This is a genomic window from Nonomuraea sp. SYSU D8015, assembly GCF_008065375.1.
In the GTDB taxonomy this organism is placed as follows: domain Bacteria; phylum Actinomycetota; class Actinomycetes; order Streptosporangiales; family Streptosporangiaceae; genus Nonomuraea.
In genome coordinates this window covers 513,224-570,894 of sequence record NZ_VJYI01000003.1, presented here as the reverse complement: position 1 = coordinate 570,894, position 57,671 = coordinate 513,224, and the positions used below count along the sequence as shown (strand labels likewise).

Here is a 57,671-nt window from a genome sequence, read left to right as displayed (position 1 = left end):
GGTGCGTGGTCACGGCCGTCAGGGGAAGGCGGCCGCGCGGACTCGCGGTCCTGCGGGTCACGGCGTCAGGAAACGGGCCTCACGGACTCGAGGTCACATGGTCGCGGCGTCATGAGACGAGGCCGCACTCACGTGGGGTCGCGTGGGCTGTCACGTCACGTCATCCTGCGGAAAGGGGCGGTCCCCGGCGGCACATCGCCCAGGCGAGCACCTGGGGTGCGAGGATGCCGGGCGCGGCGGTCGCCGGCGGGCCGGGGCGGCGCGTCGGCGGGGCGGGGAGCCGGGTCGTCAGCCGCCACAGATCCGGCAGCGAGCAGGCCACCAACAGCAGCAATGCGACCAGGGCCGTCTCGCCCCGGTCCAGCCACCACGCGCACAACGTCGCGACGACCGCGTGCGCCACCACCATGCCGATCGCCGCCTGGAGCCCGCCGGCCTCCCCGTGATGGCCCGAGTGGGCCGTGGCGCCCGAGGTGAACAGCTGGTGCATCCCGTACTGCGCCGTGAAGGAGGCGACGACCAGCGTCCCGAGGGAGCGGCGCCGGCGGGCCAGGACGAACGCTCCCATCCCGGTCGCCGCGGTCGCCAGTGCGGCGATCTCCGGACGGACTCCGGGGCCGCCGGCCAGCACGTGCATTCCGAGAGCGGCGTACACGCAGACGATCGCGAACACCGCGGCCCGCGGGCCGCGCAGGCCGGCCGTGCCGGCCTGCGCGCCGTCCCTGCTGCCGGTGCCGCTGCGCCCTTTCTGATCGGAGTTCATACGCGATCACCGCTCACACAGACGGATACGGGGGCGTGTCGCTAGGAGTTCAGAAAATGCGGAGGAAATTCAGATTCGTGCGCTCCTGGCCCATGACAGATCGCGTCAGGCGGTGCATGATCGCTTGGGTCATTGCCTAGAACGAATCGAACGTGGGGAGATTCGCATGTGCGGCATCGCAGGATGGGTGGACTTCGAGCGCGACCTCACCAACGACCGGGCCGTCGCCGAGGCCATGGCGGAGACCATGGCCTGCCGCGGACCGGACGACGAAGGACTCTGGCTGGACCGGCACGCGGCGCTCGGCCACCGCAGGCTGGCCGTCATCGACATCGAGGGCGGCCGCCAGCCCATGAGCGCGGAGGGGCCGGCCGTGCTCACCTACAGCGGCGAGGTCTACAACTTCCGGGAGCTCCGCGCCGAGCTGGAGGCGAGGGGGCACACGTTCCGCACCAGGAGCGACACCGAGGTGGTCCTCCGCGGTTACCTCGAATGGGGCGAGGACGTCGTCCTCCGGCTGAACGGCATGTACGCCTTCGCGCTGTGGGACACCCGCCGCCAGGAGCTGCTCCTGGTCCGCGACCGCCTCGGCATCAAGCCGCTCTTCTACTACCGGCTGCCGAACGGCGTGCTGTTCGGCTCGGAGCCGAAAGCGATCCTCGCCAACCCGCTCGCCGACCGCGCCGTGGACGCCGACGGCCTGCGCGAGGCGCTCACCCTTGTGAAGACGCCGGAGCAATCCGTTTTCAAGGGCATGAACGAGTTACGCCCCGGTCACCTCCTGCGGGTGCGTCCCGAGGGCGTGAGCGTGCGCAGGTACTGGGCGCTGGAGGCCCGCGAGCACACCGACGACCTGCAGACCACCATCCGCACCGTCCGCGAGCTGCTGGAGGACAGCGTGGGCCGCCAGCTCGTCTCGGACGTGCCGCTGTGCACGCTGCTGTCCGGCGGGATCGACTCCAGCACCATCACCGCCCTGGCCAGGCAGCATGGCCAGATCCGCTCGTTCGCGGTGGACTTCACCGGATACGCCGAGAACTTCCAGCCCGACGAGATGCGCGTCGACGCCGACGGCCCGTTCGTGCGGGACCTGGCCGAGCACGTCCGCTCGGACCACACCGACATCATGCTCGACACCGCCGAGCTCACCGACCCGCGGCTGCGCGAGGCCGTCCTGCGCGGCTGGGACCGGCCGCAGCTCTTCGGCGACATGAACTCCTCCCTGTACATGCTCTTCCGCGCCATTCGCGAGCGATCCACGGTGGCGCTGTCCGGGGAGTCGGCGGACGAGATCTTCGGCGGGTACAGCTGGTTCCACAGCCCGGAGACCGTCGACTCGGGCACCTTCCCGTGGCTTGCCCTGTTCATGCGCGAGCACACCCCGTACGAGCTGCTCCACCCGGACCTGCTGGCCAAGCTCGACATGCCGGGGTTCACGGCCGACAGCTACCACGCAGCGCTGGCCGAGGTGCCGTACCTGCCGGGGCAGGACGACCGCGAGCGGCGCATGCGGGAGATCTGCTACCTGCACCTGACACGGTTCCTGCCGGAACTGCTGGACCGCAAGGACCGCATGAGCATGGCCGTCGGGCTGGAGGTCCGGGTGCCGTTCTGCGACCACCGGCTGGTCGAGTACGTCTTCAACACCTCGTGGGCCATGAAGACCTTCGACGGCCGGGAGAAGAGCCTGCTCCGGGCGGCCGTCGGCGACCTGCTGCCCGAGTCCGTGCGGTGGCGGGTCAAGAGCCCGTACCCGGCTACCCAGGACGTCGGCTACGAAAAGGCGCTCCGGGACGCGCTCGCCGCGCTGGTCCGCGAAGGCGACGCCCCCATCCTGCCGCTGCTGGACATGAAGGCGGTCGAGCGGATGCTGCAGAGCCCCGTGGAGAAGTCCACCACGATGACGCGCATGGCCCTGGAGAGCATGCTGAGCCTGAACGTCTGGCTCACGTCGTACGGGATGCGTCTGGAGCTCTGAAAGAGCTTTACACCACTTTGCGGTCGGCGGGCGTAGCGTCCTGGGTGTGAGGTCCAGCCTGGCGGTGGTCGCCTGCGCCTGCCTCCTGGTGTCCGGGTGCGGCGGCGCCCCGTCCCCCTTGCCCGCCGCCCCTTCACCGGCGCCCGCCGCGACATCATCCGCACCCGCGACGTCATCGCCCTCGCCTATGGTGAGCGCTGGGCTGGTCGAGCGGTTGCGGCGCGGCGGGCATGTCCTCTACCTGCGCCACACGGCGACGGAGGCCACCCAGGACGCCCCCACCCCGGACCTTTCGGATGCCGCCACGCAGCGCAACCTCTCGGCGGAGGGCAGGGCGCAGGCACGGGAGATCGGCGAGGCCGTCAGGCGCCTGCGCATCCCCATCGGCGAGGTTCTCGCCAGCCCCTACCGACGCACCGTCGAGACCGCCGAGCTGGCGTTCGGCCGGGCGCGGCCGACCCGCGAACTCCTCAACGAGGCCTACCCCGGCACCGACGACGACCAGCTGGCCGCGGGCCTGCGTCGGCTGCTGGCCGGCCGCCCCGGCCCCGGCGTCAACACCGTGCTGGTCTCGCACGGCTTCAACCTGGCCGGCGCCACGGGCCTGTCCTCGGCCGAGGGCGAGATGTTCGTCTTCTCTCCGGGCAGCCGCGAGCCGGTGGCCAGGATCGGCGTCGACGACTGGCGATCACTGAAGGAGTAGCCGTGACCCGCTTGGCAGCCCCATTGACCGCGACCCGCCCGAAGGGAACGCCCACGGCGGCCGCGACCCGCTCGGAAGGTGAACCGGACCCGGCGGCGACGCGCTCGGAAGACACGCCTACGGAGCCGGCGAGGTGCTCGGGACGCACGCCTACGGAGGCGGTAGTCGCGGGACGGGCACCTGCCGTGGGCCGGATGCCAGCTGTGGGCCGGGCGGTACCTCGAACCGCTGCGGCCCGGGTGGCGGCCGTGCTGGCGGTGCTGCCGGCGCTGGTGCTCGCGCTCGCCGCCTGCACTGCTCCCGCCACCCCGGCACCGACCGGTGGCGCGTCCGCCGGCCCGGCCGTCCAGCGGTTCGAGGTGCCGTCCGGGGCCGGGCCGCACGACGTCGCCCCGGCCGCTGACGGCGGCGTGTGGTTCACCGCCCAGAACGCGGGCTACCTCGGCCACCTCGACCCCAAGACCGGCAAGGTCACGCAGGTCCCGCTGGGCGACGGCTCCCGTCCGCACGGCGTCATCACCGGTCCGGACGGGCACGCCTGGGTCACCGACAGCGGCCTCAACGCGATCGTCCGGGTGGACGCGGAAACCCGTCGGGTCCGCGGCTATCCGCTCCCGGAGGATCGCGCGGGGGCCGACCTCAACACGGCGGCGTTCGACGCGGGCGGCGTCCTTTGGTTCACCGGCCAGAGCGGCGTCTACGGCCGTCTCGTCCCGGACACGGGCAAGATGGACGTGTACGACGCACCGCGCGGCCCCGGCCCGTACGGGATCACGGCCGCCCCGAACGGCGACGTCTACTACGCCTCGCTGGCGGGCAGCCACGTCGCCAGGATCGACCGCGACACCGGCCGCGCCACCGTCCTCGAACCCCCGACGCCCGACCAGGGCGCACGCCGTGTGTGGGCCGACAGCGACGGCCGCATCTGGGTCAGCGAGTGGAACGGCGGCCGCCTCGGCCGCTTCGACCCGGCCACCGGCGCGTGGAAGGAGTGGCGGGTGCCCGGCGACTCCCCGCAGCCGTACGCCGTGTACGTCGACTCCGCCGACATCGTCTGGATCAGCGACTTCGGCAGCGACCGCCTGATCAGCTTCGACCCCGCCACCGAACGCTTCACCCCCGTGAACGGCGAGGCCGCCGCGGTGCGCCAGATCCACGGCCGCCCGGGCGAGGTCTGGGGCGCGGCCTCCGGCCAGGACGCACTGCTCCTGGTGCGGACCGCCACCGGATGACGCCCGCCGCCGTCGCCCCGGGCGGGCCGAGGAGGGGCAACGGCGGTCTTGAAGGCCCTATGCGCCGGCTCCGTACACCGCGGTGCCGGCGATCGCGTCGGCGTCGCAGCCGAGTCCGTCGAACAGGTCGTCCGACAGCCCCTCCGGGGGCGCGTCCGGCAGCGGGGGCAGGTCCCGCAGGCCCTCCCCAGGCTCCGGCAGCCGATCCCGCAAGCCGGACGGCAGCGCGGGCGCATGCCGACCGGCCTCATCGGTCAGCGCGTTCTGCTGGACGGTCCGGGCCGAGAGCGTCCCGTCGTCCTCCAGCGCGCCGACCGCGACGGTGTACTCGCCGGTCTGGAGCCCGCCGAGCACGGTGCTCTCCTGCTTGATCAGCCGGGTGGACGTCGTGGTGACGACGCGGACCTCGGTGCCGTCGCCGGCGCGCACGGTGAAGCCGTCCTGGCCGTCCCTGATGACGGAGCCCATCACGGTGCCGTTGGCGGCCATCCGCCGGGTCACGTTGAACCGATCGCCCAGGTTCGGCAGGCCGGGGAGCTTCATGGCGTCGGGCGTGATCGCGACCTGCCGCGCTCTGATCGTGTCGCCTGCCTCGGTGCCCTCGCCGCGCACCATCACGTGTGTGCCCTCGGCCAGCTCGCCGAGGTCGCCGGTCACCTGGTGCGTGATCTTCGTGCCGACGCCGGCGCGCACCGTGATCGACATACCGCCGGCCGTGGTCAGGACCATGGTGGAGCCGCTGACCGACGTCAGCTTGCCGGCCGCGACCTTCAGGTCGGGGCAGTCCGTCGAGTAGACCGCGGCCACCGTCACGGGTCGTGACGGGTCGACCGCCCGGTCCGCGGTGCCCAGCGCGTACGCGGCCGTGCCCGCCAGCACCACGGCGGCCGCCGCGGACAGCAGCCCCACCCGGCGGCGCCGCACAGGCGCGCCGTCGATCGCCGCGAGCGCGTGCCGCAGCGGCTGAGGCGGCGGCAGGTACGCGGGCGCCGCCTGCCGCACTCCTTCGGCCACGACCTGCCACCGCCGGACCTCCGCCTGGCAGGCCTCGCACGCCGCCAGATGGTCGCGCCCGGGAGCGCCGTTGGCGCAGGCGGCCAGCTCCTCCATCGTCAGGTGGGCCATCATGCGTATCCCCTCTCCGTCATGGCGCGGGCGAGCGCCGCCCGGGCCGCGGCCAGCCGGCTCTTGACCGTCCCGACAGGTATCTCCAGCGCCGTCGCCGTCTCCGCGAGCGTCAGCCCGGTGCCGAACACCAGCCCGAGCACCTCGCGATGCGGCACGCCGAGCGCCTTGATGGCCTCCGCCACCTCGCCGGCCTTCGCGCGGTCCAGCGCGATGTCCTCGGGTCCCGGCCCGGTCGCCGCCCGCTCGGCCAGGCTCTCCTGGCCGACCATCGTGACGCGCCGCCTCCTGAGCCGGTCGCGGGCCTGCCGCCGCGCGATCGCGATGATCCACGAGCGCACCGACGACAGACTCCGGTACGACCCCGCGCCGCGCCACACGGCGAGCATGGTGTCCTGCAGGACTTCCTCGCTCAGCCCGTGATCTCCGGTGACGAGCGTGAGGTGCGCCAGCACCGCGCCCGCGTGTCGCTGGTACAGGGTCACGAGCGCGCCCCGGTCGCCGCGGGCGATCGCCTGCAGGAGCTGCGGATCGTCCTGTTCCCGCGGCTCCACGGGATGTGAGTCGAACGTGACGACCGCCTGCCGCGCGCCGTCCGGTCTGCTGGAGTTCACCGTGTCTCCGCCTCCAACTCCTGCCTCCTGGGAAGAGCCCGTGCCGCTTCAGGAACTAGGTAGCGGCGAGCGCTGTGCGGGATCGTCTCCGGAACCGGGTTTCCTCGCCGTAAGCCCGATCGAGGCGCGCCGCCCACCGTGCGCGGCGGCCGTGAGGCACGTCGGCGGCGTCTGTTCCACCGCGCCGGAACTGCTCGCCTTCGCCAGGAACCTGCACGAGGGCCGGCCGTTCGGCCACGCGTTCACCGGACTGCTCACTGGGCACGGGAGCTGATCACGTCCCTGTAGGGAGGTTGGGACGGCCAATCCTTTCCCGCCCGCACCGCTACCTAGGGGTGAGAGACCCATCCCCAGCAGAGAGGCGCCCGGACCACCATGCCGTCCACGCTGTCCAACCTCCTGAGCCGCCGCCCGTTGACCGGCTATTTCGTGATGTGCTTTGCGCTGTCCTGGTCGTGGATGGCGGTGACGCTCGGGGTGCTCGGCCGGCCGATGATGGGGTTCGCCGGAACCATGGCCACATTCGTCGGCCCGACGTTGTCGGCCCTCGTCATGACGGCGGTCACGGAGGGCCGGGCAGGGGTGCGGGCCCTGCTGCAGCGGCTCGTCCTGTGGCGCGTCGCCCCCGTCTGGTACGCCGTGGTGCTCCTGGGCTGGCCCGCCCTCCTCGTCCTCGCCGCGCTGACCAGGCCGGAAGCGCTCGTCACCCTGAGCGTGCCGACCGCCGCCCTCGCTGCCACCTACCTGTTCATCCTGGTGTGCGGCGGGCCGCTGGGAGAGGAGCCGGGGTGGCGCGGCTATGCGCTGCCCCGGCTCCAGGAGCGCTTGACCCCGCTGGGGGGATCGCTTGTGCTCGGCGCGCTGCACGGCCTCTGGCACCTGCCGATCTACCTGCTCGTCCCCGGCTACAACGGTGCGCCGGCCGACGTGCCGGGCCGTGGCCTGGCCTTCGCGACGTTCGTCGGCGGCGTCACCGCCGGAGCGGTCGTGTTCACGTGGATCTACAACAACACCCACGGCAGCATCCTGCTGGCAGTGCTCTACCGCGCCACCGGAAACTCTCTGGGCGTCCTCGCCCACGAACTCCTCCCCGGCCTGGACGTCCGCGACCTGCTCCAGGCCCGCCCGATCGCCGAGATCGTGCTGGCGCTGCTCGTCATCGCGGTCACCCGCGGACGGCTCAACCACGACAGGCTCCGGCCGGAGCCGGGCGACCGCGTGATCCGGGTCCGTCCATGAGCCGGCTTCACCGTGTCGGCCCCCGCCAGGCACCGGGCCGCCTCCCGGGGTTCAGAGCAGGCCGGCGCCGCCGCGGCTGTAGACGAGGCGCGGCGGGTTGCCGCCGAACATCTGGCTGACGGTCACGAACGTGTAGCCGCGCTTGGACAGGGCCTTCAGGACCTGCGGCATGGCCCGCACCGTCGTGGGGTGGATGTCGTGGAAGAGGATGACGCTGCCGGGGCGTACCGACTTGATCGCCTTCTTGGCGACCTTGGCGCTGTCGCGGTGGAGCCAGTCCAGGGTGTCCACGCTCCACATCACCATGGGACGCGACGTCTGCCTGCGCACGGCCGTGTTGAACGCTCCGTACGGCGGTCTGATGGTCCGCGGCACGAGCCCCGTCACCGCCTTGACCGCCTGGTCCGCACGGGCCAGTTCGGCGCGGACTCCGGCGGCCGACAGTCTCGTCAGGTTCGGATGCGACCAGGTGTGGTTGCCGAGTTCGTGCCCGGCCGCGACGGTCCGGCGCAGGATGCCGGGGTACGCGACGACGTTCTGGCCCGTGACGTAGAACGTGGCCCGGGCCCGGTAGGCGGCGAGTTGCCGCAGGAGCGCGTCGGTGTACTGGCCGGGGCCGTCGTCGAAGGTGAGCGCCACGCACTTGGCGCGGCGGCAGTCGACCGGTCGGCCCCGGGCGCCCTCGGCGGCCGCGATCACGGGTTGCAGCAGCGCCGTCGACGCCTTGGACCACGTCTCGGACAGGCCGGACAGCCCGGTTCGCGACGACTCGGGCCCGGGCCGGCCGCCGCCCTGGACGTCGGGCCGCGCCGCGGCTTGGACCGTTCCAGTGCCGGCCGTCAGCAGGCCGGCTCCGCAGGACGCCGTGACCAGGACGGCCGTGGCGATCATCCGCGCCTTCCCCCGTTTCGCCCCAGCCCGCACAGGCCGGTGCGGCCTCGCACCGATGTTCATCCATCCCCCTCGCGCACCGCCCCCGGCGCATCCCCTGAAAGTGGTCCCGGCCTCTGCCGGGATCACGCATATGTCTTCGACAACCGCCGTTCGCACATGGTTCGCGGAAGCCCGCATTTCGGATGACGAAGATGCGCCGCCTGCTCCGGGCGGGCTCTCGTGCGGCCCTGCGGAGGCATTGACCGCCCGTGTCAAGGCGGTTTAACATCCGCGTTGCCCTGCGAAATTTTCCCAGTGCCTCCGAAAGTTTCATTGGCCCGCACTCATCGGAGACCCCGCCATGACCAGGCTCGCCAGGCTGCTGTTGTCCGTCGCGGTGGTGGCCGCGGCGGCCGCCGTCCCCACTCCCGCCCAGGCCGGCATGGAGACCGGTCCCGGCACGTACATCTCCGGCACCGGCGGTCCGGGGCGGTTCCCTCTCGTGGCCGCCGGGCGGGCGGCGCCGATCGTGGTCAGTGCGGGCGACCACGCCGGCGTCGTCCGCGTCGTCGGCGACCTGCGGGCCGACATCGAGCGCGTCACCGGCGTCCGGCCCGACGTGTCCAAGGACGAGGTCCCGCGGCAGGACGACGTGGTGCTCGTCGGCACCATCGGCCGAAGCCCGCTCATCGACGGCCTGATCAACGCCGGCAAGCTGGACGTGTCCGGCATCGCGGGCAAGTGGGAGACCTCGCTGGAGACCGTGGTGCGGAACCCGATGCCGGGCGTGCGGCGCGCGTTCGTGATCGCGGGCAGCGACCAGCGGGGCACGATCTACGGCGCGTACGACGTCTCCAAGGAGATCGGCGTCTCGCCGTGGCACTGGTGGGACGACGTGCCCGTCCGCCACCAGGACGCGCTCTACGTGCTGCCGGGCCGCCACACCCAGGGCACGCCGAAGGTGAAGTACCGCGGCTTCTTCATCAACGACGAAAACCCCAACCTCGGCACCTGGGCGCCCCAGCACTTCGGCCCCGGTTTGGCGCCGGGGTACCCGGGCGGCTTCAACAGCAAGGTCTACGCCCGCGTCTTCGAGGTGATGCTCCGGCTCAAGGCCAACTACCTGTGGCCGGCGGTCTGGGGCCGCGCCTTCGCCGAGGACGACCCGGACAACCACAGGGTGGCCGCCGAGTACGGCATCGTCATGGGCACCTCCCACGAGGCCCCCATGATGCGCGGCATAGAGGAGTGGAACCGGCACCCGAACGCGTACGGCGGCACCGGCGAGTGGAGCTTCCGCCGCAACCGCGAGGCCGTCGAGAAGTACTGGACCGACGGCGCCCGCAGGATGCGCGAGCAGGGCTTCGAGGGCGTCGTCACGCTCGGCATGCGCGGCAACGGCGACGTGAGCCTGCCGGACGGCGACGGCATCGACCTGATGGAGAACATCATCGCCACCCAGCGGCGGATCCTCGACCAGGAGGGCATGTCGCAGGTGCCGCAGGTCTTCACCCTCTACAAGGAGGTCCAGCGCTACTGGGACCGCGGCCTGCGCCCGCCCGACGACGTGACCGTGGTGTTCTGCGACGACAACTGGGGCAACATGCGCAAGCTGCCCGACCGGTCGCTCCCGGCCCGGGCCGGCGGCTACGGCATGTACTACCACTTCGACTACGTCGGCGGCGGCCGCAACTACAAGTGGGTCGACACGATCAACCTGGCGAGCACGTGGGAGCAGCTCAACCTGGCCTACCGCTACGGCGTGGACCGGCTCTGGGTCGTCAACGTGGGCGACATGAAGAACGAGGAACTGCCGCTGCAGTTCTTCCTCGACTACGCCTGGAACCCCGACCGCCTGCCGATCGAGAAGCTCGACGAATGGGAGCGCGGCTACGCGGCCCAGAACTTCGGGCCCGAGCGGGCCGCCGAGATCGCCGCCGTGCTGCACGAGTACGGCAGGCTCCAGGCCCGCCGCAAGCCCGAGCTGCTCAACCGCCGCATCCACACGGACCCCGCCGACCCGACCAAGATCACGTACGACGACAAGGACACCCCGTTCAGCCTGACCAGCTACCGCGAGATGGACCGGGTGGTGGCGGAATGGCGGCACCTCGCCGACAAAGCCGAAAAAATCCGGAAAAAGCTTCCGTCGGGGTACGACGACGCCTACTACCAGCTCGTCTACTACCAGGTGAAGGCCACGGCCAACCTCTACGAGCTGCGCAGAGCCCAGTTCACCAACATCCTCTACGCCCGCCAGGGCCGCGCCGCCGCCAATGCCCAGGCCGACCTCGCCCAGGCCAGGTTCGACGAGGACCAGGCCATGAACGCGTACTACAACACCGAGCTGGCCGGCGGCAAATGGAAGGACTTCCAGCTGCAACCCAAGATCGGCTACGGCGACGTGGAGCGGTACGGCCCGAACGCGCCCTGGCAGCAGCCGGAGCGCAACCACGTGGCCCTGCCCGACGCGTTCTACCCGCACCTCGTGCGCACGCAGGTCCCGGCGGGCGCCGACATGGGCGTCGCCGTCGACGGCTCGGACCGGTGGTGGCCGGACGCGGTGGGCCCAGATGAGACGGACGCTGCGGTGCTGCCCGCGTTCAGCCCGTACCAGTCGTATCCGGGCCAGTACATCGAGGTCTTCAACCGCGGCACCACCCCGTTCGCGTACACCGCCACGGCCGCCCAGCCGTGGGTCACCGTCACCCCGAGGTCCGGCCAGGTCACCGACCAGGTGCGGCTCGCCGTGCGGGTGGACTTCTCCCGCGCGCCCAAGGGCAGGACCGAGGTCCCGATCACGGTCGCGGGCACGGGCAAGCAGGTCACGGTGACGGCCGTGGTCGACAACCCGGCCGGGCGGCCCAGGGGCTTCGTCGAGGCCGGCGGGTACGTCGCGATGGAGGCCGCCCACCACAGCAGAGCCGTAGGCACGTGGAAGGTGATCCCCGACCTGGGCAAGACGTCCGACGGCGTGACCCCGCTCCCGGTGACGGCCGCCCGCCAGGCGCCCGGCGGCGACAGCCCCCGCCTGGAGTACACGATGACCCTCCACACGACGGGTCAGGTCAAGGTGTCGGCGTTCCTGTCGCCCAGGAACAACGTGCTGCCGACCGACGGGCTCAGCTACGCCGTCTCCATCGACGACCAGCCGCCCCAGATCGTGAACGTCACCACCGTCACCGGCGCGAACGACACCACCATGAACCGCCAGTGGGAGCGCAACACCTCCGAGAACGTCAACGTCACCACGACCACCCACACGATCGCGACGCCCGGCGTGCACACGCTGAAGTTCTGGATGGTCGACCCGACCGTCGTGCTGCAGCGCCTCGTGGTGGACACCGGCGGCGTGCTGTACAGCTACCTCGGCCCGCCGGAGAGCCGCCGCACCGGCGCGTGAGCTTGATCCGGCCTTCCCGGTGCGGGGATCATCCCGTGAATGGACTACTACCTGGTCTCGGCCTCGGGAGACGATCGCTCACCTGCAGGAATCCTGGTGGAGGAGTTCGTGCTCTGTGAGGATTTCACCGCGGCCGGCATCGACAGCGCCGAATGGGGATCGGAGACCGGCGAATGGCTGGCGGCCCCGGAGGTGAGCCGCGCCATCCGGTCCGACGGCGCCCTGCGCAGGCGGGTGAGGCCGGTGGACCGGCAGGACGCCCGCGACGCCTACGCCTACCTCGGCGGGGGCGAGCTGCCGGAGGAGGACCTGCTGCGCGACCACTTCCGGCGCCGTCAGCCCCTTCCCGCCTCCGCGCCGCTGCACCTGGGCACCGCGCCGGCCAAGGCGCGCCGCTACCGCATCCTGTTCGCCGGTGAGCTGGGCGCGGCCGGGCTGGCGAACGCGCAGGCCGCGCTGCGCCTGGAGCCGACCGGCGACCCGCGCGTGGTCGGCAAGGCGTCCGGCAGCGCGAGCGGCCACGGGTTCACCTGGGAGCTGCGCCGCATCGGGGCCGGCATCGCCTGGTGCGTGGACGTGACCGTACGGCTCGGCGCCGGGCCGCTCGCCACGCTCGGCGCCCTCTTGCATCACCACCGGCAGGCCCTCCGTGAGCAGGGGCTGATCCCGGTCACGGTCGAGCGCTTCGCCTGAATGTCACATTCTGCCCCTCTGCGGCGTCGTAGTGGTGATGGACAACCCACCATGACGCGGAGTGGCGATGAAGGGCAGCTCACTGGCCAGGGCTCTCGACGACCGGATCGGCGGGGCGGCCTTCATGAAGAAGGCCATGCGCAAGGTCTTCCCCGACCACTGGACGTACTTACTCGGGGAGATCGCGTTGTACTCCTTCGTGGTCGTCCTGCTCACCGGCGTGTTCCTCACGTTCTTCTTCAAACCGGCGATGCAGGAGGTGGTCTACAACGGCGCCTACCTGCCGCTGCGCGGCGTGCGGATGAGCGAGGCGTACGCCTCCGCGCTGGAGATCAGCTTCGAGGTGCGGGGCGGCCTGCTGATGCGGCAGATGCACCACTGGGCCACGCTCGTCTTCCTCGCCGCCATCGTCGCCCACATGCTGCGCAACTTCTTCACCGGCGCCTTCCGCAAGCCCCGCGACCTCAACTGGCTGATCGGCGTGGCGCTGTTCGTGCTGGTCATGTTCAACGGACTCTTCGGGTACTCGCTGCCGGACGACCTGCTGTCCGGCGCGGGGCTGCGCATCCTGCACGGCGTCACGTTGTCGATCCCGCTGGTGGGGACGTACCTGGCGGCCTTCCTGTTCGGCGGGGAGTTCCCCGGCGACGACATCATCTCCCGGCTCTACAGCATCCACGTTCTGCTGATCCCGGGGCTGTTGCTGCTGCTCATCCCGCTGCACGCGGTGGTGCTGACGTGGCGGCAGACCCACACCCAGTTCCGCGCCAAGGGGCTGAGCGACCGGGTGGTGCGGGGCGCGCCGTTCTTCCCGGCGTTCATCGCCAAGACGACGGTGTTCTTCCTGTGGGTGCTCGGGCTGGTCACGCTGCTCGCCACGCTCTTCCAGATCAACCCGATCTGGCTGTACGGGCCGTACGTGCCGAGCACGGTCAGCGCGGGCTCGCAGCCCGACTGGTACATGGGCTTCCTGGAGGGCGCGCTGCGGATCATGCCCCCATGGGAGTTCACCGTCCTCGGCTCCACGGTGAGCATGAGCGTGGTCGTCCCCGCGCTGGTCGCGCCGGGGCTGCTGTTCACCGGGCTGGCCGTGTACCCGTTCGCCGAGCGGTGGGTCACCCGTGACCGCGCCGTGCACCACCTGCTGGACCGGCCGCGTGAGGTGCCGAACCGGGTGGGCGTGGGCGTCGCCGGGATCGTCTACTACGGCGTGTTGTGGATGGCCGGCGGCAACGACCTGATCGCCTCGACCTTCCACATCTCGCTGAACGCGACGACCTGGATCTTCCGGGTCGCGGTCGTGGCAGGGCCGGTGCTCGGGTTCGTGGTCGCCCGGCGCATCGCCATGGGGCTGCGGGAGCGTGACCGGCACACCGTCGACCACGGGGTGGAGACCGGGGTGATCGTACGCGGGCCGCAGGGCCGCTTCGCCGAGATCGAGCGGCCGGTCACCGAGGAGGAGGCCGCGGTGCTGGTGCCGCCGGCGCCTGCGGCCCTGCCACCGGCGCCGAACGGCGACGTCCCGGCCCCGGTCGGGCGCCGGATCCGGGACGCGGCGCAACGGTCGTGGACACGGTGATCAGGGGACGGGGACGGCGGGCACGGCGACCGGGCCGCGCAGCGGGTTGAGCACGTCGGCCTGGGACTGCCCGGCCGGCACGATCACGTCCATGGCCTTGGGCACCGTGCCGGGATCGACCGCGCACAGCGGATCGGTCACGCCCGCGGCGCACACGCCGAACTGGTACGGCTGCGGCGTCGCGGCGAACCTTCTGGCCTGGTCGGGGCTGAACCCGTCCTGGCCGGTCAGCACGACGGCGAAGCGCCACCCCGGCCCCGGCGTCCCGAACGTGCTCCTGGGCAGCGCGATCGTGATCGTCCGCGTCGTCCCGGACGCCCGCACGGCCGCCCCCGCCCGCGCCGCGCCCTCGGCCGTCACCCACACCGGAGCGGCGAACCCCTGCACCTCCACCCGCTGCGACCAGGCATCCCCGACCTGGTAGTTACGCTGCGGGAAGGCCGCCTCGGTCGAGCGCGCCGCCACGGCCGGGTCCTGGACGTACACGTCGAGCAGCTGGGCGCCCATCTGGTTGCCGAACGTGGGGGACAGGTCGCGGAGCTCGGCCCGCAGGTAGACGGTGGTCGCGTCCGTGATGACCTGGAAGCGGCGCAGGTCGAAGGCGCCGTCGTGGAAGTCGGCGGCCGTCGGGTACGCGTACGTGCCGGGCCCGGCGTCGTCCCCCTCCGGGTCGGCGACGTCGAGCACGGTCGTGGCTCCGACGATGTCCCCGACGACCGTGCGGCGGGCGTGCCCGGTGCGGCCGTCGGACGTGGTGGCGGTCACGGTGAGCACGACCTCGCCGAACGACACCGGCGCCTGCGCCGCGAACGCGCCGCCCGACCCGGCGCGCACCGACACGACCCGCGTGGGGGCGCCGGTGTCGATGGGCGTGGCCGCGATGTCCACCCGCGCGCCGGGCGCGGTGGTGCCCTCGACGGTGACCGAGGTGCCGGAGACCGCGGTCCCGTCGGCCGGCGCGGTGACCGTCAGCGGGGCCTCCTGCGGCATGGCCGCGTAACGCCGCCGCACGATGTCGGGCTGCTCCACCGGGCGGTTCGAGCCGAGGGAGAGGATGAGCCGCAGAGCCTGCGCCTGGGCCCAGGTCAACGGCGAGGCCGAGCCGGCGGGCCCGCCGTCGCGCATGCCGATCGAGGCCGTCGCCGGGTCCGTGCCGTAGGGGGAGGCCGGCAGGTCCGGGTTCTCCCACGCCTGCTCGGGCACGAGCCCCGTGCCCGACGACATGTCCCGCATCGCCTTGAGCAGCGCCGCCGCCGCGGCCGGATCACGGATCTGCAGCGCCTGCTCGGCTCGCTCACCGGCCAGGACCGGCCACACATGCCCCGAGCCGGTGTTGCCGGTCGGCCACGGCCTGCCCGACGGCGAGCAGGAGGTCGGGTCGGGCTCGTAGCAGTCGCCGTACCCGTCCTCGGCGCCCGGGGTGTCGGATCCGTACCGGTACCAGCCGGGGCCGGTCGCGGTCGTGCGGCGCAGCACCCGGTCGACGACGGGCAGGCTGGCCAGCACGTCCGGGTCGTCGGGAGGCAGGATGCCGAGCCTGGTCAGCTCCAGGAACCCGGCGTCCACGACTCGCCGCTGGTCCTCGGTCGGGCCGCCGTTGCCCAGGTTGTACGACACCGCCGCGTCGGGATCCCCGTTCCTGGAAAGCCGCAGGAAGTAGCGGGAGGCGTACGGGCCGGTGGTCGTCACCGTCCATTCCTTCACCGAGCGGGCGAAGTGGTCGGCCGTGGCCGGATACAGCCGGGCCCTGGCCTGGTCGCCGTGCCGGGCCGCGATCTCCCCGGCCGCGACCAGCCCGGCGATCTCGGCCGCGATCGTGGACGGCGAGTAGCCCGACTGCTCCTCCCACCGCTCCACGCCGAACGCCGGGCCGTGCGACACCAGGAAGTCCGCCGCCGCCCGCACGTCGTGCCACATCCCCGTCAGGCCGGACTGGTAGGCCATCAGGATCGGGTACGCGGTCTCGTCCAGCTGGTCGCCCCCGGAGTCGGGCGCGAGCGCGCCGTTCAGCAGGGAGTTGCGTGGCAGCCGGCCGTCCGGCAACTGCTGGCGCTCCAGCAGGAAACGGGCCGTGGCCCTGGCCGTCGCCACGTCCCCGGCCGCGAGGAACCCGGTGAACGCCTCGTACAGGTCCCGGGAGAACACCTCGCGGTAGGAGCCGAAGTACACCGCCTTGCCGCCGACCAGGTCGCCCGCAGGCACCGCCTGGCCCCACGGGCTGGCCAGGGACGCCACGACCGCGCCGGGGAACGTCTTGTCCTCACTGGCCTTCAGCACGTTGGCCGAGAGCCGGTAGAGGTCGGCGTGCGCGTTCGGCGGGCGCCGCAGGCCCGCGTCGTAGGCCGCCCAGCCGGCCTCGTACTTCGCGCGGACGCTCTGGAACGGCCGGCTCGCGGCCTCGCCCGCGGTCCGCAGGGCGGCGGCCCTGGTGCGGCCGAACCCGAGCGCGAAGGTGACCTCGCCCCGCCCGTCGATCGGCAGCTGGGCGGTGGCCACCACGTTGCCGTCCGGGGCCTCGGCGTAGGGGGTCAGCGTGCGGGCCGCGTCGAGCTGGGCGACGCCGTCGCCGGGGGTGCCCGCGTACCCGACGCTCGCCTGCGGCAGCCGCCGCTCCGCCCGGAGCGCCAGGTGGGTGGGCACGGCGTAGTCGCGGGCCGGGGCGGAGGTCTCGGTGTTCTCGTCGGAGATCACCGGGGCGCCGGTCGGGCCGTCCACGACGCCGTCGTCCGCGCCGCCGTTGGCCTGCCCGCCGCCGCCGTTGCCGTTCACGCTCGCGTCCAGCCGCACGTACAGCTTCAGTCCGGGTGGCTGGAGCCGGGTGCGGACCACGACGGCGTTCCTGTCCGGGTCGGTGACGTAGGTGGTGGTCAGCCGGTAGCGGCCGCTCTTGCTGGTGGAGGTGATCGTGCAGGTCATGCCGGAGCGGTCGGTGGCCACCTGGTACGTGGTGTCACGCGCCTGCAGTTCGGTGAACGTGCTGCCGTCGGTCACGACGAACTGCATGGTCTCCACGTTGGTGTTGTCGATCGTCGGCTCGTAGACGTCGGACAGGACACCGCCCGCGACCGTGTACCAGACCTTGGACGTCCTGTTGGCCGCCGTGCCCACGCAGTCCTTCCTGGCCAGCCCGAAGTGCGACATCGCCCCGGGCCCTCCCGGCGGCTGGGCCATCGCCGCATCGAGGGGCACGACGACGAGCGCGGCGGCGCACATCAGGGCCCACGTCGAGGCAAGGACGGACCGGCGAACGGCGGACATGGCGGCTCCCCTCGCGACCCCCGTACCGTTGAGAGAAGACCCGTGCCCGATCTATGTCAACCCCGTCGGATACCGCATGCCTGCCGCCGTGGCGGGAAGAATCTCCCCGTTGTCCCTATTTGTCGGGCACGGGAGGCATCGACGATGCGGAACGGCCGGACCAGCACGACCCTCACGAGCATGCTGACCGCGGCGGCGCTCCTGATCGCCGGATGCACCTCCGGCGGCGGCGCCGGCGGGGCCGCGGCCCCGGGCAAGCCGGCGGAGCAGGGGCCGATCGCCAAGCTGGCGATCACCCCCGCCCACGGCACCAAGAAGGTCCCCCCGGACACCGGCGTCAGCGTCAAGGTCACCGACGGCAAGGTCACCAAACTGAGCGTCGCCGACGCCAAGGGCCGCGAGGTCCGCGGCTCGGTGGCCGCGGACGGGACCTGGCGTCCCCGGTGGCCGTTACGGCCCTCGTCCGCGTACACCGTGAGCGCGGAGGCCACCGGCACGGACGGCAAGCCGGTCGCGGCGCAGGCGAAGTTCACCACGCTGAAGCCGAAGCGGGTGCTGGAGAGCGGCATGTCGCCTCTCGACGGGGAGAAGGTCGGCGTCGGCATGCCCGTGCAGCTCCTGCTGTCCCAGCCGATCACCGCCAAGCAGGACCGGGCGCGGATCGAGCGGGCGCTGGTGGTGCGCATGTCCAAGCCGGTCGAGGGCGCGTGGAGCTGGGTGAGCGACCGGGAGGTGCAGTTCAGGCCGCGCGAGTACTGGCCCGTCGGGGAGAAGGTCACGGTGGTGGCGCATCTGACCGGGTTGCGCGCCGGTAACGGGCTGTGGGGCACGAAAGACCGCAGCCTGACCTTCACCGTCGGCCCCTCCCATATCACCAAGATCAGCGCCGAGTCCCACCGGGCGGTCGTGCGGGAGAACGGCGAGGTCGTCAAGACCTTCCCGGTCAGCCTGGGCAGGCCGGGCGACGACAGCTACAGCGGCGTCATGATCGCCCAGGAGAAGGACCCCGACATGGTCATGGACTCGGCCACCATCGGCGAGCCCGGCGAATACCGCATCCGCACCAAGTGGAACGTCCGCATGACCTACAGCGGCACCTTCGTGCACTCCGCCCCCTGGTCCACAGGCGCGCAGGGCAGCCGTAACGTCAGCCACGGCTGCGTGAACGCCAGCCCGGAGAACGCCCGCTGGTTCTACGACTTCACCCAGCGCGGCGACATCATCGAGGTGACGGGCACCTCGAGGAAGCTGCAGTTCGGCAACGGCCCGACCCCGTGGGCGAAGTCGTGGGAGGAGTGGCTGGCCGGCAGTGCCCTCGGCAAACCCGTCAACGGCTGATGGGTGCGCACGGGCGGGCGCGGAGGCGCAGACTAGGAAGATATCGGTCGCCGTCGACGGAAGGCGTTGAGCTACCGGGTGGTTGCTGACGGAACCGGACGGGGGATGGCCCGGCTTCCCGCCGTCCTGCTGTGGATGCTGGTCTGGATGCTGAACATCTACGAGTTCCTGCTGGCCATCTAGACATGCCCGCCCGGCACCACCAGCCCGGACTCGTACGCGAACACGACCAGCTGCGCGCGGTCACGCACGCCCAGCTTGCCCATCGCCCGGCTCACGTGCGTCTTGGCCGTGGCCCCGCTGATCACCAGATGTTCAGCGATCTCCTCGTTCGACATGCCCCGCCCCACCAAGGCGACGATCTCCTGCTCCCGGCCGGTCAGCCGCTCCAGCCCGGCGGGCACGGAAACCGGCCGCGGCGGTGTGCTGACGTACTCCTCGATGAGGCGGCGCGTCACCGACGGGGACAACAGCGCGTCGCCGCGGGCGGCCACCCGCACCGACTGGAGCAGCTCGCCCGGCTCGATGTCCTTGAGCAGGAATCCGCTGGCCCCGGCCCGCAGCGCGGCGAAGACGTATTCGTCGAGCGCGTAGTTGGTGAGGATCACCACGCGGACCCCGTCGAGCTCCGGGTCGGCGCCGATCCTGCGGGTGGCCTGGATGCCGTCCAGCACCGGCATCCGCACGTCGAGCAGCGCCACGTCAGGCAGCAGCCGCCGGGCCAGCTCCACGGCCTGCGCCCCGTCGCCTGCCTCGCCGACCACGGTGATGTCGTCGGTCAGCTCCAGCAGCGCCTTGAAACCGGCCCGGATGAGCGGCTGGTCGTCGGCCAGCAGGACCCTGATCACGACGACCGCACCGGCACGGGAAGCTCCGCGCGTACGCTGAAGCCGCCGTCCTCGCCCGGCCCCGCCGTGAGCGACCCGCCGACGGCCACCGCGCGCTCGCGCATCCCGATCAGCCCCATTCCCGGCCCCGCCGCGCCGGCTTCGCCGTCGTTGTCCACCCGCAGCACGATTCCCGCCGGATCGTAGCGGACGGCCACCTCGACCGATGCCACCGCGCCCGCGTGACGCAGCACGTTGGTGAGCGCCTCCTGGACGATCCGGTACGCGGCCCGGCCCACCTCGGGCGGCACGGCGTACGGTGTGCCGGTGACGGCATACGACACCCGCAGCCCCGCACCCTCGGCCCGGGACACCAGGCGCGGCAGCGCGGCGAGCCCGCTCTCGACGCCTTCGGGTGCGGTCTGCCGCAGCACGCCGAGCGTGGCCCGGAGCTCGTTCATCGCCTCGTGCCCCGACTCCTTGATGGCCGCCAGTGCCTCGCGGGCCCGCCCGGGGTCGCGATCCAGCAGCTCCATGGCCACCGCGGCCTGCACGTTCACCACGGAGATGCTGTGTGTGAGCGAGTCGTGCAGCTCCTGCGCGATCCACAGCCGCTCTTCACCCGCCCTGCGCAGCGCCGCCTCCTCGCGGGTGCGCTCGGCCTGCTCGGCGCGCTGCTCCACGGCCCGCAGGTACGCGCGGCGGCTCCTGACCACCTCGCCGACCACCACCATCGCCACCAGCCAGCCGCTCAGCAGCGACATCCCGTCGCCGGGCATCGGATCCTGGTCGGCCAGCGCGATGAGCCCGTAGACGCCGGTTCCCAGCGCCGCCGCCAGCCAGATCGCGGCTTTGCGGCGGCCGAGCGCGGCGAGGGTGTAGATCGAGGCCAGCGCGGGCGCGGCGGCGAACACGCCGGGGTAGTGGGCGTAGTAGTAGGCGATCGCGGCGGCCACGGCGACGCTCCCGGCGGCCAGCGGAGCCGCGCGCCGCCAGGCCAGCGACAGCGACGCGACGCCGATCAGCATCAGCCCCGCCGCGTCGAGCGACCGCTCGCCGGGACCGGACCACGACAGGTTCGCGTACGTGCCCCCCATGATCGCCGCCAGCGCACTCACCGCCACGAGGACGTCGATCTTCCGGCTCCGCATGCTCACAACGTAGGCGACGCCGACCCGGCCGGACGTCACCCCCCGGTCGTACGTTTCGGGGGCCGCGCCCGCGATGTACGACCCCGGGAGTACGTCAAGGTGCAGCCCGCCGGGCGACGCCCGGCCGGGGCGTCGTCCCTCAGCATTCTGTGCATGACCTCGACCTCACCCAACTGGATCGTCTGGTCGCTGCGCGTGCCGGCGACCGCCCACCTGACGGGGGTGCTCGGGCAGGCGGTGCTGGCCGGGCTGTTCGTCACCGGCGACGTCGACCTGCTGGCCTGGCACCGGAACAACGGCGGGTTCACGCACAGCCTGCTGTACCTGCAGTTCCTGGCCGCGATCCTGCTGTGGCGGCCGGGCCGCGGGCCGCTCTGGCCCGCCCTGGCCAGCCTCGGGCTCGTGGCGGCGGAGACCGTGCAAGTGGTGCTGGGCCAGTCCCGGGTCATCGCACTGCACTTCCCGCTCGGCATGGCGATCTTCGGGATGTCGGTCATGTTCACCGCCTGGACCTGGCGTACGCTCCGCGGGAACACGGCATGACCGCCGTCTCCAGGAGGGCGTTCCTCGGCGTGCTGGGCGGGGCCGGGCTGGCCGCCACCGGATGCGGCGGGCGCGCTGAGGTCTCGGGGGAGCTCCTCGCCGGCCGGCTGCCGCTGCCCCGGCCCTTCACCGTCCCGCTGCCCGTCCCCGAGGTCACCCGGCCGGTACGCCCGGGCCGCTACGAGGTGACGCAGCGCGTGGCCAGGGTCGAGATCGTCCCCGGCACGACCACCGAGGTCTGGGGCTATGACGGGGCCTTCCCCGGGCCGACCTTCGAGCTGCGGCGCGGCGAGCCCGTCACCGTCGCCGTCCGCAACGAGCTGCCCGTCCCGACCTCCACCCACCTGCACGGCGGCGTCAACCCGCCGGACTCCGACGGCTACCCGACCGACCTCGTCGTACCCGCCGCCTACGGATCGGGACACCAAGGGCACGACCGGCACCGGCACGCGGAGACCCGCCACCACCTCGTGAAGGACTACCACTACCCGCTGGACCAGCCCGCCGCCATGCTCTGGTACCACGACCACCGGATGGACCACACAGCGCCGCAGGTATGGCGCGGGCTGGCCGGGATGGCGCTGGTGCGGGACGCGGAGGAGGACGCGCTGCCGCTGCCACGGGGCGAGCGGGAGCTGCCGCTGATGATCTGCGACCGCTCGTTCGACGAGGACGGCTCCTTCCGCTATCCGGACCTGCACGCGGGCGGCCACTTCGGAAGCGACTACATGGAGGGCGTCGAGGGCGAGGTGATCCTCGTGAACGGGGCGCCCTGGCCGGTCGCCGAGGTGACCGCCACCCGCCACCGATTGCGGCTGCTGAACGCCTCCAATGCCCGTCGCTACCGGCTCGCGCTCACGCCCGGCGGTCGCTTCACCCAGATCGGCAGCGACGCCGGCCTCCTGGCCGAGCCGGTGGCCCACGACACGATTCCGATCGCGCCGGGGGAGCGGTACGACGTGGTCGTGGACTTCTCCGCCTACCCGGTCGGCAGCACGGTCACCCTCGTCAACACCCTGGCAGACGGCCCGGCCCGGAACATCATGCGCTTCGTCGTCGCGCGCCGGGCGGCCGACGACAGCGCCGTGCCGCGCACTCTGACCAGCCCGGAGCGACGGCCTTCGGCGGTGACGACCCGGAGATTCGACTTCCGGAGGACGGACGCCGCCTGGACGATCAACGGCTCTTCCTACCGCCCCGGCGTCCCGCTGGCCCGCCCGCGCCTGGGCACCTCCGAGATCTGGCGCCTCACCAGCGACTTCCACCATCCCGTTCACGTGCATTTGGCCCACTTCCAGGTGGTCGCCCGCAACGGCCGGTCGCCGCTCGCCAGCGACGGCGGCTGGAAGGACACCGTGGACGTGCGCCCCTACGAGGTCGTGGACGTGCTCGTCCGCTTCGCCGGCCACCGGGGCCGCTACATGCTGCACTGCCACAATCTCGAACACGAGGACATGGCGATGATGGCCGACTTCGAGGTGATCTAGCACACCCTGCGGGAGAGAGGTGTGAGCGGGTAGGGAAGACTCTCGTCCAGACGCCTCTGATGGAGAGCTAGGAGCACGCATGCACATCGTACGGTTCGTCAGCCCCCTGACCGGCGTGGACGCGGTCGGCGTCGACGACGGCGCCGACGTGGTCGAGCTGTCCGGGGTCACCACCATCGGCGAGTTGCTGCGGTCGTCGTCCGGGGAGCTGCGCGAGCGCTGCGCGGCGGCAGACGGGACCCGGCACCCGTCGGGCTCGGTACGCAGGCTGGCGCCGGTGGACGGGCTGATGGAGGTCTGGGCGGCCGGCGTGACGTACCGGCGCTCGCGCGAGGCGCGGGTGCTGGAGAGCGAGCGGGCCGCCGACGTGTACGAGCTCGTCTACGACGCCGAGCGGCCCGAGCTGTTCTTCAAGTCGGTGGCGTGGAAGGTGACCGGGGACGGCGGGCGCATCGCGGTGCGGGCCGACTCGGAGATCGACGTGCCGGAGCCGGAGCTGGGCCTCGTGCTCAACACGGCCGGCGAGATCGTCGGCTACACGGTCGTGGACGACGTCAGCTCCCGTACCATCGAGGGCGTCAACCCGCTCTACCTGCCGCAGGCCAAGATCTACCTGGGCGCGTGCGCGGTGGGGCCGGCGATCCGGCCGGCGTGGGAGGTCTCGGATCCGTACGCGCTGGACATCACGCTCACCATCGCCCGGGGCGGGGAGACGGTGTGGGACGGCAAGTCGTCCACGTCCGAGCTGCACCGCCGCCTGGACGAGCTGGCCGGCTACCTGTTCCGCGCCGACGTCTTCCCCGACGGCGCCGTCCTGGCCACCGGCACCAGCCTGGTCCCCGACCTGCCGTTCACCCTCCAGGACGGCGACACCGTCACCATCGGCATCGCCGAGGTCGGCACCCTGACCACCACCGTGGTCAGAGGCGTGCCTTCGTCATAGTCGGCCCGGCTCCGGGGGCAGGCGGAGGTGGCGACGCCGGGTCGCAGTCAACCGGATGCTGGTCGAGCGCCTGACATTGCAGGCCGCCAGTCACCTCCCGTGTCCTGCACAACCTCAAGGAGTTACGACCTCGGGTTCCTGGAAAGGCGGAGATCCGGCTGTTGTTCGTCTTCGATCCCCGCAAGCGTCTGGGTATCTCTCAGGCTCGTGTGTCCCAGATCGAGCACGGTCAGATCGGCGGACTGGACACGTTGCGCGCCTACGTCGTCGCGCTGGACGTTGTGGCCGACTTCGGCGATCACACCGTGAAGGTCGCCTGAAACGGCCCCGGCGACGGCCGAACGCACGGCCGTGACGACCGCCACCACGCCCTCCGGCCGGTCGGTCACACTGCTGCACGCCTGAGAGACTGTCAGCGTGACGGACGTGGTCGACATTTTCACCGATGGCGCGTGCCGCGGCAATCCCGGGCCCGGCGGCTGGGGCGCCGTGCTGCGGTACGGCAAGCATGAGCGGGAGCTGCACGGTGGCGAGGGCGCGACCACCAACAACCGCATGGAGCTGTTGGCCGCGATCATGGCCCTGGAGACGTTGAAGCGGCCCTGCGAGGTCCGGCTGCACACCGACAGCACGTATGTCAGGAACGGGATAACCTCCTGGATCGCTGGGTGGAAGCGCAACGGGTGGCGCACCGCGGCCAAGGAGCCGGTCAAGAACGCCGACCTGTGGCAGCGGCTTGATCAAGCGGCCGGCAGGCACCAGGTCGAGTGGCTGTGGGTGAAGGGCCACAACGGCCACCCCGGCAATGAACGCGCGGATGAACTGGCCCGGCGGGGCTGCGACGAGGTCACGAGCGGGAGCCGGTAGCTCACGGTGCTCCGCCCAGCAGCACAGCCGCGATAGTGGTCACAGACATGGCGTCGCCCCGCCACGGGTCCAAGAGCGTCAATCGTGATAAGTCCGGACGTAGTCGAACTTGGCGACCGCACCTGCCCTGTTCATCGAGACCAGCCCGATCTTGAGCTTGTCCTTCGCGGGAAGCGTCCACACCCCGTTCCAGACCCACTTCGAGCCGTCCCGGCTGGTCGCCGCCCGCACCTCGACCTCGTTGTCCGCCGCATCGTGGTGGTACGACATCCGCAACCACATGGTCGAAGCCGCCGGACCGCCGAACATCGGGCCGCTGAAGACGGCGGTCGGCGGGGTGGTCGTCGGCCGCTCGCCCTCCTTCAGGAACTCGCTCACCTGGAGCACGGCCCCATTGCCCCGGGCCAGCGGCAGCACCGAATGCGTCATCTTGAAATAGCGGTCGTCGTTCTCGTACAGCACCAGGCCGGCCTGCTGGTTGCCCAGCGTCGGCGCGAAGTCGAGCTTCGTCTCCACCGTGAAGTCGCCCTCGGGCGCGTCCCGCAGCAGGACCGACGCCGTGTTCGTGGTCCGGTGCAGGTCGGCGTTCTGGGTGGGCCAGGACAACACGCCGCCGCCCACACTGACGCCGGCCGCCGGGCCGCGGACCCACTGCCACTTCGCGTCGATGGCCGTGCCGTCGAACTCGTCGCTGAAGGCCGGCAGCAACTCGCCGGGCCGGGGCTCGGGCACCCGTGACGTGACCGGCGTATACAGCTTGGCGGCGCCCACGTTGTCGGCGTCGGCGGCTCCGCGGGCGACCGCGCCCACCGCGCCGGGGCGGGCGGCGGCCTGCGGGAGGCGGCGCGTCTGCTCGGCCACGGGGTCGCCCAGTTTGTCCGCGCTCACCTGGACGGTCAGGTCACGGCCGCGCAGCTCGGCCACCACCGTGTGCCAGGTGCCGAAGTCGAAACCGGCGGGCAGCGCCGTCACCTGCCGGCCGCGGCTCAGGCCGCCGATCACCACGTCGGTGACCAGGGCGCCCCTGTCCTCATCGAGCCAGGCCGTCACATGGTTGAGGCGGTTGACGTGGGCGAGCGTGAGCCCGGCCGCGCCCGACGAGACCCGCAGGTCCGCCTGGGCCCGGACGCCGGCGGTCGTGGTCCTTCGAGTGGAGGTCACGTAGGAGAGGGCGCCGGCGTGGGAGACGTAGCCGCGGGCGTCCTGGCCGGTTCTGATCCACCAGCCGGGATCCGCGCGCCAGCCGGACAGCGAGCCCTCGCCGAACGTGCCGCCCGCGTCGTACGAGCCCACCGGCCCCGGCTGCGCGCCCTCCGACGGACCGGCGCCGGCGCGGACCACGGGCCAGCCGTCGATCCAGTCCAGCCGGTCGATCAGCAGCGGGCGCTTGGTCAGGCCCGACGGGCCGTTCGGGATCGGCGGGAAGTCCGGGTCGGCCGTCGAGATGGCGTGGTAGACCAGCCAGTCCTGGCCGGACAGGTCCGTCACGAAGCCGTTGTGGCCGGGGCCGGTCCAGCGGTTGCCGTTCGGGCCCGCCACGATGGCGCCCTTGGAGGTCGGCTCCATCAGGTCCACGCCCTCGTCGTCGGTGAACGGGCCGAGCGGGCTCGTGGAGCGGCCGGCCTTCACCTGGTAACCGCTGTAGGAGCCGTCGCAGCAGCCGGCGTCGGAGTAGAAGAGGTAGTAGAAGACGCCGCGGCGGACGACGTACCCGCCCTCCAGCCGGCGGCCCCTGGCCACCTGCGTCGCCGGTCCCTCGACGCGGGTGGCGTCGGCGTTCATCCTCGCGACGCAGATGGTGTCGTAGCTGCCCCAGTACATGTAGTGGGCGCCGTCGGCGTCGGTGAACTGCGCCTGGTCGATGGTGAAGGTCGGGCACGAGGCGTCGGCGGAGGCGATCACGGTGCCCGCGTCCGTCCACGGGCCGGTGGGGGTCGGCGCGGTCGCGAGGCCGACGCCGCCGGAGGCCAGCGAGTAGTAGACGTAGTACCTGCCGTTGATGTAGCGGACGTCCGGCGCCCACAGGCGGGCGCCGTTGTGCCAGGCGGGCTTGGTCGCGGGGGTGAACACCTCGCCGGCGTACTCCCAGGTCGCCAAGTCCTTGGAGCGGAGGATCGGCAGCATCCGCTCGCCGGCTTCGCCCTTGCTCTGGAAGACCGGGTTCTGGGTGCCGTACGCGTACCAGAGTCCGTCCTTGGCGTGGATCACCGTCGGGTCGGGGAACGCGTCGACCACGCCCGACGACACGGGGTTGGTGAACATCCCGGTCAGCAGAGCGGTGACGGCTAAAGCGATTTTCACGTGTTCTCCTTTTCGAAGGAGCTCAGAGTGGGGTCGTAGTCGAGGGCGCCGATGTCGTACATCGGGGTCATCCAGTGGTAGAAGTTGTCGCCCCGCTCGCGCAGCAGGTCGTACAGGCGGCGCATGAGGCGGCGGCGCACGGGGGCCAGCTCGGGGTGGGTGTACCGGTTGCTGAGCTCATGTGGGTCGGCGTGCAGGTCGTACAGCTCGTTGAGCGACTCCGGGTTGACGACGAGCTTGTAGCGGTCGTCGCGGATCATCCGCTGCGGATAGGGGAAGTGGTGGCCGTGGAACTCGGCCATCAGCTCGGCGGGCCACTCCGGGTGCTCGCCGCGGACCAGAGGCACCAGGCTGCGGCTGTCGACGGCGGGCTTGGTGTCGCAGCCGGCCAGGTCCAGGATCGTCGCGGTGCAGTCGGTGAGCGTCACGAATTCGTTCCTGACCTGCGGTTCCGCACCGGGGATCCGGACGATGCCGGGGATGCGGTAGATGTCCTCGTACATCGCCGGGCCCTTGTCGTGGAGGCGGTGGGCGCCGGTGAACTCGCCGTGGTCGGCGGTGAAGAAGACCGAGGTCTGATCGGTCAGCCTCAGCTCGTCCAGGCGGTCCAGGATCCGGCCGATCTGCTGGTCGATCAGCGTGACGTAGCCCCAGTAGACGGCGATCAGCTTGCGGGTGACCCCGATGGGGATCGTGTCGAACGTCCAGTGCTCGCTGTAGTTGCGCTGCACCGGCGGCTTTCCCTCGAACGTCTCCGCGATCGACGGCGGCAGCTCGACCAGGCTCGGGTCGTACATGTCGAAGTACTCGTCCGGCAGCAGGTACGGCAGGTGCGGCCCGAAGAAGTGCGTGGCCAGGAAGAACGGCCGGCCGTCGGCGGCATAGCGGTCGAGGTGCTCGATGGCCCGGGTCGCCAGGTAGTGCTCGAACGTCGCCTCCACCGGCTGGTGCAGCCGCGCGGCGAGCAGGTTGCCCGGGTTGCCGTTGGGCGTGGTGCCGCGGATCAGATCCGAGATCCGGTACGGCGGCAGCCCCCGCTCTTCCAGGTACGACAGGTAGTCGGGGTGGTCGACCGGGTTGTGCCAGCCGGGCAGGTCGGGGCCGTCGAAGCCGTAGGAGGCGGCGTTGCGGCTGGTGCCGCCGTGCCACTTGCCGATCAGGCCCAGCTGGTAGCCGCGCTCCTTCAGCGCGCCGGGGAAGGTGAACGCGTCCTCTCGCAGGTCCTCCAGGTAGCCGACGTTGCGTTCGTAGTTCGCCAGCAGCCGGTGCCGGAACGGGGCCTGCCCGGTGAGCAGGCTGGCCCGCGCGGGCGTGCAGATGGCCGTCGGCGTGTAGAACCGGTCGAACCGCGTGCCGGTCGCGGCCAGCGTGTCCAGGTTGGGCGTGGCCACGTGCGGGTTGCCGTAGCAGCCCAGGGTGTCGACACGGTGCTGGTCGGTCATCAGGAACAGCACATTCACTTCGCGAAGGCCTTTTCGTAGAGGTCGCCGGTGTAGTAGGTGGCCGGGTCGGGCCGTGACTTGAGCTGGCCGGTGCTGACGAAGAAGTCGCCGAGGCTGTTGAGCCACTTGGCGACCGTGCCGTCCTTGGTCTTGGCGACCAGGTCGGCCGTCGTCATCGTCTGGACGTTCGCCGCGTCGGCCTTGACCTTGGCCGGGTCGAGCTTGAGCAGCGTGGCCGCCTCGGTGACGGACTCCTCGGGGTGCGCGGCCCGCCAGTCGTTGGCCTCCTGCAGCACCTTGATCACCTTGCTGGTGAGCTCCTGGTCCGTCTTCGGCCCCGACACGAACGCGGTCGGGAACGAGCTGTCGGGGAACTCTTTGGTGCTGGCGATCTCCACCAGCCCGGGCACCTTCTGCTTGATCGTGTCGATCAGCGGGTACCAGATGCCGGCGCCGTCGATCTGCCCCGCCGAGAACGCCGACACCACGGTGGCCGGGTCCATCGGCACCTTCTGGATGTCGCTCGTGGTCATCCCGGCCTTCTTCAGCGCCAGGTTGAGCACCATGTCGCCGGAGGTGCCCTCCGGCACGCCGACCTTCTTGCCCTTCAGCGCCTGCATGCTGGTGACGCCCGGCCGGCCGATGACGCGGTCGGCGAAGGCGAGCGTGTTGATCGCGACGACCTTGGCCTTGCCCGACGCGGGCAGCCACATGGCGCCGGGGCCGATGTAGCCGAAGTCGAGGTCGCCTGCGCCGAGCGCCTGGATCTGCAGCGGCCCGTTGGTGAAGACCTTGATCTCGGGGGTGAGCCCCTGCTTCTCCCACAGGCCCTGCTTGTCGGCGATCGCAAGCAGGCTCGCGCCGTTGTAGTCGCTGATGTAGCCGAAGCGGACCGTGGTGCCGTCGTCGGAGCAGGCGGTCACGGAGAGTGCCATCAGGGTCACCGCCGTGGCGGCCGTCAGGGCGCGGCGAAGAGAACGCATGGCGGGTCAGTCCTTTCTGGGGGGTGTTATGCGGCCTGGGGCTGGTGGTAGACGCCGTGCCAGACCTCGTTGCGGATCCGCGCGAACTCCGGTGAGAGGCGCATCTCCTCGGTTCTCGGGTACGGCAGGTCCACGTCGACGATCTGCTGGATGCGGCCGGGCCTGGCGGCCATGACGACCACGCGCCTGGCCAGGTAGACGGCCTCGTCCACGTCGTGGGTGATGAACATGACCGTGCGCTGCTCCTGGCTCCAGGTGTCGAGCAGCTGGTCCTGCAGCTGGACGCGGGTCAGCGCGTCGAGTGCGCCGAACGGCTCATCCATGAGCAGGACCTGCGGGTTCACCGCGTACGCGCGGGCGATCGCGCAGCGCTGCTTCATGCCGCCGGACAGCGTCTTCGGCAGCGCGTCGGCGAAGTCGGACAGCCCGACGAGCTCGATGGCGTGCTCGGCCCGCCGCCTGCGCTCGTCGGCCGGCAGCTCCATGAGCTTCAGCCCGAACTCGACGTTCTTGCGCACGGTCAGCCACGGGAACAACGCGTACTGCTGGAAGATCACCCCGCGGTCCGGCCCGGGACCGGGGACCGGCACGCCGTCCACCAGCACCTCGCCCGAGGTGGGCTCGACCAGCCCGGCGGCCATGCTCATCAGCGTGCTCTTGCCGCACCCCGACGGGCCCACGACCGTGACGAACTCGCGGTCGGCGATGTCCAGCGACACGTGGTCCAGCGCGGTGAACGTGCCCTCCTTCATCGGGTAGGTCTTGACGACGTTCTTGAACGAGATTTTCGTGCTCAACGGCGCTCCTGCCAGTTGGTGAGGCGTCGCTCGGCGAGCAGCAGCAGCCGGTCCATCACGAGGCCGAGCACGCCGATGGCGATCAGGCCCACGAAGATCGTGGACAGGTCGTAGTAGAGCTGGGCCTGCTGCATGCGGAAGCCCAGGCCCTCCTGGGCGGCGATCAGCTCGGCGGCGACCAGCGTGCCCCACGCCGAGCCGAGCCCGACCCGCATCCCGACCAGGATGAACGGCGTGGACGCCGGCACCACGACCTTGAGGAAGATCGTCCGGTCGGACGCGCCGAGCACGCGGGCGGCGTTGATCAGCGTCTTGTCCACGTCCACCACGCCCTGGAACGTCGCCACGACGCTGGACAGGAACGACGCCAGGAAGATGACGAAGACCTTCGGCACCTCGCCGATGCCCATCAGCACGATGGCGAGGGGGATGATCGCCAGGGGCGGGATGGTGCGGAAGAACTGCACGTACGGCTCCAGCAGGCCGCGCGCGGTGGCGTACCAGCCCATGAGGAAACCGATCGGGATCGCCAGCAGGGTGCCCAGCAGGAAGCCGAGCAGCACCCTGCGCAGGCTGGCGAGTGCGTCGTCCAGGAGCGTGCCGTCCGCGATCAGCTCGCCGGCCTTGGCCGCCACCTGCAGCGGGGTGGGCAGGCCCTGCACGCCGACCGTGGCCAGCAGCGTCCACACGACGAGGCCGATGACGACCGCGATCAGGTTGAGCGTGAGGGCGCGGCTGGAGCGCCTGGGCTCACGGCGCGCCGCCGGTGTCTTGCTCAGCGCGCTGAGCTGGGTCATGACTGCCTCGTATCGTTCATGGGGCTCGTCTCGTTCTCATTCCTGGGAGTCTCTTGCGCGAGATCCGGGCCGGCCGGATAGCGGGAGAGCAGGGGGGATTCGTGGAGCACCAGCGCGATGCCGCCGAGGGCGCCCGCGGCCTCGCCGAGCGTCGCCCGGCGGAGGCTGACCCGGTGCCTGGAGATCGGCATGACCCGGGCGCGCAGGGTGCGCTCGATCGGGTCGATCAGCGCGGCGCCGGTCTCGGCCAGCTCGCCGCCGATCACTATCACGCTGGGGCCGATCGCGTTGCACAGCGCCGCCAGCACGCCGCCGATGCTCGCGCCGACGTCCGCCAGCAGGCCGAGCGCGGTGGCGTCGCCCTCCTTGATGGCCTTGACCAGCTCGGGAACGTCGTCGGCCCGGCCGCCCGCGGCGCGGTAGGCGTCCAGCACGGCTCTTATCGAGGCGACGGTCTCCAGGCAGCCGGAGCCGCCGCACGAGCAGGGCGCCCCCTGGGGGTCGACCGTGATGTGGCCGAACTCGCCCGACAGTCCGTACGCGCCGCGGTGCAGCGAGCCGGCGACCACGAGCCCGCCGCCGACGCCGTGGGACAGGCGCAGGTACAGCACGTCCTGACCGCCCGCGGCCGCTCCCCAGATCGCCTCGCCCAGCGCGGAGAGCCTGGCGTTGTTGTCCAGCAGCACGGGCACGCCGAACCGCTCGCGGAGCAGGACCTGCGCGGGGTGGGGCGCCGTCTCGCCTGCGCCGTCCTGGGCGGCGGTGGGGGAGTCCTCGCGGGCCTCCGGGCCGCCGACGGGGCCGACCACGCCGGCGCCGATGGCGCTGAGCGCGCCCAGCCGCAGGCCGCCCTCGCTGAGCGAGCCGATGAGCCGCTCGGCCAGATCCACCCGCTGCTGCCACGGCAGGTCGGCGTCGTGCGGCTCGCTGGCCGCGCCGACGATCTCGTGCGCCAGGTTGACGGCCGCGACGTGCACCGCGCGGCGGGCGAAGTCGATGCCGATGGCCTGCCCGGCGTCCGGGTTAAGGGTCAGCGTCTCGGCCGGCCGCCCGCGGCCGCGCGGCACGTCGTCCTGGTGGGTGGCGGTGACGACGGCGCCGCTGGACACGAGCTCGGCGAGGATGTCGTACAGGGTGGTGCGCGACAGCCTGCAGAGCTTGCCCAGCTCGCCGCGGCTGAGCGGCCCGTGCTTGCGCAGCAGCCCGAGCACGAGCTCTTCGTGTCCGCGCCGCAGCTGTGACAGGGGGCCACGGGGTTGTGACATACCGCCGAGTCTGCCGACGTCCGCTGTTTTTCGTCAATAACCCGGAAAAAAACCTACCCAGGGCGACATCGACGCGGTGAGCTGCGGAAACGTGGGTGCGAAAGGATTCGCGCAACTCGTAACGTTCCCGTAACGGGCCGTGCGCCACCCGGGGCGCCGCAAGCCGGGCTCTTGACCTTTGTTTGGTTAGTCGCCAAATTAAAGAGGTCTGAGCCGACCTTTTGGAGTGCGACCATGAGGCGTGTGCTGCAGGTGCTCCTGGCCATGCTCGTGACCTGCGGCACGCTGGTCGCGCCCGGGGATGCCCGGACGGCGGGCGAGGTCACGTACGACAGGTATTCGCTGATGATCGACGGCCGCCGCATCGTGCTGCAGGCGGCCGAGTTCCACTACTTCCGGCTCCCGAGCCCGCACCTGTGGCGGGACGTGCTGGAGAAGTTCAAGGCGGCCGGCTTCAACGCGGTCTCGCTCTACTTCTCATGGGCCTACCACTCGCCCGCGCCCGGCGTGTACGACTTCACCGGCGTCCGCGACGTGGACCGGCTCCTGCGGACCGCCCACCAGGCCGGACTGTACGTGATCGCCCGGCCGGGGCCGTACATCAACGCCGAGAGCAGCGGCGGCGGCCTGCCCGCCTGGGTGAAGACCGTGCCGGGACGGGCCCGCAGCAGCGAGGCCGGATACCGGGAGGCCTACCGCGAATGGCTGCACCGGATCAACCCCGTCATCGCCAGGCACCAGGTCGGCGAGGGCGGGCCGGTGATCCTCTACAACGCCGAGAACGAGTACCAGGTCAACACCGACGCCGCCTACATGCAGGACATCCAGGACCAGGCCCGGGCGGACGGCATCGACGTGCCCATCACGACCAACGACTGCTGCGACGGCGGGAGCTGGAGCTCGACGTGGGCCACCGGGCCGGGCGCCGTGCAGATCCCCGGCATCGACGACTACCCGCAGTCCTTCGAGTGCGCCGACCCGGGCCTGTGGGGGCCGTGGGGCGAGGGGGTGACCGAGCGGTTGCGCGACGACATCCCCGTGTTCGCCGCCGAGTACCAGGCCGGCGCGATCGACGTGGGTGACGCCGGCTACGACAAGTGCCGCGAGCTGACCGGCCCGGCCTTCATGAAGTATTTTTACAAGAACAACCTGGTCACGACCGGGGCGACGATGTTCTCGTATTACATGGGGTACGGCGGCACGAACTGGGGCTGGCTCGCCCAGCCCAACGACGTCTACACCTCCTACGACTACGGTGCCGCGATCACCGAGGCCCGGCGGCTCACCCCCAAGTACGACGAGTTCAAGCGCCAGGGCTACTTCCTGCAGGCCGTCACTCCGATCGCCAAGACCGACCCGGTGGCCGCGCCGCCCGCCTCCGACAACCCCGCGCTGACCACCGCGGCGCGCGCCAACCCGGACACGGGCACCCAGTTCGTCCTGGTCAAGCACACCGACCGGGCGGCGACCAGCACGGACGCGGCCACGCTCGACTGGCCCGCCCCCGACGGCCGCCACCGGGTGCCGGTCCAGGTCAAGGGGCGCGACGCGCACGTCATCGTCGCCGGCTACGATCTCGGCGGCCAGCGCCTGACCCTGTCCACGTCCGAGATCATGACCCACGCGGCCATCGGCGGCCGGGACGTCGCCGTCCTCTACGGCACGGCGGGCTCGCCCGGCGCGACCGTCCTGCGGTACGGGTCCGAGCCGCGGGTCACGGTGCTCGACGGCCGCGTGTCCAGCACCTATGCGGGCGGCGATCTGCGGCTCGACTACTCCCACGACGGGCTGGCGAGAGTGCTGATCAGCGGTGGCGGGCGGCGGCCGCTGCTGCTCCTGATCGGGACGGACGAGGAGGCGGCGCGGTTCTGGCGGGCGGACACGGCGTCGGGCCCCGTGCTGGTGCGTGGCACGGACCTCGTGCGCTCGGCCTCCGTGAGCGGCGACACCGCGCGCCTGGTGGCCGACGTGGGGACGGGCGCCGGGCAGGTGGAGGTGTTCGCGCCTCCGCAGGCCCGCCGTCTGCGGATCGGCACGCAGGACGTCCGGGTGACCCGCACCCGGAGCGGCTCGCTGCTCGGCAGCACGCGCCCGCCCGGCCCCGCGCCGCTGCCCGCGCTGACCGGCTGGCGCGCCCACGTCGAGTCCCCGGAGGCACAGCCGGGCTTCGACGACTCCCGCTGGACCGTCGCCGACAGCACCACGACCACCAGCCCGCACCCGCCCAAGACCCTGCCCGTCCTGTACGCCGACGACTACGGCTACCACTACGGCAACGTCTGGTACCGCGGCCACTTCACCGCTACCGGCGCCGAGACCACCATCGACCTGAACGCGATCACCGGCAAGCGCGGCAACTACCTGGTGTGGCTGAACGGCCGCTACCTCGGCTCGGCGGCCGGCGGCGTCCAGGCCGACTCGGGCGACCAGTGGACCCCGCCCAACCCCGACCCAGGCCCCGGCCACTTCGCGATCCCCGCCGGCCTGCTCAAGCCGGGCGTCGACAACGTGATCGCCGTCCTCGTCGCGAACATGGGGCACAACGACGACTGGATCGCCGACGACCTGCGCTTCAAGCAGCCCCGCGGCCTGGTCGCCGCCGCCATCGGCGGCACCCCGATCAGCTGGCGCATCCAGGGCGCCGCCGGGGTCGACCCCGTCCGCGGCGGGCTCAACAACGGCGGCCTGTACGGCGAGCGCACCGGCTGGCACCTGTCGGCTCATCCCGACAAATCATGGAAAACAGCCAACCCAGCCGCTGCACCCCTGATACCCGGCGTCACCTGGTACCGGACCTCGTTCCGGCTGGACCTGCCCGAAGACCAGGACGTCCCCGTCGGCCTCCGCTTCGGCGGCGACCCGTCACCCGCGTACCGCGTGCAGATCTTCCTCAACGGCTGGAACGTCGGCCAGTACGGCGGCGACATCGGGCCCCAGAAGGAGTTCTCGCTCCCGGCCGGCCTGCTGCAGGAGCGCGGCGCCAACACGCTCGCCCTGGCAGTGACCGCCGAGCAGCCCCTTCCCGGAGGCCCGGGCCCGATCAGCCTGTTCGCCTACGGCAACGTCCGGGTGCGCTAACCGCGCTCGGGCACGGCCATCTCGGTGAGCTCGGACCAGTCGTCCTGCGGGATCGTGGTGTTGACGATGCGGGGCGTCTCGGCCAGGTGCTGCGGCAGCACGCGCTGGGCCTGCTCGAAGTGGTCGGACTGCACGTGCGCCACGGCCGCCGCGTCGTCGCGGAACGCCTCGACCAGGACGTACTCGTTCGGGTCCGCGACACTGCGCGACCAGTCGAACCACAGGCAGCCAGGCTCGGCGCGGGTCGCCCGGGTGAACTCGCCGGCGATCTCCGGCCAGCGGTCGGCGTGCTCGGGCAGGATGCGGAACTTCGCGGTAATGAAGATCATCGAGCTGTCTCCGTAGATCGGTTACGAGGTGAGCTTAGTGGCGAGCCGATTCCATGTATCTCATGTAGGAAAAGTTGACTTTACGCTCACGGGTCCGTAGCTTCGTAGCCATGAGCGAGGGCTTTTACCTGACCCGGCGCCCGCACGTGGACTTCGGCCACGTCGCCAGCGCGCAGTGTCGCTGATCACGCACCGCAGGCAGACCTCTTCTCCCTCTCCAGAGGAACCCATCGTGATCACATTCAGACATGCCCTCATGGCCGCGCTGCTGCCCGCCCTTCTCGCCGGTTGCGGCGGCGCCGAGGCGACAGCCGCAGGCCCGGAGGTGAAGGTGCTGCGCTACCAGGGCAGCGTGGGCACCGTCACCTTCCCCGAACTGGCCGAGGAGCTGGGCTTTCTCGGCGACGTCAAGCTGAAGTGGGTGGGCAACACCACCTCCGGGCCGCAGGACATCCAGTCGGCGGCCACCGGGCAGACCGACTTCGGCGGCGCCTTCGACGGCGCGATCGTCAAGCTCAAGGCGGCCAAGGCCCCGATCAGGGCGGTGATCGGCTACTACGGCTCCGACAAGGACACCTTCAACGGCTACTACGTGACCGAGAACAGCCCCATCAAGACCGCCCGCGACCTCATCGGCAAGAAGATCGGCGTCAACACGCTCGGCGCCCACCACGAAGCCGTCATCAAGGAATATCTCAGGCGTGAGGGGCTGACGCCCGAGGAGGCCAAGCAGGTCCAGCTCGTGGTGATCCCCCCGGTCAACACCGAGCAGGCGCTCCGGCAGGGCCGGCTCGACGTCGGCACGCTCGGCGGCCTCCTCAAGGACAAGGCGCTCGAACGCGGCGGGCTGCGGCCGCTGTTCACCGACGTGGACCTGCTCGGCCCGTTCACCGCCGGATCCGTCGTCCTGCGCGAGGACTTCATCGCCGAGAACCCGACCACCACCAGGACCTTCGTGACCGGCTTCGCCAAGGCCATCGAATGGGCGCAGACCCACTCACGCGAGGAGGTCATCGCCACGTTCGAGCGGATCATCGCCAAGCGCGGCCGCAACGAGAGCGCCGACGCCGTCCGGTTCTGGAAGAGCACCGGCATCGCCGGCAAGGGCGGCGTGATCGCCGAGAAGGAGTTCCAGACCTGGATCGACTGGCTCGAACGCGAAGGCGAGATCAGACCCGGCCAGGTCAAGGCGGCCGACCTCTACACCAACACGTTCAACCCTTACGCCGGCGGGAGCGGATCGTGAGCAAAATCGGCATCAGGAGCGTCACCAAGACCTTCCAGGTCAGGGACTCGGGCGAGCCGCCGTTCACCGCGCTGTCCGGCGTGGACCTCGAGGTGCGCGAGGGCGAGTTCCTCACGCTCGTGGGCCCCAGCGGCTGCGGCAAGTCCACGCTCCTCGACCTGGTCGCCGGCCTCACGCACCCGACGGCAGGGGAGATCCTCATCGACGGCGCCCCGGTCACGGGTCCCGGACTCGACCGGGGGATCGTCTTCCAGCAGTACGCCCTGTTCCCGTGGCGCACCGCCCAGGCCAACGTCGAGTTCGGGCTGGAGGCCAAGGCCGTGCCCCGCAAGGAGCGGGCCCACCGGGCCCGCGACCACCTCGCGCTCGTCGGCCTGTCCGGGTTCGAGGACCGCTACCCGCACGAGTTGTCCGGCGGCATGCGGCAGCGGGTGGCCATCGCCCGCAGCCTCGCCTTCGACCCCGACGTGCTGCTGATGGACGAGCCGTTCGCCGCGCTGGACGCGCAGACCCGCGAGTCCCTGCAGGAGGAGCTGGTACGCGTCTGGCAGCACACCGGCAAGACGGTCGTCTTCATCACCCATGGCATCGACGAGGCCGTCTACCTGGGGCAGCGGATCGCCGTCATGACGTCGAGACCCGGCCGGATCAAGGAGGTCGTCGAGGTCGCGTTCGACTCGCGTGAGGGCGACCTGCGTGCCGACCCGGTCTTCGGCGAGTACCGCCACCACGTGTGGAAGCTGCTGCGCGACGAGGTGGCCGCCGCCCAGATTCAGGAGCGGACGGTGGTGACGTCCCATGGCTGACAGCCGACAGGACACCGCGCTCGCCGGGGACCTGCACTGGTACGACCTCCCGGACGACGAGGCCCAGGCCGACGGGGCGCACGACGGCACGGCAGCCGGCGAGGCGCGGGCCGGGGAGCGTGGCGGCGCTGCCGGTGGCTCGCGGGCCGGGAAGCGCCATGGGTCGGCCGTCGGCGGCCGGATCCGGCGGGCGGCCGTGAACTCCACGGCCATCCTGCTCCTCCTGGCCGCCTGGGAGACCCTCCCCATGCTCGGCGTCGTGGACCGCGTCTTCGTGCCTCCGCTCTCGGACGACCTCGTCGCCTGGTACGACCTCCTGATCAGCGGCGAACTCCCCGAGCACCTCCAGGCGTCCCTGGCCCGCTCCCTGGCCGGCTTCGGCCTGGCCATCCTGCTGACCATCCCGCTCGGCCTGCTGATCGGCTGGTACCGGCCCGTGGCCGACTTCCTCACCCCGCTCCTGGAGCTGTTCCGCAACACCTCGGCGGTGGCGCTGCTGCCGGTGTTCACGCTGATCCTCGGCATCGGCGAGACCACCAAGATCACGTTCGTGCTGTACGCGTGCTCGTGGCCGATCCTGCTCAACACCATCAGCGGCGTGCGGACCGTCGAACCCCTGCTCATCAAGTCCGCCAGGTCCATGGGCCTCGGCCCGTTCCGGCTGTTCCAGAAGGTGATCCTGCCCGCCGCCGTGCCCACGATCTTCACCGGCGTCCGGCTGGCGGGCGCGTACTCGATCCTCGTGCTGCTGTTCGCCGAGATGGTCGGCGCCAAGGCCGGGCTCGGCTACCTCATCCTGGACACCCAGTCCAGCTTCCGCATCCCCGACATGTACGCGGGCATCATCACGATCTCCGTGCTGGGCCTGCTGTTCAACCTGCTGCTGGTCGCCGTCGAGCGCCGCTTCTCCACCTGGAGGACCACGTGACGAGAAAGCTCCATCTCAACGCCTTCCTCATGGGGGTGGGCCACCATGAGGCGGCCTGGCGGCACCCGCGCACCGAGCCGGCCCGCCTCACCGACGTCCGCCACTACCAGGAGCTGGCCAGGATCGCCGAGCGCGGCAGGCTGGACTCGGTTTTCCTCGCCGACGGCGTGGCCCTGCAGGGCGACGTCGCCCACAACGCGCTCGGCGGCCTGGAGCCGCTGACGTTGCTGTCGGCCCTGGCCACGGTCACCGACCACATCGGGCTCATCGCCACCGTGTCGACGACGTACAACGAGCCTTTCCACGTGGCACGCACGTTCGCCTCGCTCGACCACATCAGCGGTGGCCGGGCCGGCTGGAACATCGTCACCTCGGCCGGCGAGGCCGAGGCCCGCAACTTCGGCGTCGAGCGGCCCACGCACTCCGCCCGCTACGCCAGGGCCACCGAGTTCCTGGAGGTCGTGCGCAAGCTGTGGGACAGCTGGGAGGACGACGCGATCGTGGGCGACCGCGTCGGCGGGCGATACGCCGACACCGGGAAGATTCACACGATCGAGCACGCGGGCGAGCACTTCGCGGTGCGCGGCCCGCTCAACACCTCCCGCCCGCCCCAGGGCCACCCGCTCCTGGTGCAGGCCGGGTCGTCGGAGGACGGCAAGGAGTTCGCGGCCCGCCACGCCGAGGCCGTCTTCACCGCCCAGCAGACGCTCGCCGAGGGGCGGGAGTTCTACGCCGACCTCAAGGGCCGGCTGGCGGCGTACGGCCGGCGGCCCGACGAGCTGCTGGTCCTGCCGGGGATCTCGCCGGTCATCGGCTCGACCGAGCGCGAGGCGCTGCGGCTGGAGAAGGAGCTGGAGGACCTCATCATCCCCGCGTACGGGCTGGCGCAGCTCTCCCACATGACCGGCATCGACCTGACCGAGGACGCGCTGGACGGGCCGCTGCCCGACGTGCCCGTTGAAACCGAAGGCGCCCAGAGCCGCCGCAAGCTGGTCGTGGACCTGGCCAGGCGCGAGCGCCTCACGGTCCGGCAGCTCCTCGGCCGCCTGGCCGGCGGGCGCGGCCACCGCGTCGTCGCCGGCACCCCCGAGCAGATCGCCGACCAGCTCCAGGAGTGGTTCTTCGGCGGCGCTGCCGACGGGTTCAACATCATGCCGCCCATCCTGCCCGGCGGCCTGTCCGACTTCGTCGACCACGTGGTGCCCGAGCTGCGGGCGAGAGGGTTGTTCCGGCACGAGTACGAGGGGCGCACGCTCCGCGACAACTACGGTCTGGCCCGGCCCCGGTCCCAGTACGCGGAGCGGCAGCTGGCGGTGGCCGGATGAGCCGCATCGCCACACTGGTCGGCAATCCCCGGGAGGGCTCCAGGACGCTGGCCGTCGCCGTAGCGGCCGCCGAGGCGATCGCGGCGCGCCTCGGGAGCACCGGGCACCACGAGATCGTGGACCTGTCGGCGCTCGGCCCGCACCTGCTCTCACCCGGCGCCTCGTCCGGGGTGGAGACGGCGCTGGAGCTGGTCGCGGAGTCGAGCGTGCTCGTGGTGGCCAGCCCCATGTACAAGGGCACCTACACCGGGCTGCTCAAGTCCTTCCTCGACCGCCTGCCGCCGGACGCGCTGGCAGGCAAGACGGCGCTCCCGCTGCTGGTCATGGGGAGCGCCAGGCACGCGCTGGCGGTCGAAGTGCACCTGCGGCCGCTGCTCGTGGAGCTGGGCGCCACTGTGCCCAGCCCGGGGCTGGCGGTGCTCACGGCGCAGCTGCCGAACCTGGACGAGGTCGTGACGCGCTGGGCGGACCGGGTCGTCCCGCAGGTGTCACTCGGGGAGAGGGCACTGGCGTAGAACACCAGGCGGTGGCCGCCGGCAGGCGGCCACCGTTGACGCATCCACGTTCTTCCTCATACTGTTCTAGAAGACTAGAACTCAAGCGAGAGGAGCCGACGATGCACGGACAAGCCGTGCGGACACCGCTCACCGGGCGGACGGGGCCGTACTTCGGCGGGTTCGGCGGCCGGTTCATCCCGGAAGCGCTGGTCGCCGCCCTGGAGGAGCTGGACGCCGCCTACCGGGACGCGTTGTCGGATCCGGACTTCATGGCGCGGCTCGACGAGCTCCACCGCACGTACGTGGGCCGGCCGAGCGTGATCACCGAGGCTCCCCGCTTCGCGCGGCACGCCGGAGGCGCGCGCATCCTGCTCAAGCGCGAGGACCTCAACCACACCGGCGCCCACAAGATCAACAATGCGATGGGCCAGGCGCTGCTCACGCTGCAAATGGGCAAGACCCGCGTCATCGCCGAGACGGGCGCGGGCCAGCACGGCGTGGCCACGGCCACCGCGGCCGCGCTGCTCGGCCTGGACGCGGTGGTCTACATGGGCGAGGTCGACATGAGGCGGCAGGAGCTCAACGTGGTCAGGATGCGGCTGCTCGGGGCCGAGGTGATCCCGGTGACGTCGGGCTCGCGCACACTCAAGGACGCCATGAACGAGGCCATGCGCGACTGGGTCACCAACGTCGAGAACACCCACTACCTGATCGGCTCCGCTGCGGGGCCGCATCCGTTCCCGACGATGGTCCGCGCGTTCCAGCAGGTCATCGGGGAGGAGGCGCGCCGTCAGGTGCTGGCTCTGGCCGGGCGGCTGCCCGACGTCGTCTGCGCCTGCGTCGGCGGCGGGTCGAACGCCATCGGGATCTTCCACGCGTTCCTCGACGATCCGGAGGTGGAGCTGGTGGGGCTGGAGGCCGGGGGAGACGGGGTCGAGACCGGCAGGCACGCGGCCTCCGTCTCCGGCGGGGCGCTCGGCATCCTGCACGGGAACCGTACGTACGTGCTCCAGGACGCGCACGGTCAGACCATGGAGAGCCACTCGATCTCGGCGGGGCTCGACTATCCGGGGGTGGGGCCGCAACACGCCTGGCTGCACGACATCGGCCGGGCCCGCTACCGGCCGGTGGACGACGCGGCGGCCATGGAGGCTTTCGCGCTGCTGTGCCGTACGGAGGGGATCATCCCGGCCATCGAGAGCGCGCACGCGCTGGCCGGCGCGATCCAGGAGGGCCGGCGGCTGGGGCCGGACGGGATCGTGCTGGTCAACCTGTCCGGCCGCGGCGACAAGGACGTGGACACGGCGGCCCGCTACTTCGGCCTGCTGGAGGAGGGGAGCGGCTCATGAGCGCCCGCGCGACCATCGAACAGGCCCGCCGGGAAGGGCGGGCCGCGCTCATCGGATACCTGCCGGTCGGGTTCCCCGACGTCGCCACCTCGGTGGCGGCGATGCGGGCCATGGTGGCCGGCGGCGTGGACGTCGTGGAGGTGGGCCTGCCGTACTCGGACCCGCTCATGGACGGCCCGCTCATCCAGCGGGCCACCGAGGCGGCGCTCGCCGGAGGCGTCACCCCGGCGGACGGGCTCACCGCCGTACGGGAGGTCGCGGCGCCGGCGCTCGTCATGACGTACTGGACGCTCGTCGACCGCTACGGGGTCGCCCGGTTCGCGGCGGACCTGGCGGCGGCGGGCGGCGCCGGGGCGATCACCCCGGACCTCATCCCCGACGAGGCCGCCGCCTGGCACGCGGCGGCCGACGACCACGGCCTGGACCGTGTCCACCTGGTGGCGCCGACCTCCACGCCGGAACGCCTGACGCTGGCCGCCCGATCCTCGCGCGGCTTCCTGTACGCGGCCTCGCTCATGGGCGTGACCGGCGAGCGCGACGTGGTCAGCACGACGGCGAAGGACCTGGTGGCGCGGGCGAAGGAGGTCACCGACCTGCCCGTGTGCGTCGGTCTCGGCGTGGGCACCGGCACGCAGGCCGCCGAGGTCGCCGCATTCGCCGACGGCGTGATCGTCGGCTCGGCGTTCGTCCGCGCGCTCATGGACGCCCCCGACCCGGCGTCCGGCGTGGCCGCGGTCGAGGCGGTGGCGCGGGAACTCGCGGCCGGTGTGCGCAAGCCCTCAGGCGTCGAGGCGTAGCGAGACGGCCGGTTCGGGGACCTGGCGCCGGGTGGTGAACACGATGTGGGCGGCGCACATGACCGCCCGATCGGCCAGCACCGCCCGGTCGTCCGCGTCGTACGTGACCCGCGTGCTCATGAGCGCCGCATCGCCCACCGGCCGCCGCAACACGGCGGCCTGCTCCTCCGACAACACGACCGGCCTGATCGCCTCGGTCGCCCACGCCGGCGACACCCCGCACCGCTCCTCGATCAGCCGGTAGAGCGGAGTGCGCTCCAACTCGGCCTCCGCGGGCTCCCCGCCCAGGTCGAGCGGCGTGTAGGACACCTGGTGGATCACCGGGGAGCCGTCCACGACCCGCAGCCGCTCGATGACCGTGACCTCGGCGTCCGCGCCGAGCCCCAGCTCCGCCCGCACCGCCGCGGGCGGCGGCTCGCGGCGCGTGCCGAGCGGCACCGTCAGCAGCTCGATCCCCTGCCCGGCGAGATCCTCGGCGAGGCTGCCCAGGCTGTTCATCTGATAGGGGATCACGTGGCCGGCCACGAACGTGCCGAGCCCCTGCCGCTGCTCGATGCGCCCCTCCGCGCTGAGCCGCTGCAACGCCTGCCGCACGGTCATCAGGCTGACCCCGTAGTAGTCGCTCAGCTCCCGTTGCGCGGGCAGCGGCTCGCCGGGCGCGTACGCGCCGTCGTCGATCTGGGCGAGCAGATCACGGTAGATGGCCTGATACTTCGGCTCACCCCCCTGCGACCCCGTGAGGCGCGGCCGCGGTTTTCCCTGAGGGAACGTCGGCATGTCTAACTCCCTGCTGACAACCAAAGCTTATCTTCGCGTACTGGCGCGATCCGCCGGGGAGATGCCATGATCCGGACCACCCGGCCAGCTCAGCGAGGTGAAAGATCGTGATATTCCGTAGAGCCCTGTCCGTCGTCGCCGCCGCGGCGCTCCTGCCCTTGGCGGCGGGCACGGCCGAGGCCGCGAGCCGGGCCACCCGGTTCGCCACCTTCAACGCCTCGCTCAACCGCAACGCCGAAGGCCAGCTCGTCAGCGACCTGTCCACGCCGGACAACACGCAGGCCAAGGTCATCGCCGAGATCATCCAGCGGAGCCGCCCCGACGTCCTGCTCATCAACGAGTTCGACTACGACGCCGCCGGCGCCGCCGCCCGCCTCTTCCAGGACAACTACCTGTCCGTCGGCCAGAGCGGCGCCCAACCCATCACCTACCGGTACCGCTACACCGCCCCCAGCAACACCGGCATCGCCTCCGGGTACGACCTGAACAACAACGGCGCCGTCGTGACCACGCCGGGCGCGCCCGGCTACGGCGACGACGCGTTCGGCTTCGGGGCCTTCCCCGGCCAGTACGGCATGGTGGTCTACTCGAAGTACCCGATCGACGTACGCGGCATCCGCACCTTCCAGAAGTTCCTGTGGAAGGACATGCCCGGCGCCGCCCTGCCCGACGACCCGGCGACGCCGGAGCCCGCCGACTGGTACTCGCCGGAGGAGCTCGAGGTGTTCCGCCTGTCGTCCAAGAGCCACTGGGACGTGCCGGTCCGGATCGGCCACCGTACGGTGCACTTCCTGGTCAGCCACCCCACGCCGCCCACGTTCGACGGGGCCGAGGACCGCAACGGCCGCCGCAACCACGACGAGATCCGGCTCTGGGCCGACTACACGAACCCCGGGCGCGGCGGGTACATCTACGACGACCGCGGCTGCCGCGGCGGCCTCCGGCCCGGCGAGCCGTTCGTGATCGCCGGCGACCAGAACGCCGATCCCCACGACGGCGACAGCTACCAGGGCGCCATCCACCAGCTCCTCGACCACCCGAAGATCGACGGCACGTTCGCGCCGTCGAGCGCGGGCGCGACGGAGGCCGCCGCGCTGCAGGGCGGCGCGAACGCCACCCACAAGGGCGACCCGAAGTACGACACGGCCGACTTCGCCGACACCGCGCCCGGCAACCTGCGCGCCGACTACGTGCTGCCGGCCAAGCGGCTGAGGGTGACGGGCGGCGGCGTCTTCTGGCCGGTGTCGAGCGACCCGCTGTCCCGCCTCACCGGCGTCTTCCCCTTCCCCAGCTCCGACCACCGCCTCGTGTGGCTGGACGCCAAGCCGTAGGACCGGGCTGCCTGTCCCCACTTAGATCTTGTCACGTAGTCAATGCGGTGCTACCTCTTGCGAGTGCGCGTGATCCGCGCACCCGGACACGCAGGAGGAACCGGTGTCGTCAAAGTCCTGGTTACGCAGCAGCACCCTCATCGTCGTCGCGCTGGTCGCGTCGGCGCTGGCCCCCACCGGGGCCGCGCGCGGCGCACCCGGCGGGCAAGCACCCATCGTCCACGACTTCCAGGCCGAGGAGCACGGCAAACCGGATGTGGACAACCGGCAGGGCCGGGTGCCGCCGCCCGCCGGCGTCAATGCGCGCAGGGCAGGCCCCGAGGCCGAGATCCGCTGGAACGCCCTCGGCACCCCCGCGGCCGTCGTCAGCGCCGAGCCGCTGGCCGAGGGCCTGGGGGCCGACCCCGAGCAGGCGGCACGCGCCTACCTCAAGAACAACGAGGCCATCTTCGGCTTATCGGCCGAGGCCGTGGACGCGCTGGAGCGGGTCGCGGTCAACCCCATCGGCGCGGGCCACGCCGTGCTGCTGCGGCAGAAGTTCGGCGACCTGCCGGCCGGCGTGGACGGGCTCGTCGCGGTCGGCGTGGTCGACGGCACGATCCGGCACGTCACGTCCTCGCTGTCGCGCGCCACGCAGGCGCCGCCGGCCGCGGCGATCACCGCGCAGCAGGCGATGGAGATCGCGGCCAGGGACGGCGGCATCGATCTGGCCACGGCGACCACCAAGCAGGCGGCCCCGGTGGCGGTGCCCGCGCCCGACGGGGTGCACAACGCCTACCAGGTCGTGCTGATCGGCGGCGGGGACGGCGAGGCGGCGGGGTACACGACGCACGTGGACGCGGTCAGCGGCGCCGTCCTGGTGCGGGAGAACCTCGTCGACCACCACGCCGACCCGGAGAACCCGCACTGGGAGGTGTTCCCGGCGAACCCGCGCGACGACTACTCCTCCGCCGACACGCGCCAGACCTGGTGCCACACGCCCGGCCCGGGCTGTGACTACGTGAGCGGCGGCGACCCGGCGACGGGCAAGGCGTGGGACGTCGACCACGGCACCGGCGAGCCGACGAACACCAGCCTCGGCAACGCGGCCAGGACGTTCGAGAACCGGGCCAGCGGCGACCCGTTCACCGTCGGCACCCGCTCCAACGTGCTCACGCCGAGCAGGAACTACGTCTACCCGTGGCGTAACACCTGGTACGAGGCCAAGTGCGACCCGGCCGTGCTCGACCAGCCCGGCGAGAACGACCTCGAGGCCGCGATCGCCAACCTGAACGCCATGCACAACCGCATGCACGACTGGTCGTACCGGCTCGGCTTCACCGAGACCGCCTGGAACATGCAGGACGACAACGGCGACCGCGGCGGGCTCGGCGACGACCCCGAGCAGGGCAACGCCCAGGCCGGCGCGCGGGTGCTGTCCGTACGCGACAACGCCAACCAGATCACCGGCCCCGACGGGGTCGCGCCGATCACCAACATGTACCTGTGGCAGCCGATCGCCGGCGCCTTCTACGCGCCCTGCGTGGACGGCGACTACGACATGTCGGTCATCGGCCACGAGTACACCCACGCGATCTCCGGCCGCATGATCGGCGGCCCGGACGCCGGGTGGAGCGGCGCGCAGGCCGGCGCCATGAACGAGAGCACCTCCGACCTGTTCGCGATGGAGTACCTCTTCGAGTACGGCTTCCGCCCGTCCGGCGCGACGCCGTACGTCACCGGCGGCTACGTGACCGGCGACAGACAGCGCGGCATCAGGAACTACGACATGTCCAAGTCGCCGCTCAACTACAGCAACCTCAACTACGACCTCGTCGGCCAGCAGGTCCACGCGGACGGCGAGATCTGGTCGGCCACGCAGTTCGACGTGCGCGCGGCCTTCCTCAAGCGGTACGGCGACGGCACGGCCAAGCTGCAGCGCTCGTGCGCCGACGGGAAGACGCCGGTCGAGAAGTGCCCGGGCAACCGGCGCTGGGCGCAGCTGTCGTTCGACGCGCTGCTGCTGATGGCCTCGGGCGCGGTCACGTACGTCGACCACCGCGACGCGCTGCTCGCGGCCGACGCGATCCGCTTCGGCGGCAAGAACCAGGACATCATGTGGCGCGCGTTCGCCGAGCACGGCCTGGGCAGGGACGCCGCCAGCACCGGGCCGAACGACGGCGAGGCGACGCCGAGCTTCGTCAACCCGACGGGCAGGAACGGCTCGCTGCAGATGAAGCCCCTGGGCGAGGCCAAGGACGCCGCGCTGCGGCTGTACGTCGGCGACTACGAGGGACGCGTGGTCCCGGTCGCCGACACCGACCCGGCCACGCCGCTCGGCGACACCGTGGAGATGACGCCCGGTGTCTACGACTTCGTGGTCGCGGGCAGCGGGTTCGGGCACAAGCGGCTGAAGTTCGCCGTCCTTCCGGGCGTCAAGCTGCCGCTGCCGCTGCTGCTGACCCGCAACCACGCCTCCGCGTCGAACGGCGCGGCGGCCTCGGGCGACGGCGTCAACCAGGCCAAGCTGATCGACGAGACCGAGGCCACGAACTGGGCCTCGCTCACCGGCGCCCCCGCCGGCAAGTCGGTCGTCGTGGACCTGGCCGGCGACGCCCCCGTCAAGGTCGGGCGGGTGCAGGTCAGCGCGATGCTCCGGCCGAACGTCAACGACCCGGCCGACCCCGGCGGGCAGAACCGGTTCTCCAGCCTGCGTGCCTTCGAGGTGCTGGCGTGCAGCTCCGGCTGCGCCGACCCGGCGAACTTCAAGAAGATCTACACCAGCCCGGCGGACGCCTTCCAGACGTCGCTGCCGCGGCCCAGAGGCGCGGACATGATCTTCAAGTCGTTCGACGTGCGCGACACCAGCGCCACGCACCTGGTGCTGCGGGTGGTCAGCAGCCAGTGCACCGGTAACCCGCTGTACGCGGGGGAGCAGGACAACGACCCCAACTCCGCGACGGACTGCGCCACGGCCAGCCCGCAGCGGGAGCACGTGAGGGCGGCCGAGTTCCAGGCGTTCTCACACTGATCCTTTTCTGGGCGAGCCCGCGTGGATCACGCGGGCTCGCCTTTTTGCTTGCCTCGAATAGTTAGGAGCCGTACTATCTTACGCAGAACTAGATGAGGGAGAGGCATGCGTACCTTGATCCGTGACGTCCGCGTCTTCGACGGCGAGCGGACCGTTTCCCGCGCCGACGTCGTGATCGACGGCGACCGCATCGCCGACGCCGACGCCGCGGCCGGACCCGTGGACGTGGAGGTGGACGGCGCCGGCAAGACCCTGCTGCCCGGCCTGATCGACGCGCACACGCACGCCTTCGACGGCGACCTGGCGGAGGCGCTGAAGTTCGGCGTCACCACCGAGCTCGACATGAACAACCTGCCGCCCGTCCTGGCCGAGCAGCGCCGCCAGGCCGCCGAGCGCGACGACGTGGCCGATCTCCGCAGCTCCAGCATGATCGCCACCGTGCCGGGCGGGCACCCGACCCAGATCATGACGCCCGACCTGCTCAAGGCCCTCGGCTCGGACCGCGGGCTCGACACGGTCGCCGATGCCGACCAGGCCAAGGCGTTCGTGGAGGCGCGGCTGGCCGAGGGCGCCGACTACCTGAAGATCGCCGTCGACGACGGCGCGGCGGCCGGGATGGAGCTGCCCGCACTCAGCCCCGAGCTCGCCGCCGTCCTGGTCGAGGCCGCGCACGCCGCCGGGCTGCGGGTCGTCGCCCACACGGTGACGGCCCGCGAGGCTCTCATCGCGCTCGACGCCGGGGCCGACGGGCTGGCACACCTCTACACCGACGCGGGCGGGGAGCGCGCCGAGGAGATGGCCGGGATCATCTCGGCCTACGATGCCTTCGTGGTGAGCACGATCACCTACATCGAGGCCGTCACCGGAGACCCGGGCGGCGCGGAGCTGCTCCGGGACCCGCGCGTGGCGGGGCGGATGTCCGAGCGTTCGAAGGCCACGTTCACGCGCGACTACACCGGCATCCCCGTGCACTCGGAAGGCGTGGTCAACGCCTCGCAGGCGGCGGCCGCGCTGGTGCGGGCCGGTGTGCCCGTGCTGGCGGGGACGGACTGCACGCCGTTCGGGCCCGTGCACGGGGCGGGGTTGCACCATGAGCTGTTGATGCTGACCGAGGCCGGGCTGACGCCGGAGCAGGCGCTCACGGCGGCCACCAGCCTGACCGCCCGCCGCTTCGGCCTCGCCGACCGCGGCCGGATCGCCCCCGGCCTCCGCGCCGACCTGCTGCTGGTGGACGGCGACCCGACCACCGACATCACGGCCACCCGCGCCATCGCGGACGTGTGGCGGGGCGGGGTGCGTCAGGGTGGGTAGCCACGTCCCGAGGGTCTCTCCGGAGGAGGCAGAGCTCATCCGCCAGTGGCACGAGCGGGCCTACGAGGCCGCCAGGGCCGAGGCCGGCGACGAGCGGACGTTCACCTACCTGGGCCGGACCCTGGTCGTCCCGCCCCAGGTGCAGCCGATCACCGGCATGTCGCATCTGCTGGGCGAGGCCGTGCTCGCGGAGGTCCGCGCGGGCGACCGCGTCCTGGACATGGGCACCGGCTGCGGCGTCAACGCCGTCCTGGCCGCCGCGACGGCGGATCGGGTGGTGGCGGTCGACATCAACCCCGTCGCCGTCGAGGCCGCCCGCCGCAACGCCGAGCGCAACGGGGTGGCCGACCGGGTCGAGGTCCGTCGCAGCGACGTCTTCTCCGCCGTCGAGGGCTGCTTCGATCTGATCGTCTTCGACCCGCCGTTCCGGTGGTTCGCGCCCCGCGATCTCCTGGAGGCGGCCACCACCGACGAGGACTACCGGGCCATGACGACGTTCTTCCGCCAGGCCGGGAGGCATCTCACTCCTGCGGGCCGGATGCTGGTCTTCTTCGGCACCTCAGGCGACCTGCCCTACCTGAGGCAGCTGATCGACGAGCAGGGCTTCGTCACGGAGGTCCTCGCCCAGCGGGAGCTGAGCAGGGACGGCAGGTCGGTCCGCTACTTCACGTTCCGCCTGAGGCCCGGCGGGTGAGCGCCGCGCCTCAGGCGGAGTGCTCCTAGTAGATGCGGTACTTCTTGCCGCAGTTGTCGAACTTGCCGGCCCAGCAGGTGTAGGTGTAGACCTTCTTGATCCCGTGGCCGTTCCAGGCGCCGACGACCTTGCCGTCCCACGACTTGTTGAAGCGGTGCCAGCCGCCGTTCTGGTAGTACTCGAACCAGACCCAGCCCTTCTTGCCGCCCTTGTTGTCGACCCCGTACCACTTCGTGTAGACCTTCCCGCCCTTCTTCCACGTCTTGCCGAAGGTGTAGGCCTTGTGGTCGCTGGAGAAGAGCTTGCCCCAGCTGGTGCCGGTCGTGGAGTGGGTGGCGGCCTGAGCGGCCGGGGCGACGGCGAGGCCGGTGACGGCCATCGAGCCGGCGAGAGCCGCGATCGCAAGGGTCTTACGCATGGTGGGTTTCCTCCCCGTGTCGGTGCTGCCGGGTTCGTCCGGCAGCACGGGACACTACGGAGCGCGGGAGGGAACCACTGCGCACAAATCCACACGTCGAGAGTGACGAGGAGCACAGGCGGCGGTCAGCGCCGGTCGGCGGGGAACGGCGTGACCGGCGCCTGGGCCGTCCTCGCCGTGGCGGCGCCCTGCCCGCACAGCGCCAGGAGCATGTGATCGACGATCGCGTAGTCGATGGGGCTCGGTTCGACGGCGCCGTTCTCGTCGATGCGCTGGTACTTGGCGCGGTTCAAGCCGAACGACACCTGACGGCGCCCGTCCGGGCTGGACAGTGACTGCGTGAGCATGCCGAAGACGCCGCCGTCGTGTCCCCAGAACCGGCCGCACGGCAGGTCGAGCGCGTAGATGCCGAGGCCGTAGGCGTCGATCTGGCCCCCGCCCACCCGCACGGGGACCGTCTTCTGCATCTCGGCGAGTTGCGCCGTGCCGACGAGGTCGCCGCGCAGCAACGCCCGGTAGAACCGGTTGAGGTCCTCCATGGTGGAGGTGACGGCACCGGCCGTGCCCGCCCACGACATGTCGTAGACGCTGTAGTCGCGCGGCGGGTCGATCAGCCCGAACAACGACTCGTACGCCTTGGAGTGCGGCCCCGGGATGTGCGGCGTGCGCGGGAACGACGTGTGCCGCAGGCCCGCCCTGCGGATCACGTCGCGGGTGATGTAGCGCTCGGCGCTTTCGCCCGTCACCTTCTCCAGCAGCAGGCCGGCGAGCACGTAGTTGGTGTTCGAGTACGACCCCGTCGCCGCGCCGGGCTCGCCGGTCGGGGCCCCGCCGAGGCCCATCCTGACCAGCTCCGGCGGGGCGATCCTGCGGAAGCGGTGCTCGTCCAGGCTGGCGGGCGAGCCTTCCAGCAGCGACGGGAACGCCGGGGCGACGTAGTCGGCGATGTGGCTGGTGTGGTTGAGCAGCATCCGTACGGTGATCTTCCGGCCGCGCTCGCCCGGCACCAGGTCGGGCAGGTAGCGGCCGATCGGGGCGTCCAGCTCGACGGCGCCGCGCTCCACCTGCTGGAGGACGGCCACGGCGGTGAAGGTCTTGGTGATGCTGCCGACGCGGTGGACCATGTCCGGGCGTACGGGGCGGCGCGTGTCGACGTCGGCCACGCCGGAGGCGCCTCGCCACGTCCGGCCCCCGTCGCGGACGTTCGAGTAGATGCCGTACATGCCGGCTTCGCGCACGGCGTCCAGCGACTGCTGGAGCTCCTGCCTGTCCGTGGACGCGGCCGCCGTGCCGGGAGCCGCCAGGGTGCCTGCCACGAGCAGCGCGCCCATCGCGGTCACGACGGCCATCCGCTTGCCGCGCTGCGTTGATTGCCGAGAGATCATGTCCATCAGCATGATCGAATCGGTGGTGCCGGCGTTAGTCCGCTATGTCACCGACTCCCCATGACATGGGTCATGCCGGAGCCATGACAACTCCTCCCACAGATGACATGTTGATGTCTGTCGTTTGGAAAGTGACACACGTCAGGTGGCGGTGGGGTCGGCCGTCAGGCGGTCGGCGTACGCCTCGGCCTCGCTCCGCAGCAGCCCGTGGGCCTCCAGGAACACCTCGTGGGCAGCCCGGCCGCACCACCCCTCGGGCAGCAGCTCGGGTGGCAGGTCCGGATCGCGGAACGGGAACATGCGGTAGTCGTGGATCAGCCGCATGCGCTCGACCAGCGCCTCCCGGCCACGCAGCTCGCCGGCGCGATAGGCGGCGAGCCGGGGGCGGTAGTGGTCGAGCAGGCGCCGGTAGTCCTTGTCCAGCGCGGTCAGGTCCCACGACCTCGCCGCCATCTCCCGGTCGGCCGCGGCGCCCTCGGAACGGGCGCGCAACACGTCCAGCCGGATCGCGGGATGGCCGGCGAAGTCTGCCCTGACCTGCCCGACGCGGTCGTGGGGGCTGATCCACACCGAGGCCGACAGCAGGCCGAACCCGAGCCAGGCCAGCCGCTTGCGCAGCTGTTCGCGCAGGGTCCGCTCGCTCTCGGGCACCGAGTAGATGACCATGTGCCACTGGCCGTCCCACGGACCGGTCTCGCGGGCGAAGATCCGCGCCCTGCCGTCGTCGAGCAGCCGCCAGGCGGCGTCGGTGAGGACGTAGCGCGTCTCCCTGCCCTCGCGGCGGCCGTCCAGCCAGCCCTCCTTGCGCATGCGCGCCACCACGACGCGCACCGTCGCCTCGGGCACGTCGAAGCACCCCATGAGCGCCACCAGGCCGCGCAGCCGCACCTCGCCGCCGCGATAGCGCAGGTAGTCCCCGAACAGATCGAAGACCAGCGACCGTGGCTTCACCCGTGCCTCCCGATTATTCGTTTCAACTTCTTGACGATCGTCTCACAATCGGCCCATATTTCAATGACGGACCGCCACGCCACGTGGCGGCGTACCGCCACGTCGCAAGGAGACGCCATGGCAGAGACTTTCGTCCTCATCAGCGGTGCCAGTCACGGGGGCTGGACCTGGCGGCTCGTCGCCCAGCACCTGCGTGCCGCCGGCCACCAGGTCCTCACCCCCACCCTGCCCGGGCTGGCCGACGGCGACGACCCCCAGCGACACAGTCTGGCGGAGGTCAGCGACTTCATCGTCGACCTCGTCGAGGGCGCCGACCTGCGGGACGTCACCCTGGTGGGGCACAGCTGGGGCGGCTACCCGCTCACCGGCGCCGCCCACCGGCTCGCGCCCCGGCTGCGCAAGCTCGTCTACTGGGGCGCGTTCGTGCCGGCGGAGGACACGCCTCTGCTGGAGGAGGTTCCCCCGCACTACGCCGAGATGTTCACCCAGCTCGCGGCCGCGTCCGGCAACAACAGCGTCCTCTTCCCCTACGAGGTGTTCTGCGCCGCGTTCATGCAGGACGCCGACGAGACCACGCAGCGTCTGATCCACAGCCTGCTGGTGCCCCAGCCGATGCGGTACTTCACCGAGACCGTCGCCCCGGTGGATCCCGCGGCGCTCGGCGTGCCGGCCGCCTACGTGGTCGGCACGGAGGACTTCGCGCTGCCGCCCGGCGAGTTCGGCTGGACGCCGCGCTTCCCGCGGCGCCTCGGGGCCGGCACCCCCGTGATCGAGCATCCGGGCAGCCACGAGGCCCAGTTCACCCGCCCGGCGGAGCTCGCCGCCGCCCTCCTCAAGGCCTGACGGCAGTCGCCTGCTGCACGTGCGCGTCCTCGGGTACGTCGCGGCCGGTTGTCCATCCGCTGATCCGCTGCTTGGTCACCGTGGCGTTGACCTGGCGGCTGCGGAGAATGGCGTTGACTCTGCGGGCGATCATTTTCAGGAACTGGCCGTGGTCGCGGGGCCACGTGAACGAGTTCGCTCAGGCGGGCGGCGTACCAGGCGCGGGGGTCGCGCCGCGCTGGCCTCACCGGCCGCCGCCCGTGGGCGACGCCGTCCGCCCGTGTCCGGGCCGGACACTTTCGCTGGACGTTGACCTGCGGCTTCGCTCGGCCGGGCCAGTCTCCGTGGTTGAACGCCCGTTCGCGGAACCGCCGAGGTAACTCTCCCTGCTCCGATGATGCCTCGGATGCTGGGGAGTGACCGTGGCGATGCGATGAATCACCGCTGCCGGGTCTGGCCACTGAACGGATCCGGCCGGTGCTGGCGAACACCGATGGCGTCAACGTGAACGTTCGGCTGACGTGCCTGACCGGTAAGCGCCATGTCGTGCGACTTTCGATCTGAGCCGAATCACGTTCCTGGGGGAGAGGGTGCGCTCGACGATGAACCCGATCGCAGTGTGAGCCGAACCGCAAGGAGGCAAGGTATGGATGTAGCACGCATTCCCGTTCGACGGCTCATCGTCAGACTCGCCGTCATCGTCGGCACGGTCATCGTCCTCATCCCGGTTCGGCCGAGCTAGCCGGAGCGAAACCAGGATGATCGCGTTGGCGTCGAGAGGCCGCACAACGGGCTACAGCTTCCTGCTTTCCGGCAACGGCGGAGCAGTCCTGCGCTACCGAATGTGTCGACGCGAGACCTATCAGGACGTTCGAGCGCTGCTTTCGTCTGCCCACCAACTGCGGAACTCGGGAGAACGTCGTCCTTCAGGCGATGGCCTCCAACGAACCCGAAGCGGTTGACCTGCAGGCTCAGCGTGAAGATAGACCGCTCTGCCTCACCGACCCTCGAGGCGAGCCACCGCCTTCTCGGCGTCATGATGATCAAGTTCGTTCAGCAGGACTTTGGCCTGTGACCAGGCGTGCCGCGCCGCATCGAGCTCGTTGAGTGCGCCGTGGTTGTCGCCCAGGTGGAGGAGGACTTCCCCTTGGTGGTATTGATCGCCTAGCTCCACGAACAGATCGAGCGCCTTGTGATAGGAGGCGGTGCTCTGTTGGAGGTCGCCGAGGTGGTGATGGGCGTGTCCAAGGGTGTCCCACGCGGCTGCTGCTCCCGGTCGGTTGCCCAGGTCCTGATGGAGAGTGACCGCGTCTTGGCTGTAGATCAGGCCTTTGGCATAGTCGCCGATTTGGCAATAATGCCAGCCGATGTTGTTGAGGGTAGCGGCCAGTCCCTGGCGATGGTCGGCGATGCGGTACCGCTGCAAGGCCGACTGGAGGAGGCGCTCGACCACAGCAGCCAGGCCTGCGCACTGATCAGGAAGACCGGTGACTCCGTCCAGTTGGTCAGAGCGGGCGTACGCTCTCAACCGCCTCGGCGACACGCACCACGCTGCAGGGCAGTGCGACGCGGCCATTAATTACTGCCCGGCGGCAGGCGCTCGGCATCCTCGACGCGCTGGACCATCAGGACGCCGAGGCGGTCAGGAGCAAGCTCGCCTGACCGGCAGGGCGGGGCATCTCGTTGTCCGTTCACGCCCAAGGCCGCATCCCGGGCATGCGTGTCGGGCGGGTGTTCGATGAACAGGTGAGCGCCGACGGGCCGGTCTGTCGGCGAGGCAGACTGCCGTGGCCTGGGAGATGTCGGGTCCCGGATTGAGCGCCGACAGCCACAGGCGCGCGGCTTGGGGCAACAACGCTCGGGAGGGCCAGGAGAACACGGCTCGCAGATTGGTTGCCGCGTCGGCTTTGTGACCACCTGGTTGGCGTGCGGCGCAGGCAGCGAGAGCAGGGCCAGGCGCTCCATTTGACAGCGTCCGGAGACCGCCCGATCGCTTCCGACGTCACGTACGGTGCGTATGTTCTAGCCCGCGTGCCGCGTAGAGTTCCCGCTGGATCATGCTGGCCCCGACGCGGTTCCAGGCGAATCAGCTCACCGAGTGAACGAGGCGCCGGCCGCATCAACCATCCCCGTTTGAATCGCCGCGTCTTCCGCCGATTCTGCCCATATCTGCCTCTTACCGCAACGGGCGGGCGGGTTTTCCCGCCTACAGCGGCAGCCTTCGGCAGCCGGGCGTTTATCGGCCGTCAACCAGGAAATCGGCACGCTCGAATAGCGTGCCATCATGCGAACGAACATTCGGCGCGGCTTGATCGCCGCCACCGCAGCCGTGGTCTTCACGGTGACGAACGTTGCTCCCGCACTGGCCGATTCCTCCTCCGGCAACTGCAGCAGCCTCGGCTACAGCGCGACAGGCCGAGCCAACTACACCACCGGCGGTACCGGCGTCCGCTACATCAGCAGCTTCAGCTGGACCATCAACGAGCAATCCGGCTCGACCAAGAACGACGTCATCATCGAGCTCAAGAGAGACGACACCCTCCGCCCCGACCCTGTCCTCTACACCTGGTCCACCGGGTCGGCGCGGAACGGCGACGGCAGCCACACGCCGCCGTACGCGCTGGAGATGCCGGTGCTGTGGCGCGTCTACGCGCGTTACCACTTCATCTTCGACCGCAACAATTTGGGCGACCCGGAATGTTACGCGCGCACGAGCAATTTCTAACGCCCATCACATGCCTAAAGGAAGGAAATTCGGCCATGCGCAGTGCCGTCCGTAACATTCTCACAGCGGGGGCGGCTGTCGCCGTATTCACGGCTGTGAGCGCCTCTCCGGCACACGCCGAACTGGTGCCGGGCGGGTGCACCGCATCCAACAACTACACCGGCACCGGCTGGGTGGAGTTCTACCACGACTCCAGGACGAACAGCAGCGTCATTCACGGCTACCGCTGGAACATCAACGGCCAGTCCGGCTCGACCAAGAACAACGTCGTCATCGAGTTGAAGAGAGACATCTCCTGGGGCGAGGATGACGTCATCTACCGCTGGAAGACGGGTTCCGCGCACAACGGCACGGGCAGCCACACGCCGCCGTCGCGGATCTCGGTGCCGAGCAGCTGGACGATGTACGGCAGGTTCCACTTCATCTTCGACCGCAACAACAACACCGATCCGGATTGCCACGCGAGGACGGGCAGCTTCTGACGCCTGCCTTTCCCCTGGAAACCCGTCGGCTTCGACAGCCGAGGGCGCCGGGGACGGTTGATGGCCGCTGTGACCCGGGATCACGCCGGAGCATCGGTCATGGCCTCGCCCACCGCGGGCAAGCCCAGGCCGGTGACCACCTGGGGGTGGCTCCTCTGGCAGAAAGGGGCCGGACCGGGACAGGGCCCCTCGTGCAGCACAATGGACCCCCACGTGGCCGTTCTGTCACGCCGATCTTCGAGTGATCCAGATCGTGACAGAACGGCCACGCCCATGCGCAACGTGTTGCAAGACCGCGACCAGCATCAACCGCGCGCGCCAGAACTCACACTCCGTAGTCCCACCCCATGGAGTGAGACAGAGCCAGAAACTCGTGTCCGTCCACAGGCAGCCTGGGTGGCATGGGCGGCATAGGTGCCCTGGCTGGGTGCCCTGGCCTGGGTGGCGTCGGTGACGTGGGCCGCGTGGGCTTGGCGGTCTGGGCGGCCTGGGCAGGTGCGCAGCCCTGTGCGATCAGTCTGCCGGAAGGCCCGAAGGTGCGGTTCGCCGGGCGACGGTGATGGTCACGTCCTGAGGCCGTGTCGGAAGGTACTCTTCATTACCGGCCCGTACGCCTCGGAAAGGACACCGCACATGCCCCATGCGGCGCGACCTACGGTCACGCTGCACGACGTGGCCGCGGCGGCGGGGGTCTCGGTCGCCACCGCGTCCCGGGTCCTGGGCGGCAGCACCCGGAAGGTCGCGCCCGAGTACGAGGCCCGCGTGCTGGCCGCGGCCGCGGCCCTGCGGTACACGGTGGACGCCTCGGCCAGGGCGATGCGCCGGGCGAGCGACAACATCGCGCTCGTCGCCGACGACCTCACGACGCCGTCCATCGCCATGGTCGTGGCCGCGATGGAGCGCGAGGCGCGTACGGCGGGGGCCTTCGTCACCGTGTCGTCCACCATGGCGGCGCACGAGCGGCAATTGGAGACCGTCCGCCTGCTGCGGTCGCTGCGGCCGCGCGCGCTCGTGCTGACCTCCAGCCGGTTCATGGCCAATGCGCTCGGCGGGCGACTGCACAAGGAATTGGCCGCGTACGAGCGGGAGGGCGGCCGGGTCGTCATGGTCGGCGAGACGGACATGGACTTCGACGCGATCGGTTTCGACGACTACGGCGCGGGGCGGGCCGCCGGCGCTTTCATCGCGGAGACCGGGCATCGGCGGGTG

50 protein-coding genes (1 of these 50 cut by a window edge) are annotated in these 57,671 nt (G+C 71.1%); 30 read left to right on the top strand and 20 right to left on the bottom strand.

Going from position 1 to position 57,671, the window contains the following annotated elements:
• Positions 1 to 160: 160 nt before the first annotated feature.
• On the bottom strand, positions 161 to 763 hold the full coding sequence (locus tag ID574_RS18040) for a hypothetical protein (protein ID WP_188190034.1): 603 nt from the start codon (positions 761 to 763) through the stop codon (positions 161 to 163).
• A 166-nt stretch (positions 764 to 929) separates the two neighbouring features.
• Between ID574_RS18040 and asnB the strand changes: the two genes are divergently transcribed.
• From asnB to ID574_RS18025, 3 genes are all read left to right on the top strand, one after another.
• A complete protein-coding gene (asnB, locus tag ID574_RS18035; protein WP_188190033.1) occupies positions 930 to 2,741 on the top strand; it encodes an asparagine synthase (glutamine-hydrolyzing) in 1,812 nt (603 codons plus the stop codon).
• Between the two features lie 187 nt (positions 2,742 to 2,928).
• Positions 2,929 to 3,444, top strand: coding sequence for a histidine phosphatase family protein (locus ID574_RS18030; protein ID WP_188190032.1), 516 nt, complete (start codon positions 2,929 to 2,931; stop codon positions 3,442 to 3,444).
• Between the two features lie 194 nt (positions 3,445 to 3,638).
• Positions 3,639 to 4,676, top strand: coding sequence for a Vgb family protein (locus tag ID574_RS18025; protein ID WP_188190031.1), 1,038 nt, complete (start codon positions 3,639 to 3,641; stop codon positions 4,674 to 4,676).
• A gap of 57 nt (positions 4,677 to 4,733) precedes the next feature.
• Here ID574_RS18025 and ID574_RS18020 read toward each other — a convergent pair whose 3' ends face one another.
• Positions 4,734 to 5,804, bottom strand: coding sequence for an anti-sigma factor family protein (locus ID574_RS18020; RefSeq protein ID WP_188190030.1), 1,071 nt, complete (start codon positions 5,802 to 5,804; stop codon positions 4,734 to 4,736).
• Positions 5,801 to 6,415 (bottom strand): RNA polymerase sigma factor, encoded by a 615-nt coding sequence (locus ID574_RS18015; RefSeq protein WP_223166811.1) that lies wholly within the window; start codon positions 6,413 to 6,415, stop codon positions 5,801 to 5,803. The genes ID574_RS18020 and ID574_RS18015 overlap by 4 nt, the downstream gene beginning before the upstream one ends.
• A gap of 151 nt (positions 6,416 to 6,566) precedes the next feature.
• Between ID574_RS18015 and ID574_RS61600 the strand changes: the two genes are divergently transcribed.
• Both ID574_RS61600 and ID574_RS18010 read left to right on the top strand, forming a co-directional pair.
• Positions 6,567 to 6,689, top strand: a complete 123-nt coding sequence (locus ID574_RS61600) for a hypothetical protein (protein WP_262496003.1) — start codon at positions 6,567 to 6,569, stop codon at positions 6,687 to 6,689.
• A 101-nt stretch (positions 6,690 to 6,790) separates the two neighbouring features.
• Entirely contained in the window at positions 6,791 to 7,654 is an 864-nt protein-coding gene (locus ID574_RS18010; RefSeq protein WP_188190029.1) for a CPBP family intramembrane glutamic endopeptidase, read from the top strand.
• Between the two features lie 51 nt (positions 7,655 to 7,705).
• On the opposite strand, the gene ID574_RS18005 is transcribed toward ID574_RS18010, so the two are convergent.
• Complete coding sequence (locus ID574_RS18005; protein WP_188190028.1) at positions 7,706 to 8,545, bottom strand: polysaccharide deacetylase family protein; 840 nt, start codon at positions 8,543 to 8,545, stop codon at positions 7,706 to 7,708.
• Between the two features lie 343 nt (positions 8,546 to 8,888).
• Between ID574_RS18005 and ID574_RS18000 the strand changes: the two genes are divergently transcribed.
• From ID574_RS18000 to qcrB, 3 genes are all read left to right on the top strand, one after another.
• Complete coding sequence (locus ID574_RS18000; protein WP_188190027.1) at positions 8,889 to 11,930, top strand: glycosyl hydrolase 115 family protein; 3,042 nt, start codon at positions 8,889 to 8,891, stop codon at positions 11,928 to 11,930.
• Positions 11,931 to 11,969: 39 nt separating this feature from the next.
• Positions 11,970 to 12,623 carry a hypothetical protein gene (locus ID574_RS17995; RefSeq protein WP_188190026.1) on the top strand — a complete coding sequence of 218 codons (654 nt, stop codon included), beginning with the start codon at positions 11,970 to 11,972 and terminating at the stop codon, positions 12,621 to 12,623.
• Positions 12,624 to 12,690: 67 nt separating this feature from the next.
• Entirely contained in the window at positions 12,691 to 14,202 is a 1,512-nt protein-coding gene (gene qcrB / locus ID574_RS17990) for a cytochrome bc1 complex cytochrome b subunit (protein WP_188190025.1), read from the top strand.
• On the opposite strand, the gene ID574_RS17985 is transcribed toward qcrB, so the two are convergent.
• A complete protein-coding gene (locus tag ID574_RS17985; protein ID WP_188190024.1) occupies positions 14,203 to 17,460 on the bottom strand; it encodes a glucodextranase DOMON-like domain-containing protein in 3,258 nt (1,085 codons plus the stop codon). It lies immediately after the preceding gene.
• A gap of 144 nt (positions 17,461 to 17,604) precedes the next feature.
• Between ID574_RS17985 and ID574_RS17980 the strand changes: the two genes are divergently transcribed.
• The gene (locus ID574_RS17980; protein ID WP_223166810.1) at positions 17,605 to 18,798 is read left to right on the top strand and encodes a L,D-transpeptidase; all 1,194 of its coding nucleotides are present in this window, start codon (positions 17,605 to 17,607) and stop codon (positions 18,796 to 18,798) included.
• Between the two features lie 179 nt (positions 18,799 to 18,977).
• Here ID574_RS17980 and ID574_RS17975 read toward each other — a convergent pair whose 3' ends face one another.
• Positions 18,978 to 19,646: a response regulator gene (locus ID574_RS17975; protein ID WP_188190023.1), complete on the bottom strand. Its 669-nt coding sequence runs from the start codon at positions 19,644 to 19,646 to the stop codon at positions 18,978 to 18,980.
• Positions 19,643 to 20,776 (bottom strand): sensor histidine kinase, encoded by a 1,134-nt coding sequence (locus ID574_RS17970; protein WP_188190022.1) that lies wholly within the window; start codon positions 20,774 to 20,776, stop codon positions 19,643 to 19,645. The genes ID574_RS17975 and ID574_RS17970 overlap by 4 nt, the downstream gene beginning before the upstream one ends.
• A 153-nt stretch (positions 20,777 to 20,929) precedes the next feature.
• On the opposite strand from ID574_RS17970, the gene ID574_RS17965 reads away from it, so the two are divergent.
• The 5 genes from ID574_RS17965 to rnhA all read left to right on the top strand — a co-directional run bounded on the left by ID574_RS17965 (position 20,930) and on the right by rnhA (position 24,616).
• On the top strand, positions 20,930 to 21,319 hold the full coding sequence (locus ID574_RS17965) for a hypothetical protein (protein WP_188190021.1): 390 nt from the start codon (positions 20,930 to 20,932) through the stop codon (positions 21,317 to 21,319).
• Positions 21,316 to 22,806: a multicopper oxidase family protein gene (locus ID574_RS17960; protein WP_188190020.1), complete on the top strand. Its 1,491-nt coding sequence runs from the start codon at positions 21,316 to 21,318 to the stop codon at positions 22,804 to 22,806. Before ID574_RS17965 ends, ID574_RS17960 begins: the two co-directional genes overlap by 4 nt.
• A gap of 79 nt (positions 22,807 to 22,885) precedes the next feature.
• Positions 22,886 to 23,749, top strand: coding sequence for a fumarylacetoacetate hydrolase family protein (locus tag ID574_RS17955; RefSeq protein ID WP_188190019.1), 864 nt, complete (start codon positions 22,886 to 22,888; stop codon positions 23,747 to 23,749).
• A gap of 161 nt (positions 23,750 to 23,910) precedes the next feature.
• Entirely contained in the window at positions 23,911 to 24,069 is a 159-nt protein-coding gene (locus tag ID574_RS17950; RefSeq protein ID WP_223166809.1) for a helix-turn-helix domain-containing protein, read from the top strand.
• Positions 24,070 to 24,166: 97 nt separating this feature from the next.
• Complete coding sequence (rnhA, locus tag ID574_RS17945) at positions 24,167 to 24,616, top strand: ribonuclease HI (RefSeq protein ID WP_188190018.1); 450 nt, start codon at positions 24,167 to 24,169, stop codon at positions 24,614 to 24,616.
• A 78-nt stretch (positions 24,617 to 24,694) separates the two neighbouring features.
• On the opposite strand, the gene ID574_RS17940 is transcribed toward rnhA, so the two are convergent.
• Genes ID574_RS17940 through ID574_RS17915 form a run of 6 tightly spaced genes read right to left on the bottom strand, consistent with a single transcriptional unit; the run spans position 24,695 to position 32,201 of the window.
• Positions 24,695 to 26,917, bottom strand: a complete 2,223-nt coding sequence (locus tag ID574_RS17940; RefSeq protein ID WP_223166808.1) for a glycoside hydrolase family 43 protein — start codon at positions 26,915 to 26,917, stop codon at positions 24,695 to 24,697.
• The gene (locus ID574_RS17935; protein WP_262496017.1) at positions 26,914 to 28,371 is read right to left on the bottom strand and encodes a sulfatase family protein; all 1,458 of its coding nucleotides are present in this window, start codon (positions 28,369 to 28,371) and stop codon (positions 26,914 to 26,916) included. Before ID574_RS17935 ends, ID574_RS17940 begins: the two co-directional genes overlap by 4 nt.
• Before the next feature lie 2 nt (positions 28,372 to 28,373).
• Entirely contained in the window at positions 28,374 to 29,342 is a 969-nt protein-coding gene (locus ID574_RS17930) for an aliphatic sulfonate ABC transporter substrate-binding protein (protein ID WP_188190016.1), read from the bottom strand.
• A gap of 26 nt (positions 29,343 to 29,368) precedes the next feature.
• Positions 29,369 to 30,139 carry an ABC transporter ATP-binding protein gene (locus ID574_RS17925; RefSeq protein WP_188190015.1) on the bottom strand — a complete coding sequence of 257 codons (771 nt, stop codon included), beginning with the start codon at positions 30,137 to 30,139 and terminating at the stop codon, positions 29,369 to 29,371.
• The gene (locus ID574_RS17920; RefSeq protein WP_188190014.1) at positions 30,136 to 30,936 is read right to left on the bottom strand and encodes an ABC transporter permease; all 801 of its coding nucleotides are present in this window, start codon (positions 30,934 to 30,936) and stop codon (positions 30,136 to 30,138) included. Before ID574_RS17920 ends, ID574_RS17925 begins: the two co-directional genes overlap by 4 nt.
• Positions 30,933 to 32,201, bottom strand: coding sequence for an ROK family transcriptional regulator (locus ID574_RS17915; RefSeq protein WP_188190013.1), 1,269 nt, complete (start codon positions 32,199 to 32,201; stop codon positions 30,933 to 30,935). Before ID574_RS17915 ends, ID574_RS17920 begins: the two co-directional genes overlap by 4 nt.
• Before the next feature lie 234 nt (positions 32,202 to 32,435).
• Between ID574_RS17915 and ID574_RS17910 the strand changes: the two genes are divergently transcribed.
• Positions 32,436 to 35,279 (top strand): beta-galactosidase, encoded by a 2,844-nt coding sequence (locus ID574_RS17910; protein WP_188190012.1) that lies wholly within the window; start codon positions 32,436 to 32,438, stop codon positions 35,277 to 35,279.
• Here ID574_RS17910 and ID574_RS17905 read toward each other — a convergent pair.
• Positions 35,276 to 35,608, bottom strand: coding sequence for a putative quinol monooxygenase (locus ID574_RS17905; protein WP_188190011.1), 333 nt, complete (start codon positions 35,606 to 35,608; stop codon positions 35,276 to 35,278). The two genes, ID574_RS17910 and ID574_RS17905, sit on opposite strands and share 4 nt — an antisense overlap.
• A 232-nt stretch (positions 35,609 to 35,840) precedes the next feature.
• On the opposite strand from ID574_RS17905, the gene ID574_RS17900 reads away from it, so the two are divergent.
• The 7 genes from ID574_RS17900 (at position 35,841) to trpA (ending at position 42,556) form a co-directional block, all read left to right on the top strand.
• A complete protein-coding gene (locus ID574_RS17900) occupies positions 35,841 to 36,854 on the top strand; it encodes an ABC transporter substrate-binding protein (RefSeq protein WP_223166806.1) in 1,014 nt (337 codons plus the stop codon).
• On the top strand, positions 36,851 to 37,660 hold the full coding sequence (locus ID574_RS17895) for an ABC transporter ATP-binding protein (RefSeq protein WP_188190010.1): 810 nt from the start codon (positions 36,851 to 36,853) through the stop codon (positions 37,658 to 37,660). Before ID574_RS17900 ends, ID574_RS17895 begins: the two co-directional genes overlap by 4 nt.
• Positions 37,653 to 38,588 (top strand): ABC transporter permease, encoded by a 936-nt coding sequence (locus ID574_RS17890; RefSeq protein ID WP_223166805.1) that lies wholly within the window; start codon positions 37,653 to 37,655, stop codon positions 38,586 to 38,588. Before ID574_RS17895 ends, ID574_RS17890 begins: the two co-directional genes overlap by 8 nt.
• A complete protein-coding gene (locus ID574_RS17885; RefSeq protein WP_223166804.1) occupies positions 38,585 to 39,913 on the top strand; it encodes an LLM class flavin-dependent oxidoreductase in 1,329 nt (442 codons plus the stop codon). Before ID574_RS17890 ends, ID574_RS17885 begins: the two co-directional genes overlap by 4 nt.
• Positions 39,910 to 40,428, top strand: coding sequence for an NADPH-dependent FMN reductase (locus tag ID574_RS17880; RefSeq protein WP_188190009.1), 519 nt, complete (start codon positions 39,910 to 39,912; stop codon positions 40,426 to 40,428). Before ID574_RS17885 ends, ID574_RS17880 begins: the two co-directional genes overlap by 4 nt.
• A gap of 101 nt (positions 40,429 to 40,529) precedes the next feature.
• Positions 40,530 to 41,759: a tryptophan synthase subunit beta gene (gene trpB, locus ID574_RS17875; RefSeq protein ID WP_188190008.1), complete on the top strand. Its 1,230-nt coding sequence runs from the start codon at positions 40,530 to 40,532 to the stop codon at positions 41,757 to 41,759.
• Positions 41,756 to 42,556, top strand: coding sequence for a tryptophan synthase subunit alpha (gene trpA, locus ID574_RS17870; RefSeq protein WP_188190007.1), 801 nt, complete (start codon positions 41,756 to 41,758; stop codon positions 42,554 to 42,556). Before trpB ends, trpA begins: the two co-directional genes overlap by 4 nt.
• Here trpA and ID574_RS17865 read toward each other — a convergent pair.
• A complete protein-coding gene (locus tag ID574_RS17865; RefSeq protein WP_188190006.1) occupies positions 42,539 to 43,333 on the bottom strand; it encodes a GntR family transcriptional regulator in 795 nt (264 codons plus the stop codon). The genes trpA and ID574_RS17865 overlap by 18 nt on opposite strands.
• Before the next feature lie 104 nt (positions 43,334 to 43,437).
• On the opposite strand from ID574_RS17865, the gene ID574_RS17860 reads away from it, so the two are divergent.
• The 4 genes from ID574_RS17860 to ID574_RS17845 all read left to right on the top strand — a co-directional run bounded on the left by ID574_RS17860 (position 43,438) and on the right by ID574_RS17845 (position 49,679).
• Entirely contained in the window at positions 43,438 to 44,664 is a 1,227-nt protein-coding gene (locus tag ID574_RS17860; RefSeq protein WP_442939313.1) for an endonuclease/exonuclease/phosphatase family protein, read from the top strand.
• A 103-nt stretch (positions 44,665 to 44,767) separates the two neighbouring features.
• Positions 44,768 to 47,674, top strand: a complete 2,907-nt coding sequence (locus ID574_RS17855; protein WP_223166803.1) for a M36 family metallopeptidase — start codon at positions 44,768 to 44,770, stop codon at positions 47,672 to 47,674.
• 105 nt (positions 47,675 to 47,779) lie between these two features.
• Positions 47,780 to 48,985, top strand: a complete 1,206-nt coding sequence (locus ID574_RS17850; protein WP_188190004.1) for an amidohydrolase family protein — start codon at positions 47,780 to 47,782, stop codon at positions 48,983 to 48,985.
• Positions 48,978 to 49,679, top strand: a complete 702-nt coding sequence (locus ID574_RS17845) for a methyltransferase (protein ID WP_188190003.1) — start codon at positions 48,978 to 48,980, stop codon at positions 49,677 to 49,679. Before ID574_RS17850 ends, ID574_RS17845 begins: the two co-directional genes overlap by 8 nt.
• A 25-nt stretch (positions 49,680 to 49,704) precedes the next feature.
• Here the strand turns inward: ID574_RS17845 and ID574_RS17840 are convergent, their stop codons facing one another.
• The 3 genes from ID574_RS17840 to ID574_RS17830 all read right to left on the bottom strand — a co-directional run bounded on the left by ID574_RS17840 (position 49,705) and on the right by ID574_RS17830 (position 52,433).
• Positions 49,705 to 50,097 carry a hypothetical protein gene (locus ID574_RS17840; protein WP_188190002.1) on the bottom strand — a complete coding sequence of 131 codons (393 nt, stop codon included), beginning with the start codon at positions 50,095 to 50,097 and terminating at the stop codon, positions 49,705 to 49,707.
• Between the two features lie 125 nt (positions 50,098 to 50,222).
• Positions 50,223 to 51,482, bottom strand: a complete 1,260-nt coding sequence (locus ID574_RS17835; RefSeq protein ID WP_223166802.1) for a serine hydrolase domain-containing protein — start codon at positions 51,480 to 51,482, stop codon at positions 50,223 to 50,225.
• Between the two features lie 141 nt (positions 51,483 to 51,623).
• Positions 51,624 to 52,433 carry a PaaX family transcriptional regulator gene (locus ID574_RS17830; RefSeq protein WP_188190001.1) on the bottom strand — a complete coding sequence of 270 codons (810 nt, stop codon included), beginning with the start codon at positions 52,431 to 52,433 and terminating at the stop codon, positions 51,624 to 51,626.
• Positions 52,434 to 52,550: 117 nt separating this feature from the next.
• Here ID574_RS17830 and ID574_RS17825 point away from each other — a divergent pair, with 117 nt between their 5' ends.
• A complete protein-coding gene (locus ID574_RS17825) occupies positions 52,551 to 53,276 on the top strand; it encodes an alpha/beta fold hydrolase (protein ID WP_188190000.1) in 726 nt (241 codons plus the stop codon).
• Here the strand turns inward: ID574_RS17825 and ID574_RS17820 are convergent.
• Both ID574_RS17820 and ID574_RS17815 read right to left on the bottom strand, forming a co-directional pair.
• On the bottom strand, positions 53,266 to 53,409 hold the full coding sequence (locus ID574_RS17820) for a hypothetical protein (RefSeq protein WP_188189999.1): 144 nt from the start codon (positions 53,407 to 53,409) through the stop codon (positions 53,266 to 53,268). The genes ID574_RS17825 and ID574_RS17820 overlap by 11 nt on opposite strands.
• Before the next feature lie 843 nt (positions 53,410 to 54,252).
• Positions 54,253 to 54,708, bottom strand: a complete 456-nt coding sequence (locus tag ID574_RS17815) for a tetratricopeptide repeat protein (protein ID WP_188189998.1) — start codon at positions 54,706 to 54,708, stop codon at positions 54,253 to 54,255.
• An 831-nt stretch (positions 54,709 to 55,539) separates the two neighbouring features.
• Here ID574_RS17815 and ID574_RS17810 point away from each other — a divergent pair.
• The 3 genes from ID574_RS17810 to ID574_RS17800 all read left to right on the top strand — a co-directional run.
• Positions 55,540 to 55,980 (top strand): hypothetical protein, encoded by a 441-nt coding sequence (locus ID574_RS17810; RefSeq protein ID WP_188189997.1) that lies wholly within the window; start codon positions 55,540 to 55,542, stop codon positions 55,978 to 55,980.
• Positions 55,981 to 56,075: 95 nt separating this feature from the next.
• Entirely contained in the window at positions 56,076 to 56,462 is a 387-nt protein-coding gene (locus tag ID574_RS17805) for a hypothetical protein (RefSeq protein ID WP_188189996.1), read from the top strand.
• A 633-nt stretch (positions 56,463 to 57,095) separates the two neighbouring features.
• On the top strand, positions 57,096 to 57,671 hold the 5' portion of the coding sequence (locus ID574_RS17800; RefSeq protein ID WP_188189995.1) for a LacI family DNA-binding transcriptional regulator. The gene runs 459 nt beyond the window's last position; 576 of the gene's 1,035 nt are visible here — the first part of the coding sequence; it begins with the start codon at positions 57,096 to 57,098; its stop codon lies beyond the right edge, outside the window.

Bases quoted from the DNA above. Each gene is read 5' to 3' on its own strand.
- ID574_RS18040 (WP_188190034.1), bottom strand. From the start codon at position 763: ATGAACTCCGATCAGAAAGGGCGCAGCGGCACCGGCAGCAGGGACGGC.
- asnB (WP_188190033.1), top strand. From the start codon at position 930: ATGTGCGGCATCGCAGGATGGGTGGACTTCGAGCGCGACCTCACCAAC.
- ID574_RS18030 (WP_188190032.1), top strand. From the start codon at position 2,929: ATGGTGAGCGCTGGGCTGGTCGAGCGGTTGCGGCGCGGCGGGCATGTC.
- ID574_RS18025 (WP_188190031.1), top strand. From the start codon at position 3,639: ATGCCAGCTGTGGGCCGGGCGGTACCTCGAACCGCTGCGGCCCGGGTG.
- ID574_RS18020 (WP_188190030.1), bottom strand. From the start codon at position 5,804: ATGATGGCCCACCTGACGATGGAGGAGCTGGCCGCCTGCGCCAACGGC.
- ID574_RS18010 (WP_188190029.1), top strand. From the start codon at position 6,791: ATGCCGTCCACGCTGTCCAACCTCCTGAGCCGCCGCCCGTTGACCGGC.
- ID574_RS18005 (WP_188190028.1), bottom strand. From the start codon at position 8,545: ATGATCGCCACGGCCGTCCTGGTCACGGCGTCCTGCGGAGCCGGCCTG.
- ID574_RS18000 (WP_188190027.1), top strand. From the start codon at position 8,889: ATGACCAGGCTCGCCAGGCTGCTGTTGTCCGTCGCGGTGGTGGCCGCG.
- ID574_RS17995 (WP_188190026.1), top strand. From the start codon at position 11,970: ATGGACTACTACCTGGTCTCGGCCTCGGGAGACGATCGCTCACCTGCA.
- qcrB (WP_188190025.1), top strand. From the start codon at position 12,691: ATGAAGGGCAGCTCACTGGCCAGGGCTCTCGACGACCGGATCGGCGGG.
- ID574_RS17985 (WP_188190024.1), bottom strand. From the start codon at position 17,460: ATGTCCGCCGTTCGCCGGTCCGTCCTTGCCTCGACGTGGGCCCTGATG.
- ID574_RS17980 (WP_223166810.1), top strand. From the start codon at position 17,605: ATGCGGAACGGCCGGACCAGCACGACCCTCACGAGCATGCTGACCGCG.
- ID574_RS17970 (WP_188190022.1), bottom strand. From the start codon at position 20,776: ATGCGGAGCCGGAAGATCGACGTCCTCGTGGCGGTGAGTGCGCTGGCG.
- ID574_RS17965 (WP_188190021.1), top strand. From the start codon at position 20,930: ATGACCTCGACCTCACCCAACTGGATCGTCTGGTCGCTGCGCGTGCCG.
- ID574_RS17960 (WP_188190020.1), top strand. From the start codon at position 21,316: ATGACCGCCGTCTCCAGGAGGGCGTTCCTCGGCGTGCTGGGCGGGGCC.
- ID574_RS17955 (WP_188190019.1), top strand. From the start codon at position 22,886: ATGCACATCGTACGGTTCGTCAGCCCCCTGACCGGCGTGGACGCGGTC.
- ID574_RS17930 (WP_188190016.1), bottom strand. From the start codon at position 29,342: ATGCGTTCTCTTCGCCGCGCCCTGACGGCCGCCACGGCGGTGACCCTG.
- ID574_RS17920 (WP_188190014.1), bottom strand. From the start codon at position 30,936: ATGACCCAGCTCAGCGCGCTGAGCAAGACACCGGCGGCGCGCCGTGAG.
- ID574_RS17915 (WP_188190013.1), bottom strand. From the start codon at position 32,201: ATGTCACAACCCCGTGGCCCCCTGTCACAGCTGCGGCGCGGACACGAA.
- ID574_RS17910 (WP_188190012.1), top strand. From the start codon at position 32,436: ATGAGGCGTGTGCTGCAGGTGCTCCTGGCCATGCTCGTGACCTGCGGC.
- ID574_RS17905 (WP_188190011.1), bottom strand. From the start codon at position 35,608: ATGATCTTCATTACCGCGAAGTTCCGCATCCTGCCCGAGCACGCCGAC.
- ID574_RS17890 (WP_223166805.1), top strand. From the start codon at position 37,653: ATGGCTGACAGCCGACAGGACACCGCGCTCGCCGGGGACCTGCACTGG.
- ID574_RS17880 (WP_188190009.1), top strand. From the start codon at position 39,910: ATGAGCCGCATCGCCACACTGGTCGGCAATCCCCGGGAGGGCTCCAGG.
- trpB (WP_188190008.1), top strand. From the start codon at position 40,530: ATGCACGGACAAGCCGTGCGGACACCGCTCACCGGGCGGACGGGGCCG.
- trpA (WP_188190007.1), top strand. From the start codon at position 41,756: ATGAGCGCCCGCGCGACCATCGAACAGGCCCGCCGGGAAGGGCGGGCC.
- ID574_RS17865 (WP_188190006.1), bottom strand. From the start codon at position 43,333: ATGCCGACGTTCCCTCAGGGAAAACCGCGGCCGCGCCTCACGGGGTCG.
- ID574_RS17850 (WP_188190004.1), top strand. From the start codon at position 47,780: ATGCGTACCTTGATCCGTGACGTCCGCGTCTTCGACGGCGAGCGGACC.
- ID574_RS17840 (WP_188190002.1), bottom strand. From the start codon at position 50,097: ATGCGTAAGACCCTTGCGATCGCGGCTCTCGCCGGCTCGATGGCCGTC.
- ID574_RS17835 (WP_223166802.1), bottom strand. From the start codon at position 51,482: ATGATCTCTCGGCAATCAACGCAGCGCGGCAAGCGGATGGCCGTCGTG.
- ID574_RS17825 (WP_188190000.1), top strand. From the start codon at position 52,551: ATGGCAGAGACTTTCGTCCTCATCAGCGGTGCCAGTCACGGGGGCTGG.
- ID574_RS17820 (WP_188189999.1), bottom strand. From the start codon at position 53,409: ATGATCGCCCGCAGAGTCAACGCCATTCTCCGCAGCCGCCAGGTCAAC.
- ID574_RS17810 (WP_188189997.1), top strand. From the start codon at position 55,540: ATGCGAACGAACATTCGGCGCGGCTTGATCGCCGCCACCGCAGCCGTG.